Genomic DNA, 56,863 nt, shown 5'->3' with positions numbered 1-56,863 from the left:
CAGCCGGATGACCTCGGCCTGCAGTTCTTTGCGTACGATCGGGTCGACGGCGCCGAAGGGCTCATCCATGAGCAGGATGTTGGGGTCCGCGGCCAGGGCCCGGGCGACGCCCACGCGCTGCTGCTGCCCACCGGAGAGCTGGGCGGGATAGCGGTCCGCGAACGCCGAGTCGAGGCCGACGACCTCCATCAGCTCCAGCGCGCGACGCCGCGCCGCCGCTTTCGTCTGCCCCGTGAGCACGGGCACGGTCGCGATGTTGTCTGCCACCGTGTAGTGGGGGAGCAGCCCGGCGTTCTGGAGGACGTAGCCGATGCTCCGCCGCAGCTGTACGGCGTCCTTCGACCGGATGGACTCGCCGTCGATCGTGATGTCGCCCGAGGTCGGCTCGATGAGGCGGTTGATCATGCGGAGCAGCGTGGTCTTGCCGCAGCCCGATGACCCCACCAGGACCGTCGTCTTGCGCGCGGGCATCTCGAGGGTGACCTCGTCGACGGCCGCGGGGCCGTCGCCGAATCGCTTGGTGACGGATCGGAACTCGATCGCCATGGGGGGGGTCCTTTCGGCCGGTGTTTCAGCCAACCACACACGCCGGACATCCCGGCAGTCCGGGTCGACTATTGACGTCACATACGGGTTATGGCAGACGATCAGGGTCGATCCGACCTCCGACTGCTGCGTTGTCAGTAGCGTGAGGACATGAGCACACGCGAATACGACCTCATCGTCATCGGAGCGGGACCCGTCGGCGAGAATGTCGCCGACCGCGCGGTACGAGGGGGTCTGACCGCCGCGGTCGTCGAGAGCGAACTCGTAGGAGGCGAATGCTCCTACTGGGCCTGCATGCCCTCGAAGGCGCTGCTGCGCGCTCCGGCGGCGCTCCGCGCGGCCCGGGACGTCGCGGGTGCCGCGGAGGCGGTCACCGGCGGCGTCGACGTGGCCGCCGTGCTCGCGCGCCGGGACCGTATCGTCCACGACTACCAGGACACCTCGCAGGTCGAGTGGCTCCAGGGTGCAGGCATCGACCTCGTGCGCGGCCACGGACGCCTCTCCGGGGAGCGGGAGGTGACCGTCACCGCGGCCGACGGCGGGACGACGACGCTGCGGGCTCGGCACGCCGTCGCCGTCTGCACCGGCTCCGCGGCGCTGATCCCGGATATCCCCGGGTTGCACGATGCCGCACCCTGGACCAGTCGCGAGGCGACGGGGGTCCGCACGGTCCCGTCCTCGCTCATCGTCCTGGGCGGCGGCGTCGTCGGGCTCGAGATGGCGACGGCCTTCACGGCGCTCGGCTCGGACGTGACCGTCATCGCCCGCTCCACCCTTCTCGGTGGGCTCGAGGACTTCGCCGGCGAGGCCGTCGGCGCTGCGCTGTCGGCCGCAGGCGCGACCGTGCTCACAGGGCGCGGTGTGGAGAGCGTCTCGCGCTCCGCCGAGGGAGTCAGCGTCACGCTCGACGACGGCAGGGTCGTCCACGCGGCGGAGATCCTGGTGGCGACGGGACGCGTGCCCCGCACTCAGGACGTCGGCCTCGAGCACGTCGGGCTCGAGGCGGGCTCGTGGATCCGGGTCGACGACACGATGCGGGTCCCGGGCAATGACTGGCTGTACGCGGTGGGTGATGTCAACCACCGCGCCCTGCTGACCCACCAAGGCAAGTATCAGGCGCGTGTCGCCGGCGACGTCATCGCGCGGCGCGCCTCGACAAGCGATGTCGACACGTCCGCCTGGAGTCCGCTGGCCGCCACCGCTGACCACAGCGCCGTTCCTCAGGTCGTGTTCACCGAGCCCGAAGTCGCCGCAGTCGGCCATACCGAGGCATCCGCCCGTGAGGCCGGCATCGACGTCAAGGTCGTCGACTACGACCTGTCGTGGGTCGCGGGGGCGAGCACTCACTCCGATCGGTACGAGGGGAAGTCGCGGGCGATCATCGACGCGGAACGGGGCGTGCTGGTGGGCGCGACGTTCGTGGGGCCGGACGTCGCCGAGCTGCTGCACTCCGCGACGATCGCGATCGTGGGCGAGGTGCCGCTCCACCGGCTCTGGCACGCCGTCCCGGCGTACCCCACGGTCAGCGAGGTCTGGTTGCGCTGGCTCGAGACCGCGGGCCTGTGACAGCTGCCGTCACCGACGGCGGACGGACTGGATGCGGGTGGTCAGCTGGTGCGCGTGCGCGAGCAGCAGCCGACCCAGGTCGGGGAGGCGGTCCGGGCCGAACCGGAATTCGACCCCGGTGAGGCTGAGGGCCCATTCCGGCCGCCCGTCCTGGTCGAACACGGCGGCTCCCAGACCCCAGGATCCCGCCACGATGAGCCCTGGGTTGAGCGCGTACCCGCGGTCACGCGTCTCGGCGATGCGCGCTCGCAGGGGATCCGCATCGTGGACATCGCCCCACCGCGCGGCCAGTTCGGGGTGGCGGACGAGGTAGGCGTCGACCTCCGACTGCGGCAGGAACGACAGGATGGCCAACCCGGCTGAGGCCACACCCAGCGGGAAGCGGACGCCCTCGCTGAGAACGAAGGAGCGGATCGGGAACGACCCCTCCTCGCGCATGAGGCAGACCGTCTCGTCGCCGCGCCGGACCGAGAGGAACGCGCTCTCCTCGGTCTTCACGGCCAGGGAGCGGACGATGTCGCCGGCGATATGAGTGACGTCGTAGCGCGGCGCGGCTGCCGCGCCCATGAGGAACAGCTCGGGGCCCGCGAGCCACCGTGCGGTCCGCTCGTCCTGGTCCACGAGGCCCTCGGTCCGCAGGGCGGTCAGCAGACGGTGGGCCGTCGATCGCGAGAGCGACGCCTCGTGCGCGAGCTCACCCACGCCCCTGCCGTCCGCGCCCGCGGCGCTCACCAGTCGCAGCAAGCGGGCCGCACGCGCGATCGCCTGGGCGCCGGGCACGATCGGCGAGGAGTCCACGATGTGGACACTAGACGCGCTCCGTTCCACATGGCAACCGCACGCTGGGCGGTCGGGCTCTTTACGGGGATGCTGGAGGGAACGACACGAAGGAGTGCACCGTGATCGACAAGACAGTGTCCTCGGCGGCCGACGCGGTCGCCGACATCCCCGACGGCGCGAGCATCGCCGTCGGCGGCTTCGGTCTCTCGGGCAACCCGATCGCCCTCATCGAGGCGCTGCTCGCGCAGGGAACGAGCGACCTCTCGATCGTCTCGAACAACTGCGGTGTGGATGACTGGGGTCTCGGCGTGCTGCTCCGCGCGCGCCGCATCCGGAAGATGACCTCCTCGTACGTCGGCGAGAACAAGGAGTTCGAGCGTCAGTTCCTCTCCGGCGAGCTCGAGCTCGAACTGACCCCGCAGGGGACGCTGGCCGAGAAGCTGCGGGCGGGCGGGGCGGGGATCGCGGCCTTCTACACCCAGACCGGTGTGGGAACGCAGGTGGCGGAGGGCGGTCTGCCGCGCCGATACGACGGCTCGGGAGGCGTGGCCGTGGCATCCGCTCCGAAGGACGTCCGTCGGTTCGACGTCGGCGGCCAGTCCCGCGAGTTCGTCCTGGAAGAAGCGATCGTCACCGACTACGCCCTCGTCCACGCGCTGCGCGGCGACCGTCACGGGAACCTCGTCTTCAACAAGGCCGCCCGCAACTTCAATCCGCTGGCCGCGATGGCGGGACGCGTCTGCATCGCACAGGTCGAGGAGCTGGTCGAGCCCGGCGAGTTGGACGCTGACGCCGTGCACCTGCCCGGCGTCTTCGTGCACCGCGTGGTCGAGGTGGGCACGGGGATCGAGAAGCGCATCGAGCGACGCACTGTCGCGACGGAGGGGGAGTGAGATGGCACTGACCCGCACGCAGATGGCCGCCCGCGCGGCGGCGGAGCTGCCCGACGGTGCCTACGTCAACCTCGGGATCGGGCTTCCCACTCTCGTCCCCAACCACATCCCCGACGGGGTGACGGTCGTCCTCCAGTCGGAGAACGGCATCCTCGGCGTCGGGCCCTACCCGAGCGAGGACGGCGTCGATCCGGACCTCATAAACGCGGGCAAGGAGACGGTGACCACCCTCGCAGGAGCGGCGTTCTTCGACTCGGCGCTCAGTTTCGGGATGATCCGCGGTGGGAAGATCGATGCCGCGATCCTGGGTGCCATGCAGGTGTCGGCCCGCGGGGACCTCGCGAACTGGATGATCCCGGGGAAGATGGTGAAGGGCCCCGGTGGAGCGATGGATCTCGTCCACGGCGCCGCGAAGGTGATCGTCCTCATGGAGCACACCGCCCGCGACGGGTCGCCCAAGATCGTCTCCGACTGCTCCCTGCCCCTCACCGGCCGTGGCGTGGTCGACCGGATCATCACCGACCTCGCCGTCATCGACGTGACGGAGGAAGGTCTCGTGCTCGTGGAGACCGCCCCCGGGGTCAGCGTGGAGGACGTGAAGGATGCGACCGAGCCCGAGCTCGTCGTCGCACAGGATGTGAAGGTGGGAGCATGACCGACGACATCGTCATCGTGGCGGCCGCACGAACGCCGCAGGGGCGCCTGAAGGGGCAGCTGGCCTCGTTCACCGCTCCGGAGCTGGGCGCTCTCGCCATCCGCGGCGCACTGGAGCGGGGCGGCGTCGCCCCGGCATCCGTCGACGCCGTCATCATGGGGCAGGTGCTTCCGGCGGGCGCCGGGCAGAACCCCGCTCGCCAGGCGGCGGTGGGCGCGGGCCTGGGCTGGGAGGTTCCCGCGACGTCGGTGAACAAGGTCTGTCTGTCGGGGCTGACCGCGATCATCGACGCGAAGCGGATGATCGCGGTGGGCGATGCGTCGGTCGTCGTCGCCGGCGGGATGGAGTCGATGACCCGCGCACCCCATCTGCTGATGGGCTCCCGCGACGGCTGGACGTACGGGTCGGTCGAGGTGCTCGACCACATGGCCGTCGACGGACTCACCGACGCCTACGACAAGGTGTCGATGGGACTGTCCACCGAACGACGCAATCCGGAACTCGGGCTGTCGCGCGCAGACCAGGATCACGTGGCCGCTCTGTCGCACCAGCGCGCCGCGGCGGCGGCCGATGCGGGCGTCTTCGACGCGGAGATCGTCGAGATCGAGGTGCCCCAGCGCAAGGGCGAACCGATGAGGCTCACCCGGGACGAAGGGATCCGCCCCGACACGACCGTCGACATGCTCGCCCGCCTCCGCCCCGCCTTCTCGTCCGACGGCGACATCACGGCCGGCAACGCGTCACCCATCTCGGACGGTGCCGCCGCGGTCGTGGTGACCACACGCTTCCGAGCGGATGCCGAGGGCTGGGCGGTCCTCGCGGTGGTCGGTTCGGCGGGCCAAGTCGCCGGCCCCGACAATTCGCTGCACTCCCAGCCGGCGCGTGCACTGGCGCAGGCCCTGGAACGGCAGGGGATCGCGCCCTCGGACCTCGACCTCATCGAGATCAACGAAGCGTTCGGCGCGGTCGTCGCGCAGTCGCAACGGGAGCTCGGCGTCGATGAATCCGTCGTCAACATCCACGGCGGCGGCGTCGCGATCGGTCACCCCATCGGGGCCTCGGGTGCGCGCCTGGTCGTCCACGCCGTACACGAGCTGGCCAGACGCGGCGGGGGCGCAGCCGGAGTCGCGCTGTGCGGCGGCGGCGGTCAGGGGGAAGCGCTCATCCTCACGCGGTGAGCGCCGTGACGGTCAGCGCCGACGTGAGACGCGCTTCTTCAGGAGCTTCTTCTTGTCGTCGGCGCGCGGCGAATCCAGGGGGATGAGCTTCCCGCGGGATGCGCGGCGCGTGTCGACGACAGACCCGACGGCGAGGGCCATCGTGATACCCCAGCTGAGCCACGCCAGAGCGGTGCGCCAGGTGAACTTCTCCTCGCTCCGTGCAGAGCGCAGCAGGGTGACGCCTCCGGTGAGTGCCGACAGGAGCCCGGTGCCGAAGAGGTATTTGCGCATACCACCCACGCTAGTGGCGTGAGTGCGCCCCACGGCGGTTGTTAGCCTGAAGTCACCCATCGAGAGGAACTCCGTGACCGTGGCTTCTGACTTCGTCGTCGTGTCCAACCGCCTTCCGGTCGACCGGACGGATGACGAGAACGAGCCGTGGCGTCGTTCCCCGGGGGGACTGGTCACGGCGGTCGACCCTGTCATGCGTCGCAACAACGGCGCGTGGATCGGGTGGCCCGGGCAGCCGGGCGTCGAACTCGATCCCTTCGAGTTCGACGGGCTGCAGCTCGTCCCCATCGCCCTCAGCGTCGATGACGTCCAGCTGTATTACGAGGGCTTCTCGAACGACACCATCTGGCCCCTGTATCACGACGTGATCGCGGCCCCCACCTACCACCGCGCGTGGTGGGACGCGTACGTGCGGGTCAACCGGCGCTTCGCCGAGGCGGCGTCGACGCACGCCGCCGAGGGTGCGACGGTGTGGGTCCACGACTACCAGTTGCAGCTCGTGCCGAAGATGCTCCGGGACCTGCGACCCGATCTCACGATCGGATACTTCCACCACATTCCATTCCCCGCATACGGCCTGTACGCCCAGCTCCCGTGGCGGCGACAGGTGCTCGAGGGTCTTCTGGGCGCCGACGTCATCGGATTCCAGCGCGTTGCGGACGCCGGCAATTTCGCACGAGCGGTGCGGCGCCAACTCGGCTTCGACACGAAGGCGGGAGCGATTTCGGTGCCGACCGAGGACGGCGGTGTCCGCAAGGCCATCGCCCGGGCGTACCCCATCTCGATCGACGCGTCGGAGTACGAGGAGCTGGCGAACCGTCCCGACATCCGGGCTCGCGCGGCGGAGATCCGCTCGAGCCTCGGCAATCCCAAGGCGATCCTCCTCGGCGTCGACCGCCTCGATTACACGAAGGGCATACGCCACCGCCTCAAGGCCTACGGCGAGCTGCTCGCCGACGGGAGGCTGTCCGTCCACGACGTCACTCTCGTGCAGGTCGCCAGTCCCAGTCGCGAACGCGTGCAGACCTACATGGAGCTCCGCGACGAGATCGAACTCACGGTCGGCCGCATCAACGGCGATGCCGACGAGCTCGGCTACACCGCGATCCAGTACCTGCACAACTCCTATCCGCGCGAGGAGATGGTCGCCCTCTACCTCGCCGCGGACGTCATGCTGGTCACCGCGCTCCGCGACGGCATGAACCTGGTGGCGAAGGAATACGTCGCCAGTCGTGTCGACGGCGGGGGAGCCCTCGTCCTCAGCGAGTTCACCGGTGCCGCGGACGAGCTGACGCAGGCCATCAAGGTCAATCCGCACGACATCGCAGGGTTGAAGGACGCGATCATGCAGGCGATCGAGATGCCGGAGCGAGAGCGCGAGCGCCGGATGCGGGCCCTGCGTCGCCGGGTGCGCGAGAACGACGTCGCCCGGTGGTCCCAGCGCTTCCTGGCGGATCTGACCGAGTCGCGGGAGGCAGGGGCGTGACCGCCCTCGGTGAGGTCGCAGCGACCGACCGGCTCCTCGTCGCCCTCGACTTCGACGGCACGCTGTCGCCTCTCATCGACCAGCCGATGGAGGCGCGGATGACCGCGGCGGCCCGAGACGCGGTCGAAGGACTTCTGGCCGCGCCCGATACCTCCGTGGCGTTCGTCTCCGGGCGGACGCTCGCCGACCTCCGGGTCATCGCCGAGCATGACGACGACTCGCCGATCCTGCTCGCCGGCTCCCACGGTGCCGAGTACTGGATTCCGGGCGCACCCGCCACTGACATCGCCGGCGAGGCGGATCTCGCGCTGCGCGACCGGCTCCGGAGCGAGACCGAGCTCCTGGCCGAGGGGGTCCCCGGCGCCTGGGTCGAGCCCAAGACCTTCGGCTTCGGCGTCCACCTCCGTACGGTCGCCGACGAGGAGGACGCCGAGCGGCTGCGCGCCGACGTCGACCGGCTGGTGGCGGATGCCGCGCCGGGCTGGCGCCGGCGCCAGGGCCACGACATCGTCGAGTACGCCTTCACCGATGCTGGGAAGGACGCCGCCGTCGCGCACCTCCGCGAGGTCGTGCAGGCCACAGCCGTCGTGTTCGCCGGCGACGACGTCACCGACGAAGACGCCCTCCGCTCCCTCGAGCCGGACGACCTCGGGATCCGAGTCGGTGCGGGAGAGACCGCGGCCTCCGTGCGTGTGCGCGACATCGAAGAACTGGTCGGTTTGCTGTCGACTCTCGCACGCGAGCGGGTCGCCGCTCGGCAATAGACTTCGAGAATGCCTTCACCCGACGAGACGATCGACATCAAGCCCCGCAGCCGCGCGGTGACCGACGGCATCGAAGCCACCACGTCACGCGGCATGCTCCGCGCCGTGGGCATGGGCGACGAGGACTGGGACAAGCCCCAGATCGGCATCGCATCCAGCTGGAACGAGATCACGCCCTGCAACCTCAGCCTCGATCGGCTGGCGCAGGGGGCCAAGGAGGGCGTGCACGCCGGCGGCGGCTACCCGCTCCAGTTCGGCACGATCTCGGTCTCGGACGGCATCTCGATGGGCCACGAAGGGATGCACTTCTCCCTCGTGAGCCGCGAGGTCATCGCCGACTCCGTCGAGACGGTCATGATGGCCGAGCGTCTCGACGGGTCGGTCCTGCTCGCCGGCTGCGACAAGTCGATCCCCGGCATGCTCATGGCGTCCGCCCGGCTCGACCTCTCGAGCGTCTTCCTCTACGCGGGGTCGATCGCCCCCGGCTGGGTCAAGCTCAGCGACGGCACCGAGAAGGACGTCACGATCATCGACTCGTTCGAAGCGGTCGGCGCGTGCCTGGCCGGCAAGATGAGCGAGGCCGACCTCAAGCGCATCGAGTGCGCCATCGCTCCCGGCGAAGGCGCCTGCGGCGGCATGTACACCGCCAACACGATGGCTTCCGTCGCCGAGGCGCTCGGTCTGAGCCTCCCCGGTTCCGCCGCGCCGCCGTCCGCCGACCGCCGCCGGGACTACTTCGCGCACCGCTCCGGCGAGGCCGTCGTGAACCTCCTCCGCCAGGGGATCACGACGCGCGACATCCTCACGAAGGAGTCCTTCGAGAACGCGATCGCCCTCGCGATGGCGCTCGGCGGGTCGACCAACGTCGTCCTGCACCTCCTCGCGATCGCCCGCGAGGCCGACGTGGACCTCACGCTCCACGACTTCAACCGGATCGGCGACAAGGTCCCGCACGTCGCCGACATGAAGCCGTTCGGGAAGTACGTCATGAACGACGTCGACCGGCACGGCGGCATCCCGGTCATCATGAAGGCGATGCTCGACGAGGGGCTCCTGCACGGGGACGCGCTGACCGTGACCGGCAAGACGCTCGCGGAGAACCTCCGCGACCTCGACCCGGACCCGATCGACGGCACCGTCATCCACACCTTCGACGACCCGATCCACGCGACCGGCGGCATCACGATCCTGCACGGCTCGATGGCCCCCGAGGGCGCCGTCGTGAAGACGGCCGGTTTCGACGCCGCGGTCTTCGAGGGTCCTGCGCGGGTCTTCGAGCGCGAGCGTGCCGCGATGGACGCGCTCGAAGAGGGGCGCATCGCCGCCGGCGACGTCGTCGTCATCCGTTACGAGGGCCCGAAGGGCGGTCCCGGCATGCGCGAGATGCTCGCGGTGACGGCCGCCATCAAGGGCGCTGGCCTCGGAAAAGATGTACTACTCTTGACGGACGGACGATTCTCAGGCGGCACAACCGGCCTGTGCATCGGCCACATAGCACCCGAAGCGGTGGACGCAGGTCCCATCGCCTTCGTGCGCGATGGTGATCTGATACGGGTCGATATCGCGGCTCGCTCTCTCGACCTACTCGTCGATGAGGCTGAGCTGAACTCCCGCCGTGACGGCTGGGAGCCCCTTCCCCCGCGCTATACCCGTGGCGTGCTGGCCAAGTACTCGAAGCTCGTGCGCTCCGCTGCGGAGGGCGCGACGACGGGCTAGGCCCCACACACTCCGTCATCCATCACCGCAGAGGTATCACTCATGTCTTCTGACACCGTCGCCGCTGTGCCTCGGCCACCGGCCGGAGGCTCGTCCACGCCCGTGCTCACCGGAGCGCAGGCCGTCGTCCGCTCGCTCGAGCTCCTCGGGGTCACGGATGTCTTCGGCCTCCCCGGCGGGGCCATCATCGAGGTCTACGACCCGCTGATGGACTCGACCGATCTGCGCCACATCCTCGTGCGCCACGAACAGGGTGCCGGCCACGCCGCCGAAGGGTACGCCGCGGCATCCGGTCGCGTCGGCGTCGCGATCGCGACGTCCGGCCCCGGTGCCACGAACCTCGTCACGGCCATCGCGGACGCCTACATGGACTCGATGCCCATCGTCTGCATCACGGGCCAGGTGTACTCGACCCTGATGGGGACGGATGCCTTCCAGGAGGCCGACATCGTGGGCATCACGATGCCGATCACCAAGCACTCGTTCCTCGTGAAGGACCCCGCCGACATCCCGGGCGCCATCGCGGCCGCCTTCGAGATCGCGTCGACGGGACGACCGGGACCCGTCCTCGTGGACATCACGAAGGACGCCCAGCAGGCCAAGGCGCCGTTCGTCTGGCCTCCGAAGATCGAGCTGCCCGGGTACCGCCCGGTGACCAAGGCGCACGGCAAGCAGATCCAGGCCGCGGCGCAGCTCATCTCCGAAGCCAAGAAGCCCGTCCTCTACGTCGGCGGCGGCGTGGTCCGCGCGGGGGCAGCAGCCGAGCTGCGCCAGCTGGCCGAGGCGACCGGTGCGCCCGTCGTCACGACCCTCATGGCGCGCGGTGCGTTCCCCGACTCGCACCCGCAGCAGCTGGGCATGCCGGGGATGCACGGCACGGTGCCGGCGGTGCTCGCCCTGCAGGAGTCCGACCTGATCGTCGCCCTCGGTGCACGATTCGACGACCGTGTGACCGGCAAGGCGGCCCTGTTCGCGCCCCACGCGAAGGTCGTGCACGTCGACATCGACCCCGCGGAGATCTCGAAGATCCGCACGGCGGACGTCCCGATCGTGGGCGACCTGAAGGACGTGCTCGTCGACCTGGACGCCGCCTTCGCCGGCGTCGAGAAGCCCGACATCTCGGAGTGGTGGTCCTACCTCGACGGTCTCCGCACCGAGTTCCCGCTCGGCGCGGCACCCACCAGCGACGGGCTCCTCTCTCCGCAGCACGTCATCGCGCGCATCGGCGAGCTCACCGGGCCGGAGGGCGTGTTCGCCGCCGGCGTCGGTCAGCACCAGATGTGGGCCGCCCAGTACATCGGCTACGAGCGTCCCAACGCGTGGCTCAACTCCGGCGGCGCCGGCACGATGGGCTACGCGGTCCCGGCGGCGATGGGCGCGAAGGTCGCGCAGCCCGACCGCACCGTGTGGGCGATCGACGGCGACGGCTGCTTCCAGATGACCAATCAGGAGCTCGCCACCTGCGCGATCAACAACATCCCGATCAAGGTCGCGATCATCAACAACTCGTCGCTGGGCATGGTGCGCCAGTGGCAGACGCTGTTCTACGACGGCCGTCACTCGAACACGGATCTGAACACGGGTCACGACACCATCCGCATCCCCGACTTCGTCAAGCTGGCCGAGGCCTACGGGTGTCTCGCGATCCGCGTCGAGAAGGAAGAGGACGTGGATGCCGCGATCCGCACCGCGCTCGAGACGAATGACCGACCGGTCGTCATCGACTTCGTCGTGAGCGCCGACGCAATGGTCTGGCCGATGGTGCCGCAGGGCGTGAGCAACAGCTACATCCAGTACGCGCGTGAGCACGCGCCGGCTTTCGAGCAGGGGGAGTGACGATGAGCAAGCACGTTCTGAGCCTCCTCGTCGAGGACAAGCCCGGTCTCCTCACGCGCGTCGCGGGCCTGTTCGCGCGTCGCGGCTTCAACATCGACTCCCTCGCCGTGGGTGTCACCGAGGTGCCGGGACTCTCGCGCATCACGGTCGTCGTCGACGTCGAGGAGCTGCCTCTCGAGCAGGTGACCAAGCAGCTGAACAAGCTGGTCAACGTCATCAAGATCGTCGAGCTCGACTACTCGACCTCGGTCCAGCGCGAGCACATGCTCGTGAAGGTCCGCGCCGACAACCAGACGCGCTCGAACGTCATCGAGGTCGTCAACCTCTTCCGTGCGTCCGTCGTGGACTACGCCACCGATGCGCTCGTGGTCGAGGTCACCGGCGACCGTGGCAAGGTCGACGCCTTCCTCAAAGCCCTCGAACCGTTCGGCGTGAAGGAGCTCGCACAGTCCGGCATGGTCGCCATCGGCCGTGGCGGCAAGAGCATCACCGAGCGCGTCCTGCGCGGCTGAACCCGAACTTCTCTACCGACATCTACAAGGAGACACACACGAACATGGCTGAGATCCTCTACGACGCCGACGCCGACATCTCGCTCATCCAGGGCAAGAAGGTCGCCATCGTCGGGTACGGCTCGCAGGGCCACGCCCACGCCCAGAACCTCCGCGACTCCGGCGTCGAGGTCGTCATCGCCCTCAAGGAGGGCTCGAAGTCCGCGCCGAAGGCGTCGGAGGACGGCTTCGAGGTCAAGTCGGTGGCGGATGCCGCCGACTGGGCCGATCTGATCATGATCCTCGCGCCCGATCAGCACCAGCGCGGCATCTTCAACGACGAGATCAAGCCGCACCTCGCCGCCGGCAAGACCCTCGCCTTCGCCCACGGCTTCAACGTGCGCTTCGGCTACATCGAGGTCCCCGACGACGTCGACGTGATCCTCGTCGCGCCCAAGGCCCCCGGTCACACCGTCCGCCGCGAGTTCGTCGCGGGTCGCGGCATCCCCGACATCATCGCCGTCGAGAAGGACGCCTCGGGCCAGGCGTGGGACGTCGCCCTCTCGTACGCGAAGGCCATCGGCGGCACCCGCGCCGGCGTCATCAAGACCACCTTCACCGAGGAGACCGAGACCGACCTGTTCGGCGAGCAGGCCGTCCTCTGCGGTGGTGTGTCGCAGCTCGTCCAGTACGGCTTCGAGACGCTGTCCGAGGCCGGCTATCAGCCCGAGATCGCCTACTTCGAAGTGCTCCACGAGCTGAAGCTGATCGTCGACCTGATGTGGGAGGGCGGCATCGCCAAGCAGCGCTGGTCGGTCTCCGACACCGCCGAGTACGGCGACTACGTCTCCGGCCCGCGAGTCATCGACCCGCACGTCAAGGAGAACATGCAGGCCGTCCTCGCCGACATCCAGTCCGGCGCGTTCGCCAAGCGCTTCATCGACGACCAGGACAACGGCGCCGTGGAGTTCCAGGAGCTCCGCGCCAAGGCCGCGTCGCACCCGATCGAGGCCGTCGGCAAGGACCTGCGTGCGCTCTTCGCGTGGAAGCAGCAGGACGCCGACTACACAGAGGGAAGCGCAGCGCGCTGACCGACCGCGCCGACGGCGCGCAGAGTGCGGAGTGCTCCGCCGCGCGCTGACCTTCGGCATCCAGCCCTCGGCGCATCCGCCGAGACCGGCTTGTAGCGAGCCACGGAGGCCCGGCCCTTACAAGGGGTCGGGCCTTCGGCGTCGCTAGACTCGGAACGTGGCTTCCGACCCGCACGACGACGAGGATGCCTTCCGCTGGGAAGGCGACGACTCCCCGACGCGACCGCCGCGCCCCGATCGCACCGGCACCGCGCTCCCCGACGGCTGGCGCGCCGTCGGCAAGGGCAGCGAGGCCGCCCCCGCGGAACGTGACACCGCTCCGGACACCACCGCTCCGGACGCCCCGGAGTCGCGAGACGAGGACTCGACACCGGGCTCGCTCGGCAACGTCGCACTCGTGTCGCTCGGACTGCTCGGCGGCATCTACCTGCTCTACACCGTGGGATGGCTGCTCGGCAGCTCGCGACTGTCCGCGGCGACCTCGTTCTGGCTGGAACCCGCCGCGGTCGTCCCGGCACTCTGGGTCGCGGTCGCGGCCCCGGCGCTGTGGTTCGGGGGAGTGCTTCTGCTCACCCGCGCGTCCGCGGGGTGGGTGCGCTTCGCCTGGCTGGTCGTCGGCGCCTTCCTGCTCGTCCCGTGGCCCTTCGTGATCGGAGTCTGATCGTGACGACCTCGACCTCCACCTCGACGGCACGGCGAGGTCCGTCCTGGCTGCCCGCCGCCGTCGCAGGGCTGTTCGGACTCTTCTACGCGTACGCGGTGTGGACCGCGGCCGCCTTCCTCGTGGCTCAGGCGACCGGGGTGGAGGGCCTCAACGGCGCGGGATGGGCGATCCTGCTGTTCTCCGTCCTCTTCCCGATCATCGTGTTCGTGGCCGGCGTCGTCCTCGCTCGTCGCCGTCCAGTCCTGCATCTCGCGGTGATCCTGCTCGCAGGCCTCGGCCTCGTCGCAGTGTTCTGGCTGAACATCCTCACCTACGCGATCACCAACGGGAACACGCTCGTCGGAGCGTGACGGCCGTCACACGGTCGGGAGCGGCCGTCGGTCTTCGCTAGGCTGGCCCTGCCGCGTATCGTCGTCGGTCACCTCTCGGCCGGCCTCGTGGCGATCCACCCCCCGCGTACCCGAAGGTCTGCCGTGCCCAAGCCTGTCGTCCTCATCGCCGAAGAACTCTCTCCCGCCACGATCGAGGCCCTGGGCCCCGACTTCGAGGTCCGATCGGTCGACGGCGCCGACCGCGCCGCGCTGCTTCCCGCCCTCGCGGACGCGGATGCGGTCCTCATCCGATCGGCGACGAAGATGGATGCCGAGGCGATCGCCGCGGCTCCGTCGCTCAAGGTGATCGCGCGGGCCGGTGTCGGACTCGACAACGTCGACATCAAGGCGGCCACGAGTGCCGGTGTCATGGTGGTCAATGCGCCCACCTCGAACATCATCTCCGCCGCCGAACTGACGGTCGGCCACATCCTGAGCCTCGCCCGGCACATCCCCGCCGCGCACGCGTCCCTCGCCGCCGGCGCCTGGAAGCGATCGTCCTTCACGGGCACGGAACTCTACGAGAAGACCGTCGGCATCATCGGCCTCGGCCGTATCGGCGCCCTCATCGCCGCCCGCCTGCAGGCGTTCGGCGTCACCGTCGTCGCCTACGACCCGTACGTCACGCCCACCCGCGCACAGCAGCTGGGCGTTCAGCTCCTCGCCCTCGACGACCTGCTGCGCACGAGCGACTTCGTCACGATCCACATGCCGAAGACACCCGAGACGACCGGCATGATCGGTGCGGCGCAGTTCGAGATCATGAAGGACTCCGCGTACGTCGTGAACGTCGCCCGCGGCGGCCTGATCGACGAGCAGGCGCTGCACACCGCTTTGGTGACGGGGCAGATCGCCGGGGCCGGCCTCGACGTCTTCACGAGCGAGCCGCCCACGGAGGACGGCACGGCGTTCCCGCTGCTGTCCCTGCCGAACGTCGTCGTCACGCCGCACCTCGGCGCGTCGACGGAGGAGGCGCAGGAGAAGGCCGGTGTGTCGGTCGCGAAGTCCGTCAAGCTGGCGCTCGAGGGTGACCTCGTCCCGGATGCCGTGAACGTCGCCGGTGGTGTGATCGACCCGTTCGTGCGCCCCGGCATCGCCCTCGTCGAGCAGCTGGGTCAGATCTTCACAGGACTGGCACCCAGCGCTCTCACGAGTCTCGACATCGAGGTGCGCGGCGAGCTCGCCGATTACGACGTGAGCGTCTACCGCCTCGCCGCTCTGAAGGGCATCTTCACGAACATCGTCAGCGAGAACGTCTCGTACGTGAACGCGCCGCTGTTCGCGGAGCAGCGCGGCATCGAGACGCGCCTCATCGTCGAGTCCGAGAGCCCCCTCTACCGGAACATCACCATCCTGCGCGGCACGCTGTCCGACGGCACGGTCCTCACCGTCGAGGGGACGCTGGCCGGCACCCGGATGGTCCCCAAGGTCGTCGGCATCAACGGGTACGAGGTGGAGGTGCCGATCAGCCGGTACCACGTCGTCATGCGCTACGCGGACCGTCCCGGCATCGTCGCGATCTACGGCCAGAAGCTGGGCGAGGCGGGCATCAACATCGCCGGTCTCCAGGTCGCGCGGCCCGACGCGAGCGGCCGTGCGCTGTCGGTTCTGACGGTCGACTCGCCGATCCCCGAGCCGATGCTCGACGAGCTCCGCGAGGCGGTCGCCGCCGATCTGTTCCGGCAGATCGAGCTGACGGAGGTCTGACCCCGTCAGCGCGCGGCGCGCTCGACGAGCGCGATCAGCGCGTCGAGTTCGGCGCCGTGCGGGATCGGACCCGGCAGGGCACCGGTCGCGAGGGCGCTGTTGAAGTACAGGCCGTCGCTGACGAGCAGCACGAGCTGCAGGGCGGTCTCGTCGCGCGTGTGGGGCCGCAGCGCCGCCTCCCAGACGTCCCGCACCTCGCGGAGGGCTGCGGAGGCACCGGTGTGGCCGGCCTGGGCGAGTCGTGAGGCGGCGATGATCGCGCGGTCGAGCGCCGAACCGGTCTGCACCGAGGTCCGCACGAACGCGGCGACGACGCCTTCGGGGGAGCGCAGCATGTCCTCGACGTCGATGTCGACGAGGCGCCGCATGCGCTCCAGGAGGGCCGACTCGAGCGCGTCCTTCGACGCGTAGTGATACAGCAGGCCGCCTTTGGAGACACCGGCGGCTGCGGCGACGGCATCCATCGTCGCGCCGCGGGCACCGCCGTCGATGAGTGCCGCCTCGAATGCGTCGAGCACGCTCTCCTTCGCCCGTGGGGGTCTGCTCATGCCTCGATCCTCTCGCGGACGCATCGCCGATTCTGTTACTATACCGGCTGGACGGTGTACTTATGATGACTCTGACGGAAGAGATCCGCATGGCCGACGCGGCCGGCAGACGCCAGGGCTGGCGCGGATGGGCCGCGCTGGCGGTGCTGATGCTGCCGGTGCTCCTGGTGTCGGTCGACAACACGGTGCTCAGCTTCGCGCTGCCCGAGATCGCGCGCGACCTCACGCCGACGAGCGCGCAGCAGCTGTGGATCATCGACGTCTACCCGCTCGTCCTCGCGGGACTCCTCGTCACGATGGGGTCGCTGGGGGACCGGTTCGGGCGCCGTCGACTGCTGATGATCGGTGCCACCGGGTTCGCCACCGTGTCGGCGCTGGCCGCCTTCGCGCCGTCGGCGGAGCTGCTCATCGCCGCCCGCGCCACGATGGGACTGTTCGGGGCGATGCTCATGCCCTCGACGATGTCGCTGCTTCGCAGCATCTTCACCGACCGTGACCAGCGTCGGCTGGCGATCGCGGTGTGGGCGTCGATGTTCTCCGCCGGCTCTGCGCTGGGTCCGATCGTCGGTGGCGTGCTGCTCGAGCACTTCGCCTGGGGCTCGGTCTTCCTGCTCGCCGTCCCCGTGCTGGTCCCGTTGCTGATCCTGGCACCGATCCTGGTGCCCGAGAGTCGCGACCCGAAGCCGGGTCGTGTCGATCCCGTCAGCATCGTCCTCAGCATGGCGGCGATGGTGCCCGCCGTGTACGCGATCAAGGAGTTCGCGGTCCATGGGCCCGGGCTGCTTCCGCTGATCCTCGTCGTCGTCGGGGTGACGTTCGGGTGGGCGTTCGTGCGCCGCCAGCTGCGCGCCGAGAGCCCCATGCTCGACATGCGCCTCTTCCGACGCGGCGCGTTCACCGGCGCACTGCTGGTCAACCTCCTCAGCGTCGTCGCCTTGGTCGGCTTCCTCTACTTCGTGACGCAGCACCTCCAGCTGATCGTCGGGTTGAGCCCTCTGCAGGCGGGACTCGCGCTGGTCCCCGGGCTCGCGCTCATGATCGTCTCCGGTCTCGCCGTCGTGCCGATCTCTCGTCGTGTCTCGCCGCGCATCGTGGTGCCGGTCGCTCTGGCCATGTCGGTCGCCGCGTATGTCGCGATCGCCGTGTCGACGGATGCCGCGGCCCTCGGTACCCTCATCGCCGCCTTCGGGCTGCTCGGGGTCGGCATCGGCGCGGCGGAGACCGTCTCCAACGAGCTGATCCTCGCCACTGCGCCGCCCGCCAAGGCGGGCGCCGCCAGCGCGGTGTCGGAGACGGCCTACGAGCTGGGGGCCGTCCTCGGGACGGCCGTGCTCGGCGGCATCCTCACCGCCCTCTACCGTTCCGGCCTGGTCCTTCCCGACGGGCTCTCAGCCGGCGCCGCGGCCGCCGCACGCGAGACGCTCGGCGGCGCGGTGACCGTCGCGGACGGACTCCCGGGTGCGCTGGGCGACCGGGTCGTCGAGGCCGCGGCGTCCGCCTTCGACGCCGGAGTCGGTGTGACCTCGATCATCGGAGCGGTCCTCGTCGTCTGCGCCGCCGTCATCGCGGCCACTACGCTGAAGGGGACCCGCACTCCGCGCGCCGAGCACTGAGCGCGCGGGGTCCCCCCAGAACGAGGAGAGCGATGTCGCGCGTCGTGAAGCTGGCCGTCATCCCCGGAGACGGCATCGGGCCCGAGGTCGTCGCCGAGGCCGAGAAGGTCCTCGATGCCGTCACGGAGGGCGCGGGGGTGACGTTCCAGAAGACCCGGTTCTCGCTGGGAGCCGCGCGGTTCCTCGAGACAGGGGACACGCTCACCGATGCCGACCTCGCCGCGATCGCCTCTCACGACGCCATCCTCCTGGGTGCCGTCGGCGGGATGCCGGGGGACCCGCGCCTGAAGGACGCCAATATCGAGCGTGGCCTCCTGCTCACGCTGCGCTTCGCACTCGACCACTACGTCAACCTGCGCCCGTCCGTCCTCTACCCGGGTGCCTCCGGCCCGCTCGCCGCGCCGGGCGAGATCGACTTCGTCGTCGTCCGCGAGGGAACCGAGGGACCTTACGTCGGCAACGGCGGCTCCATCCGCACGGGCACGTCCCACGAGATCGCGAACGAGACCTCCGTCAACACGGCGTTCGGCGTCGAACGGGTCGTCCGCTTCGCCTTCGCGCAGGCGGAGAAGCGTCGCGGGAAGCTGACACTCGTGCACAAGACGAACGTGCTCGTCCACGCCGGCGGGATGTGGAAGCGCATCGTCGACGAGGTGGCACAGGACTTCCCCGGCGTGGCCGTAGACTATCTCCACGTCGACGCGGCGACGATCTTCCTGGTCACGAACCCGGGCCGCTTCGATGTGATCGTCACCGACAACCTCTTCGGGGACATCCTGACCGACTTGGCCGGCGCCGTCACCGGAGGCATCGGCCTCGCCGCTTCGGGGAACATCAACCCCGACGGCGCGTTCCCGTCGATGTTCGAGCCCGTGCACGGCTCCGCGCCCGACATCGCCGGACAGCAGATCGCCGATCCCACCGCTGCGATCCTCTCCGTCGCCCTGCTGCTCGAACACCTCGGGCTGAGCGACGAGGCCGAGCGCGTCACCCGCGCGGCCCGGGAGGACATCGCGACCAGGGACGGCTCCGCACGCACGACCGCGCAGGTCGGCGACGCCATCACCGCACGCCTCCGGGCGTAATCTGAGTGGATGCGCGCCGCGCAGACGCCGCGCGAGGAACAGGACTGACATGACCCTCACCGACTCGACCGCAGCCCCCCTCACCTTCTCGGTGACGAAGAACCTGGCTGCGGCATCCCCTTCCACCCGCGAGGAGATCCTCGCGAACCCCGGCTTCGGCACGAACTTCACCGACCACATGGTCGACATCTGCTGGTCGTCGAAGGGCGGCTGGCACCGGCCCCGCGTCCAGCCCTACGGGCCGATCTCGCTCTCTCCGGCGGCCGCCGTGCTGCACTACGGCCAGGAGATCTTCGAGGGCATCAAGGCGTACCGTCACGCGGACGGCTCGATCCACACGTTCCGCCCCGAGGAGAACGCACGTCGCCTGCAGCGCTCCGCCCGCCGCATGGCGCTGCCCGAGCTCCCCGCCGAATACTTCCTCCAGTCGCTGCGCGAGCTGATCGCGGTGGACGGTGACTGGGTGCCCTCCGGCGCCGACCAGAGCCTGTACCTGCGTCCGTTCATGTTCGCGAAGGAGGCGTTCCTCGGTGTCCGTCCCGCGGAGAAGGTCGCCTACTACCTGATCGCGAGCCCGGCGGGTGCCTACTTCAAGGGCGGCGTCACCCCGGTGAAGATCTGGCTGAGCGAGGACTACGCGCGCGCGGGCAAGGGCGGCACGGGAGCGGCGAAGACCGGTGGCAACTACGCCGCGAGCCTGCTGCCGCAGGCGGAGGCGTACGAGAAGGGTTGCGACCAGGTCGTCTTCCTCGACGAGGACGGCAACGTCGAGGAGCTCGGCGGCATGAACGTCGTCTTCGTCATGAAGGACGGCACCCTCGTGACGCCGGAGTCGGAGTCGATCCTCGCCGGGATCACCCGCGACTCGATCCTCCGTCTCGCCGAGGACCGGGGGCACCGGGTCGAGCGGCGCGCGGTCTCGCTCTCCGAGTGGCGCGACGGGGTCGCCTCGGGTGAGATCGTCGAGGTCTTCGCCTGCGGAACCGCCGCCGTGGTGACCCCGATCGGAGCACTGAAGGCCTCCGGTTTCGAGGACGCGCAGCCCACCGGAACGCTCGCGCTCGAACTGCGACAGCACCTCACCGACATCCAGTACGGCCGCGCCGAGGACGTCCACGGCTGGCTCACTCGGCTGGACGGCTGACCCGTGCGCATCGTCCGGTACAGCCGCAACGAGGCCATCCGCTACGGCATCATCGACGAGAAAGAGGTCGTCGAGCTCGCCGGCGACCCGATGTTCGCCGGGTTCGAGACGACGGGGGAGCGGATCCCCCTTGCGGAGATCACCCTTCTGGCGCCGTCGATCCCTCGTTCGAAGATCGTGTGCGTCGGCAAGAACTACCGCGACCACGCTGCCGAGATGGGGGGCGAGGCGCCCAGCGAGCCGCTGCTGTTCCTCAAGCCCAACACGTCCGTGATCGGACCCGACGACGCGATCGTGCGGCCGCCGCAGTCACAGCGCACCGATTACGAGGGCGAGCTCGCCGTCGTCATCGGTCGTGTCGCGAAGAACGTCTCGGCCGACAAGGCGCTCGACTACGTCTTCGGCTACACGATCGGCAACGACATCACGGCTCGCGACCTGCAGCGTTCCGACGGCCAGTGGTCCCGCGCCAAGGGCTTCGACACGTTCTGCCCGCTCGGGCCGATCATCGAGACGGAGTTCGACCTCGACGGTGGTGCGCGGATCGTCTCGCGGGTCAACGGCGAGGTCCGGCAGGACGGTCCGATCTCGGACATGGTCCACTCGGTCCCCGACATCATCGCCTACGCGTCGGCCGCCTTCACGCTCCTGCCTGGCGACGTCATCCTGACGGGCACACCGGCAGGGATCGGGGAGTTCCACGCCGGAGATGTGCTCGAGGTGGAGATCACGGGTCTCGGCATCCTGCGCAACACGGCGCGGAATGCCTGACGGAGGAGAACTCTCCGCCACGGCGTCGGACGTCGCACGCATCCAGCGACGCACCGTCACGGTCCTCGCTGCCGGTCAAGTGCTCGGCGGTGTCGCGTTCGGCGCGACCGTGTCGCTCGGCGCTCTCCTGGCGGCGGATCTGTCGGGTGAGGAGTCGCTGTCGGGGTTCGCGACGGCATCCGTCACCCTCGGTGCCGCGCTCTGCGCGATCCCGCTCGCCCGTCTGGCCTCGGCGCATGGGCGACGGCGGGCGCTGACACTGGGGAACCTTCTGGCGCTGGTCGGGATCGCCGTCGTGATCACCTCGGCCGCGCTGCGATCGTTCCCTCTCCTGCTTGCGGGCGTCATCCTCATCGGCGCCGGGAACGCGGGGAACCTGCAGTCGCGGTTCGCCGCGACCGACCTGTCGGGGCAGGGGCGCCGCGGACGCGACCTCGGCACCGTGGTCTGGGCGACGACCGTCGGCGGTGTGGTCGGCCCACTCATGCTGACACCCGGCGAGGCCGTCGGCCGGTGGCTCGGGATGCCGCCCCTCACCGGGTCGTACGCGTTCTCGATCGTCGCGCAGACGCTCGCCCTCGTGCTCTACGTGGCGGCGCTGCGCCCTGACCCGCTGAGGGTCGCGCAGCAGATCGCCCGCTCCCGAGATCCCGGAGCGCCGCGGGTCGACGAGCCCGATCGGCCGGTCGTCGCGCGGTACGCCGTGTTCGCCGTGGCCGGCTCCCACGTCACGATGGCCTCGGTGATGGCCATGACGCCGGTTCACCTGTCCCACCTCGACCCCCGGAACGTCACGACCATCGTGGGTGTCACGATCGCGCTGCACGTGTTCGGCATGTACGGCCTGTCGCCGGTGTTCGGCATCCTCGCCGACCGGTGGGGCCGGCTGCAGACGATTCTCCTGGGGCAGGGGATCCTCGCCGCGTCGCTCCTGACCGCGGCCGTCGCCCCCGACTCGCCGGCTGCAGTGCTCGTCGCCCTCCTGCTCCTGGGCCTCGGCTGGAGTGCCGCGACCGTCGGCGGTGCGGCGCTGCTGACCGAGGCCACCCCGACCGAACTGCGACCGCGGCGACAGGGGCGCAGCGACACCGCGATGACCCTGTCCGCAGCGATCGGCGCCGTCCTCGCCGGCGGCATCCTCGGTCTCATCGGCTACGGCGGGCTCGCCCTCGTCGCCCTCGCGATCGTCGTCGCGATCACGGTCTTGTCGCCCTACGCACGCCGCTGAGCGCGGGGCGGGCGCGGCGCCGGTCGTAGACTTGAGGGCGATGTCCACTGCACCGCACCCCCTCACCACGACCGCCTCCGGCTCCGACGTCCGCGTCCGGTTCTGCCCCTCGCCGACGGGGCTCCCCCACGTCGGGATGGTCCGCACCGCCCTGTTCAACTGGGCCTACGCGCGGCACACCGGCGGCAAGATGATCTTCCGCGTGGAGGACACGGATGCCGCCCGCGACAGCGAGGAGAGCTACCGCCAGCTCGTCGACGCGTTGACCTGGCTCGAGATCGACTGGGATGAGGGAGTCGAGAAGGGCGGTCCGCACGAGCCGTACCGGCAGTCGCAGCGCCACGACATCTACCGCGAGGTCCTCGACACGCTGATCGCGAGCGGCGCCGTCTACGAGTCGTACTCGACGGCCGAGGAGATCGACGCCCGCAACGAGGCGAACGGTCGCGCGAAGCAGCTCGGCTACGACAACTTCGACCGCACGCTGACGGACGAGCAGAAGGCCGCGTTCCGCGCGGAGGGGCGCGAGCCCGCGTGGCGTCTGCGCGTGCCGGACGAGGACGTGACCTACGTCGACCTCATCCGCGGCGAGGTCACCTTCCCGGCCGGCTCGTTCCCCGACTTCGTCGTCGTCCGTGCCGGCGGCATCCCGCTCTACACCTTCACGAACCCCGTCGACGACGCACTGATGGGCATCACCCACGTGCTGCGCGGCGAAGACCTCATGCCGTCGACCGCTCGTCAGCTCGCTCTCTACAGCGCGCTGATCGACGCCGGTGTGACGACCTTCGTCCCGCGGTTCGCGCACATGCCGCTCGTGCTGGGGGAGGAGGGCACGAAGAAGCTCTCCAAGCGCGACCCCAAGGCCGACCTCTTCCTGCAGCGGGAGAAGGGCTTCATTCACGAGGGCCTCCTGAACTACCTCGCCCTCCTCGGCTGGTCGATCGCGGCCGATCGCGACGTGTTCTCGCGTCAGGAGCTCATCGAGGCGTTCGACATCGTCGACGTCAACCCGAACCCGGCCCGCTTCGACCAGAAGAAGGCCGAGTCGATCAACGGCGACCACATCCGGATGCTGGAGCCCGCCGACTTCGCGTCACGCCTGGTGCCCTACCTGGTCGGCGCCGGTGTGGTCAGCACGCCGCCGACGGATGCGCAGCGGGAGATGCTCGCGAAGGCGGCGCCGCTCGTGCAGGAGCGCATGCAGATGCTCGGCGATGCGCCTGGACTGCTCGGCTTCCTGTTCCGCGACGTCGAGTCCTACGACGAGGACGCGCTGAAGGGGTTGCCGGCGAACGCCGCGGAGGTGCTCGCCGCGTCGATCGAGGCGCTTCAGGCGCTGCCGGAGGGCGACTTCGTCGCCGACTCGATCCAGTCGGCACTCGCGGCATCCCTCATCGACGGGCTGGGCCTCAAGCCGCGCGTCGCGTACGGCCCGGCGCGCGTGGCGCTGAGCGGTCGCCGCGTCTCGCCGCCGCTGTTCGAATCGATGGAGCTCCTCGGCAAGCCCGTCACCCTCGAGCGTCTCGAGCGGCTGCGGGCCGCGCGCAGCTGAGCCCGACGCGCTCGGGATGCGCGTCCGGTTTGGCCGGGGCCGTGCCGTGGGCTAAGCTTGATCCTCGGTACGACTCCGGTTGAAACCCGGTGGGGTATGGTGTAATTGGCAACACGGCTGATTCTGGTTCAGTTGTTCTTGGTTCGAGTCCAGGTACCCCAGCAAGAAGAAAACCCCCGCTCCGGCGGGGGTTTTGCTTTTGCTGGAACCGGTGCGCGGATCAGCGTAACAGGCGCACAATGGTCGCATGGGACTCTTCACGCAGCGACCCGAAGAACCGTCGGAATGGGCAGGGCTCCCCGCCGAACCGATGGAGCCGCGAAACCCCGTGGAGCGGCTGGGGGACGGGCCCGCGGTCTCGGACTGGTCTCCGGACCTGCTCTCCATGTCGCCCACCACGGCGACGTGGATCGAGATCCCGGTCGATCCCGTTCCGGCTCCGGACGGCGGGGACGGTGCCGACGGAGACTGAGGCTCAGCGCATCGCGTCGCCGATGTAGGAGTACTTGACGAAGACCTCCGACGCCCAGCCGGCCTCTTCGAGCACGCCCTGCACGGCAGTCAGCATGTACTTCGAATCCCAGCCGAGGTAGAGGTACTGACCTTCGCCCAGCTGATCCCACTGACCGTTCCACGCCATCGCCGGGTAGACGGGGCCGCCCTGGCGCGCGCTGTAGTCGATGACGCTCTGACGCGAGTCGGCCCAGAGGCGGGCGAAGACGCGGTTGAACAGGTACCGGACGTCCCGCACGTCCCAGTGCTCGCCCCGGTACTCGACGTAGTCGAACTCGCGCTGCCAGCCCCGCGGCCACCCGCGTCGCTTCTTCGCGTCGAGGATGGGTGTCAGGTTGTCATCGTCGATCGCCACGACACCGGGTCGGCGCCAGGTCGCCATGAAGCGTGCGGTCAGCTCCTCGGTCCGGGCGGTGATCTGCGCAGTCGACCATGCGTCGGCCGCCGCGATCTGACGCGTGGATCCCACGCCGCTCGAGGCGTACGCGGATCGCTTCTCGGGGAACGAGGCGTCGAACACGCGATCGGCCGCGTCCTCCTCGAGGAGCGTCAGATTGCCGAGCGTGTTCACCAGCGCGCGGTGGGCGTTCTGCTCGTCGTCGCTCAGGTCCGCCCACCGGCGCACGCCGTCTCCCGTCCAGTCGTCCGAGGGCGCGACGGGCAGGACGTGCTCGAGGACGACGTCGGCATCCGCCTCGACGCCCGCCAGACGGGCGAGGACGAAGCCTGCGTGAGGCAGATCGCCGTAGCGCAGACCGACCCGGGTGCGTTCGTCCGATGGAGTGATCCGGGCGATGGCGAGCGTGAGGGCGTCCATGCCCTCGTCGGCCGCGCGGCAGAACCTCGCGACGAGCCGATCGATGGGCAGGCCCACCACGGTCCGACGCAGCAGCAGGGACTCCACGTGGGTCAGCGCGAGTGACAGATCGGATGCCGGCAGCTCACCGTGCAGGCGGTCGCGGTACAGCCGCATCGCGAGAGGGTACATGCCGCGGCCCAGGGTGTTGATGGCCTCGAAGTGTCGGGAGGCAACGGCATCCGTCGCCTTCGCGGGCTCGAGGAGCAGCCTGTAGATCTCCGACAGCTCGCGCCATTGGTGCGCGCGTGTGCGGAGGGTGTCGCGATCGAGGCGCGGGAACTCGTGACGGAACGCGTCGTAGACGCCGCGCTCACCCTCCACGAGGACCTCCCGACCCGTCAGCATCACGAGGTAGTCGCGCCAGAACGCCCCGATCTGCTCGCCGGTGTTGCGTTCGATGGGGAGCCAGAACTCGTTCTCGATCTCGCTCTGTTCAGCGTGCGTGAGTCCCATGAGGACGTAGTTGTGGATGAGCTCGTGGTCGCGGAGCGGTTCGCCGGTGGAGTTCAGGCTCTCGAAGATCTGCTGAGCGTTCGCGCCCGCGCCGAGCGTGATGGACACGTGCTCGAGTTTGCGCAGACCGCGCCAGATGTCTGCGGCTTCGTCGGGGCGGATCTGACTCCGGAAGAACGCGTAGTTGTCGTCGAAGCGCGACGAACGCTCCTCGTCGGCGGGGGAGCGGCGGTCCAGGACGACGCTCTCGAACACGTCTGCCCACGCCGCGTGAGGACGCAGCTTGGTCCGCGTCGGATCGTCGCGGCGCACGAGGACCGACTCGAGCTCGGCCGCGAGTGACGGGTCGTCGTCCCGAAGGGTGTGGTGGAGGGCGGCGACCAGCAGCATCAACGTCGTCACGCGCTGCTGCCCGTCGATCAGGACGAGGTGGGCGTCGTCGTGCGCCGAGGTGCTCGCCGTCGAGAGGATGGAGCCGATGAAATGCGTCTGACCGTCGCCGGTGGCCGCGACGGACCGGATGTCACCGAGCAGCTGCTCGCACCCGCCGATGTCCCAGCGGTACTGCCGCTGGTAGACCGGCACGACGATCGTGGTGTCCGAGGCGGAGAGCCAATCGATCGTGTTGACGGCGGTCGCATCGACGTTCGTGGCGCTGCTCATGTTCTCCGAATCGCTCCTCGAAATTCCCGGTCGAGTCTACTGAGGCTCTCGGAGCGGCTAGGTAGGCTTGCCTAAGTCGGGCCTGTAAAAACTTCGCTCGCCCGACAGAAAGGTTGATCCGCATGGGTTACATCAAGAGTGCTCTGCTCGAGGAGACGGGCTACGCCGTCCTCGACATGTACGGCAAGGACATCGACCCGAAGGAGTGGCTCGACGTCGAGTACGTCGACTGGAAGTCCTCGGGCGACACCCGGTTCGCACCGCTGGCCTCGGCCAAGGGCGAGATCGAGTGCAACGGCTTCTGGAACCACCAGCCGCCGCGCACCGACAAGGACGGCGTCTGGATCCCGTCGCAGACGGAGAAGGCCCCCACGCTCACCGAGCGCGCCCTCGAGCCCGGCTCGAACGTCGGACGCTGCCGCATCATCGAACTGCAGCCCAACACGTACGCCGACGCCCTGTACAACCTGCACCAGGACGACAACAACCGGCTGAATCCGGACGGCACGGGCTGGGTCGTCCGCAGCTTCTTCAACCTCACCGACGACAAGGACAGCTTCTTCGTCCTGCGCGACAACCGCACCGACCCGAGTGGTGAGACCCGTATCGCTCTGCCCGCCGGCGCGCAGCTCGTCATCGACACGCAGCGCCTGTGGCACGCGGCGTACCACCCGGGTGACGCGCCCCGCTACTGCCTCATCACCTCGTGGGAGTCCGGCCCCGAGCTCGACGCTTACCTGGCGAAGTACAACGGCGTGAACAAGGTCGAGAGCGTCCCGCTCGACCAGGAGACGATCGACGCCGCCCAGGCCGAGCAGGAGCGCCGGATCGCCGCACGTGCCGCCGCGCTCGCGGCACGCGGCCAGCGCGAGGTGCTCGCGATGAGCGAGGCCTGACCTCGACGTAGTCCCACCGACGACGCCCCCGGCCGACGGTCGGGGGCGTCGTCGCATATCGCAATCTTGTTTCGTGTTGGATTCTGTTGTAGCGTGTGGACTTGTTCGAGGAGGATCACATGTACGCAACGGAGCGCCAGCAGCAGATCGAGCAGCTGATCGCCACGGATGGCCGCGTCGCCGTGCTCGACCTCGCCGACCGCTTCGGAGTGACCACCGAGACGGTCCGTCGTGATCTCGCCGCCCTTGAGCGCGTGGGGCTCGTCCGTCGGGTCCACGGTGGGGCGGTCCATCGCGCTCGCGCCAGCACGGCCGAGGTCTCGGTGGCGGAGCGATCGGGTCAGCGCAGCGGCGCCAAGCAGGTCATCGCCCGCGCCGCCGTCGAACTCCTCGGCGCTGAGCTCGACGGTGCCGTCTACCTGGACGCGGGCACGACGACGGGAGCCATCGCACAGCTGCTCGCAACGGGACCGCACCCGGCCGGCGACCTCGAGGTCGTGACGCACTCCATGTCCGTCGCGCACATCCTCGCCGGTGCACCGGCGGTCGGACTGACCGCCATCGGCGGCCGTGTGCGCGGCTTGACCGCCGCCGCGGTGGGTGCGCAGACCGTCGAGGCGATCAGTCGACTGCGCCCGGACATCGCCTTCCTGGGGACGAACGGCCTCTCGGCCGCCTTCGGCCTCAGCACGCCGGACCCCGACGAAGCCGCAGTGAAGCGTGCGATCGTCGCCTCGGCCCGCCGCATCGTGGTGGTCGCCGACGGCGACAAGTTCGACGCCGAGCTCCTCGTCTCGTTCGCATCGCTGAGCGAGGTCGACGTGCTCCTCACCGACATCGCTCCCGCGGGCACCCTCTCGGGCGCGCTGCGTGACGCCGACGTGGAGGTGCAGGTCGCATGATCGTCACCGTCACGACCAACCCGTCCCTCGACCGCGCCGTCTCGCTCGCCGCGCCCCTGCAGCACGGCGAGGTCCAGAGCGCACTCGGCGTCCGTGAGGACGCGGGCGGCAAGGGGATCAACGTCGCGCGAGTGGTCGCCGTGGCATCCCGCCCCACCCTCGCGGTCCTTCCCCTCGACACGGCCGACCCCTTCGCGACCGCGTTGAGGGCGACCGCCGTTCCGGTCCGCACCGTGCCGCACGACGGCGCCACACGCGCCAACATCACGATCGCCGACCCCGACGGAACGACGACGAAGCTCAACCTCCCCGGGGCCGAGTTCAGCGAAGCGGATGCCGCCGCCCTCACCGCGGCGGTCGTCGCCGCATCGGAGGGCGCCTCGTGGCTCGTCCTCGCCGGATCGCTCGCGCCGGGCCTTCCCGTGGACTACTACGTGACCGTCACCGAGGCCGTCCGGTCCGCGTGGGGCACCGCCGCTCCCCGCGTCGCGGTCGACACGTCCGGACCCGCACTGGCGGCCGTCGTCGCGGCGGGACGCCCCGACCTCATCAAGCCCAACGACGAAGAACTGGTGGAGCTCGCAGGTCGCGACCTCGACGCGTCGCTCGCGCTCCCCGACGCGGTCGCGGCGATCGCTGAGGAGCTCGTGCCGGCATACGTCGGCGCAGCGCTCGTGACGCTCGGCGGCGACGGGGCGGTGCTGGTCACGCCCGACGGCGCCTGGCACGGGACGCCGCCGACGACGCGCGTGCGCAGCACCGTGGGTGCCGGCGACAGCTCGCTCGCCGGGTACCTCCTCGCCGAGACCGCCGGTGCCGCACCCGAGGAGCGGTTGCGCTCCGGCATCCGCTACGGATCGGCGGCCGCATCGCTCCCCGGCACCCAACCCCCGACCCCGAACGACCTGTCGACCGGCGACGTGCCGGTGCGACGACTCTCGACGAACAACCCGACCACTGGAGGTCACCGTGACTGAGATCATCACCGCGGAACTCGTCAGTATCGACGAGCCGCTCGGCGCCGACAAGCGCGCCGTCATCGACGCGCTCGCCCAGCGCGTCGCCGCGCAGGGGAGGGCCACCGACGGTGCCCGCCTCGCGGACGACGCGTGGGCCCGTGAGGAGAAGGACGAGACCGGTCTGCCCGGCGGGATCGCCATCCCGCACGCGAAGAGCGCCGCGGTCACCCAGGCGTCGCTCGCCTTCGCGCGGCTGAACCCCGGCGTCGACTTCGGCGCGGAGGACGGCGGGGCGGACCTCGTCTTCCTCATCGCCGCCCCTGACACGGCTGCCGAGGAGCACCTCGCCGTCCTGTCCAAGCTCGCCCGCAGCCTCATGCGCGATGACTTCACCGCGGGTCTGCGCGCCGCCCGGAGCCCCGAGGAGGTCGTGGCCATCGTCCGCGAGGCCATCTCGGACGCGCCCGCGGCGCAGGCTCCTGCGTCCCGCGCCGAGGCGCGCGCCGCCGCGCCGACGCCCGCGTCCGCCGACGAAGCCCTCCTCATCGACGGTCGCCCTGCGCGCATCGTCGCGGTGACCGCCTGCGCCACCGGCATCGCCCACACCTTCATGGCCGCCGACGCCCTGACGGCGACCGGCCAGAAGGAGGGCGTCGACCTCACCGTCGAGCCCCAGGGATCGAGCGGTTACAAGGCGATCGACCAGCGCATCATCGACGAGGCCGATGCCGTCATCTTCGCCGTCGACGTCGACGTCCGCGAGCAGGCGCGGTTCGCCGGCAAGCCGGTCGTCCGCGCCGGCGTGAAGCGCGGGATCGAGCAGCCCGCGCAGATGATCCGCGAGGCCGTCGCCGCCGCGAAGAACCCGAACGCCGCGCGCGTGTCCGGTTCGGCGACGGCGAGCACGGCGTCCGCGGCCGCACCGACCTCTCTGGGCGGGGCGATCAAGCGCTCGCTCCTCACCGGTGTCAGCTACATGATCCCGTTCGTCGCCGGCGGCGGTCTGCTGATCGCGCTGGGTTTCGCGATGGCCGGCTATGAGATCGCCAACACCGCCGACGGCCAGACGGTGAACAACGCGGTGTACACGCTGCAGAACTTCACACTCGCGAATCTGCCGCCGGAGGGGCTGCTGTACTACCTGGGAGCCGTGGCGTTCCAGATCGGTGGTCTGTCCTTCGGCTTCCTCGTGCCGGCCCTCGCGGGCTACATCGCCTACGGTCTCGCCGACCGTCCGGGCATCGCGCCCGGGTTCGTCGCGGGTGCGACGGCGGTGTTCATGGGCGCCGGCTTCATCGGCGCCATCGTCGGCGGTCTGCTCGCCGGCCTCGCGGCGTGGTGGCTGAACCGCCTGGACGTACCGCGCTGGCTGCGTGGCCTCATGCCGGTCGTCATCATCCCGCTGCTCGGGTCGATCTTCGCCTCCGGGCTCCTGCTGCTCGTGTTCGGCGGACCGATCGCCGCACTCACGGTCGCGCTGAACGGCTGGCTCGCGGGGCTCACCGGGGCCGGCGTCATCCTGCTCGGCATCATCCTCGGTCTCATGATGTGCTTCGACCTCGGTGGCCCGGTCAACAAGGTCGCGTACGGTTTCGCGACGGCGAACCTCGCGGCCGGCATCGCCGGCGACGAGCGTTACCTGCAGATCATGGCCGCGGTCATGGCGGCCGGAATGGTTCCGCCCCTCGCGATGGCACTCGCGTCGACCGTCCTCGGCCGGAAGCTCTTCACGGCTCCCGAGCGCGAGAACGGCAAGGCGGCCTGGCTGCTCGGCGCGGCGTTCATCTCGGAGGGCGCGATCCCGTTCGCCGCAGCGGATGTCTTCCGCGTCATCCCGGCGATGATGCTCGGAGGCGCGGTGACCGGCGCCCTGTCGATGGCCTTCGCGGTCACCTCCCGGGCCCCCCACGGCGGCGTGTTCGTCTTCTTCGCCATCGACAGCTTCTGGCTCTGGCTGGTCGCGATCGCCGCGGGCACCGTCGTCAGCGCCGTCGCCGTCGTTCTCCTCAAGCGCTTCGTGCGCCGCCGTCCGGTCGACGCCGATGTGCCTGCCGTGGCCGTGACGGCATAGTCTCGATACACCGACTCAAGGAGGAAGATCCACCATGGCCGAACGGACCGCAACCGTCGCGAGCAGCTCCGGACTGCACGCCCGCCCCGCCAAGCTCTTCGTGCAGGCGGTCAAGGAGACGGGCGTTCCCGTCACGATCGCCGTTCCCGGTGGCCCCGACCAGAACGCCGGCAGCATCCTGACCCTGATGGGTCTGGGCGCGACGCAGGGCACGGTCGTCACGCTCAAGGCCGAGGGAGAGGGCGCCGAGGAGGCGCTCGACAAGCTCGTCGCCTTCATCGAGACGGATCACGACGCCGAGTGAGTCTCGACCCCCACGAACGACGGATGCCGCGGAGCGAAAGCCCCGCGGCATCCGTCGTTCGTGCGTGCGATGTCAGAGGTCGGTCGATTCTCCCGGATCGAGGGTGACGAACTCGCCGCCGTTCTGCTCCGTCGCCCACTTCAGCCGGTCACGGTGCATCGCGAGACCCGCGCGGGAAAGCGTCATGTCGTGCGTGCCGAAGGCGCGGCGCGGCTTCACGGCGAGCACGTAGTCCATCGCCTCGCCGATCTTCAGCCACGGTGCGCCGATGGGCGCCGCGAGCAGACCGACCTCGATGCCCTCGGGGACGGCGTAGGAGTCGCCCGGGTAGTAGAAGTCGTCGTTCACGAGGACGCCGAGGTTGTCGATGACGGGGATCGACTCGTGGATCACGCTGTGGGTGCCGCCGAAGAAGCGGAGTCGGAAGGGACCCAGCTCCAGTTCGTCGCCGACTTCCACCGCGGTGACGTCGTAATCGGATGCCGCGGCCACGACACCCGCAGGCCCGAAGATCGGCACACCCGGCGCCTGGGAGAGGACGGCGTCGAGCTGGGCGGGGGTCCAGTGGTCCGGGTGCTCGTGCGTGAGGATCACGCCGACCAGATCGTTCAGACCGTCGAGGGGCAGGGTGAAGGAACCGGGGTCGATGAGGAGGCTCTTACCTTCGCTGTCGAGGCGGAGGCAGGCATGTTCGTGCTTCGTGACGCGCATCGTCCCAGTCAACTCACGAAGGGGCGCGTGAGGCAAGGGGGCGCCGATTTTGCACGGCTGTGAACGTCATGCATAATTGAACGGTTGCCTCCGCAGGGAGGGAACGAAAAAGTACGGCCCCATCGTATAGCGGCCTAGTACGCCGCCCTCTCACGGCGGTAACGCGGGTTCGAATCCCGCTGGGGTCACCACGGTGACGACACCCCCGACCGATACGGTCGGGGGTGTCGTCGTTTCAGCGTGCCGCGGGCTGTCCGTCCTCCAGCGGTTCTGCGCGCCGTCGTGCGCGGCGACGAGCACGACGCACGAGCTGGACGACGGCGACGACGATGCCGGCGACTGCCAGCCACGGGAGCAGGAATCCCAGGCCGACGACGATCCCGTTGAGGGTCGCGACGAGCGCACTCCATCCCGTCGAGAACCCGTCCCCGAACCCCTGCGGGTCGGCGGCGACGACCTCGCCCGGCTCGACGACCGTGACGGTCGCACTCGACAGGGCGACCTCGTCCGCGAGCGCCTCGGACTGCGCCAGGAGAGAATCGAGTTCCGCCTGACGCTGCGACAGCGCCTCCTCGGCGGTCAGCAGGTCGGCCGTGGTCGCGGCATCCGAGATGAGCCCCTCCAGCCGGTCGACCGAGGTCTGCAGCGCCGAGATGCGGGCCCGCAGATCGGTCGACTGCGCGGTGACGTCCTCGCGGGTGATCTCGGACGACGTGACCTCGCCGAGGTCGTCGAGGCCGGTGAGGAACGTGGTGAGCCCGTCGGCCGGGACACGCACGGTGACCCAGGTGCCGCCGGTGGACGACACGGCATCGGCTCCCGTCGTCTCGGCAGGCGCGGCGGCCGACACGTTCATCGACTCGACGTAGCCGCCGGATGCCTCGGCCCGGTCTCCGATCTCGGCGACGGCGGCAGCGGGATCCGTCGCCTCGAGGACCGTCGAGGCGGTGGCGACCACCTCACGACCCGCTGTGGATGCCGTGCCGCTCCCTTCCTGGTCGCCGCCGGAATCCCCGCCGAGATCGCCGCCCGATTCGGGCGCGACGGCGCCGCCGGCGCTCTGGTCGTACACGCTGACGGATTCGCCCGCTGTCGGGCCGCCGAGGGCGGGCCCGACGAAGCCTGCGACGACGATGACGGCGGCCGCCGCGCCGGTGTAGGCCCACCCGCGGCGCCGTCGCCGTTGCGAGGAAGCAGGGGATCGCGAGACCTCTTCGCGGATCTCGGCGAAGAGTGCGGCCTCGATGTCGTCCTGTCTCTCCTGCGTGAGGTCGGGGAGCTCGATCTCGTGCCGGGTCATGATCCCTCCGATCCCACGACGGTGCGCAGCCGTGTCCGCACCCGTGAGAGGCGGTTGCGGACGACCGCGTGCGAGATGCCGAGCTCCGCCGCCGCGGCCGCGTAGGCGTATCCCTCCGTGGCACAGAGACGGAAGATCTGCTGGTCTAGGGGCGAGAGGGTCCCGAGCTCCGCCAGGACGCGTTCCGCGAGATCCGTGCCGATCACCTGGTCCTCGACGTCGACGGCGGCGGGGATCGTCTCCTCGACGGCCCCGGCGGTGTGGAGCCGATCGCGGCGCTGGCGCCGCATCCGGTTCGCGCTCTGGAAGCGGCAGATGGTCACGAGCCACGGCAGCAGCGACTCGCTCACCAGCTCCAGGGCCGGCAGTCGCCGCCACGCGACCAGGAAGGTCTCCTGCATGACGTCCTCCGCATCGGCTGTGTTCCCGAGGAGGCCGTGAGCCAGCCAGTACACCGGCTTCGCGTAGGCGCGGTAGAGCTCGCGGAAGGCCTGCTGATCGCCACGCGCGGCGGCGGCCACCAGGTCCGCGTCACGCCTCGCGAGCGGGTCGGCCATGGCATCCTCGTTCGTTCTGTCGATGGGGGAGTGTCGCGTCACGGAGCATCGTCTCAGGCACCTCGAAAGGTACTCTGGGGGTCGCCCCCCGCATGAAAGGCCCTCATGGAGCTTCCCCTCTGGTTCGAGGTCGGCTCGCTGGTCGTCCTGACGCTCATCCTCGTCGCCGACCTGCTGCTGATCATCAAGCGGCCTCACGTGCCGTCGACGAAGGAATCGACGCTCTGGGTCGTCTTCTACGTCGCTCTCGCGCTCGTGTTCGCGCTCATCATGCTCGGGGTCACGAACGGCGAGTACGCGGGCCAGTTCGTCGCGGGGTGGCTCACGGAGTACAGCCTATCGATCGACAACCTGTTCGTCTTCGTCCTCATCATGAGTCAGTTCTCGGTGCCCCGAGCGGCGCAGCAGAAGGTGCTGATGGTGGGCATCATCATCGCGTTGATCCTGCGCGGCATCTTCATCCTGCTGGGCGCGGCGATCATCGAGCAGTTCAGCTGGGTCTTCTACCTCTTCGGGCTCTTCTTGATCTACACGGCCTGGAAGCAGGCCTTCTCGAGCGAGGACGACGACGAGGAGGAGAAGAAGGAGAGCTTCATCGTCCGGGCGCTGCGTCGACGCATGTCGATCAGCGAGGAGTACGACGGCGCGAAGGTGCGCACCGTCATCGACGGCAAGAAGGTCTTCACCCCCATGGTGATCGTCTTCGCCGCGCTGGGCATGACCGACCTGCTCTTCGCGATCGACTCCATCCCGGCCATCTTCGGCATCACCCAGAGCGCGTTCATCGTCTTCACGGCGAACATCTTCGCCCTCATGGGCCTGCGTCAGCTCTACTTCCTCCTGGGTGGTCTGCTCGACCGCCTCAAGTACCTGCACTTCGGCATCGCCTTCATCCTCGCCTTCATCGGCGTGAAGCTCGTCCTGCACGCGATGCACGAGAACGAGCTGCCCTTCATCAACGGCGGCGAGCACATCGAGTGGGCGCCGGAGATCTCCACCTGGGTCTCGCTCGGGGTGATCGTCGCCTCGATGGTCGTCGCGACCGTCGCGAGCCTCATCGCCGCGCGCCGCGAAGGGTTGCGGGAGCCGATTCCGGCGACGGGGCCCACCCCGGTCCACCATGCGGAGGATGTCGCCGACGAGCAGGGCACGCCCTCGACGGTCGACCCCCGCCCGTCCGAGAAGGACTGACGCGCCGCCTCAGAACGGGCGGAGATTCGCCCGGAGGGTGGGTTCATACTCCCGTCGCAGGATGCCCCGACGACGCAGGATCGGGACGAGCTCGTCGAGCGTGCGGTGCACCGTGACGGGATGGAGGTCGCCCCACAGAAGCACGCCGTCGTTGCCCCAGGAGCCGTACTCGTCGATGCGGTCGGCGAGTTCCTCGGCGGTCCCGACCCAGCCGGAGCCGTCGTGCAGACGACCCTTCCTCGCGTGCGCGGAGAGGATCCGCCGCAGCGGCGCATCCTCCTCGTGATCGCCGACGAGGCGGCGGATGCTGCCGTGCGAGACGTGCTCGCCGAGGATCCCCCGATCCAGCGGTCGGTCGAGATCGAGGCCCGTGAGGTCCGTCTCGAGGTCGCTGGACTGGCGCTCGGCGATCCAGCGGAGGGTCGCCTCGTCGGGGTCGAGCGACGCCGCCACGATCCGGTCCGCTTCCTCCGCGGAGGACACGACGACGGGTTGGATCGCGAAGAGGATCGTGATGTCCTCGGGCCGACGGCCCGCCGCGGTCGCGGCCTCGTGGATGCGGCGCCGGTAGCCGCGGACGGACTCCTCCGTCATCGGGGCGAGTGCGAGCTGCACGTCCGAGTTGGCGCCCGCGAAGCCGAGGCCGCGGGGCGAACCGCCGGGCGAGACGATGACGGGTTCGCCGTCCGTGAACGGGATCGCATTGAGCGGACCATCGAAGGCGAAGTAGTCGCCGCGGTGGACCGTCGGGCGGAGCTTCGTCCCGTCGGCATAGCGACCCGCCGCGGCATCGGCGATGAGCGCGCCCTCGGGCCAGCTGCGCCAGAGATCGCGCACCGCGGTCATCCATTCCTCCGCGCGGTCGTACGCCGCGTCGTGCCCGAGCTGGGCCGCGGTGGAGAAGTGACGTGCGCTGCCGGTGTCGGTGACGACGTTCAGCCCGAGCCGATGGCCGCTGAGATGCTGCAGCGTCGCGAACTGCCGGGCGGCGGTGTAGGGCAGGGTCGCGGCGGGGTTCACCGTCGGGACGATGCCGATGCGCTCGGTGGCGGCGAAGAGGTACGGCGCCAGCAGGAGGGGATCGAGCTTCGGGCCGCCGAACGCCTGCCGCACGCGCAGATCGATGGTCTCGGCGGATCCGAGCGAAGGGGCGTCCTCGATGATGAGCAGATCGAATCCGGCCTGCTCGAGCGTGCGGACGGCGTCCTGGTACAGCGCCGGCGATGTCCAGTCGTAGTCCCAATCGAGGTACGGGTGGCCCCACCCGTGCGGCCCGAAACCGCGCGCGAGGAACCATCCGAAGTGCTGCGGTCGGCTCATGCGACCACCGCCACGTCCGCGGTCAGAGCGGATGCCGCGGCCGTGAGCCCGCGCGCGAGATCCGCGAGCAGGTCGTCGACGTCCTCGATGCCGATCGACAACCGGAGGGTGCCGGGGTGGACGCCCAGGGTCGCACGCTCGGCGGGGGAGCGCCGGGCATGGCTGGTCGTACCCGGGTGCAGGACCAAGGACCGTACGTCGCCGAGGTGGGTCATGTGGGTGATGACCGACACCTCCTCGACGAAGGAGCGGGCAGCGGGGAGTCCGCCCCGCAGCGTCACGGTGAAGACCGAGCCGTACCCGCCGCGGAGGTAGGACCGGGCGAGGTCGTGGGTGGGGTGCGACGCCAGACCGACGTAGTCGACCGACTCCACCTCGGGGTGTTCTGCGAGCCACCGGGCGACGGCGAGCGCGTTCTCGGACTGCCGTTGCACACGCAGGCTGAGCGTCTCGACGCCCTGGCCGATGAGGAACGCGGTGAGCGGCGACGGCGTGGGACCGAAGCGGGGTGCGACGCTCTCTCGCAGGTGCGCGATGCGGGCGCGTCCGCCATGGCGATCCCAGGCGCTCGGCGTGACCGCGGAGCCCTCGACGAGGTGCGGGAAGAGGTGGCCGGAGCGGGACGCGTCGAATCGCCCGTCGTCGATGATGACACCGCCGAGGACGGCGCCCTGCCCGGCGAGGAACTTGCTCGCGGAGTGGACGACGATCGCGGCGCCGTGCTCGAGAGGACGGAGCAGGTAGGGCGTCGCGAACGTGTTGTCGACGATGAGGGGGATCCCGACCTCCTCGCCGACCGCGGCGACGGAGGCGACGTCCAGCACGTCGTTGCGGGCGTTCGCGATCGATTCGCCGAGCAGCACACGGGTCTCGGGCCTGATCGCGCGACGCCAGGCATCCGGGTCGCGGATGTCGTCGACGAAGGTCGTCTCGACACCGAGCCGGGCGAGGTTGTCGACGAGGAGCCCCCGCGTCCCCTCGTAGATGTGCGTGGAACTGACGATGTGCGAACCGGCGGTGACGAGTCCGAGCAGCGCCACCGCGAGCGCCGCCTGTCCGGACGCGAGCAGAACGGCCTCTGCGCCGCCCTCCAGCGACGCGAGCTTGCGTTCGACGGCGTCGACCGTCGGGTTGCCCGTACGGGTGTAGCCGAAGCCGTCGCCCGCCCCGAAGTGAGCGGCGGCCTCGTCGAACGAGTCGAAGGTGAACCCCGCCGTGAGATGGATCGGCACGGCGCGCGGGGTGGCCGCCGCGGCATCCGTCCCCACGTGGACCTGTCGCGTCGTGAACCCCTCGGCGGTTCGCTCCGTCATCGTCGTCTCCTGTCCCTCAGGCCACACAGCGTGCCACGTCGCGGGCGGCGGGCGGAGTCCGTGAGACGTGGTGTTACGCGCCGGGCGCGCCTCGCCCCGGCGGACCCGGTGGTAGTCTGACGCGGTGCGGACCGCTCGACTCCTTATCGGCCGCGACGAGACCTCGCTCTGAGCCCTCTCTCGTCGCGGAGGCTGTCGCGGGCGCCATCCGACATCAGGAGACACCATGAGCACGATTCCCGACCGTCCCCGGACCCTCGCCGAGAAGGTGTGGGACGACCACCTCGTCGTGAAGGGTGAGGACGGCAGCCCCGACCTCATCTACATCGACCTCCACCTGGTCCATGAGGTGACGAGTCCGCAGGCGTTCGACGGCCTCCGCGCCGAGGGCCGCCCCGTGCGCCGCCTCGACCTCACGATCGCGACGGAGGACCACAACACCCCGACGCTCGAGATCGACAAGCCGATCGCCGACCTGACGAGCCGTACGCAGATCGAGACTCTGCGACGCAACGCCGCGGAGTTCGGTGTGCGGCTGCACTCGCTGGGGGACAAGGAGCAGGGCATCGTCCACGTCGTCGGCCCGCAGCTCGGTCTGACCATGCCCGGCATCACGGTCGTCTGCGGCGACTCGCACACCTCGACGCACGGTGCGTTCGGCGCCATGGCGTTCGGCATCGGGACGAGCGAGGTCGAGCACGTCCTGGCCACCCAGACCCTGCCGCTGAAGCCGTTCAAGACGATGGCCATCACCGTCGAGGGGACGCTCAAGCCCGGCGTGAGCGCGAAGGACATCATCCTCGCGATCATCGCGAAGATCGGCGCGAACGGCGGGCAGGGCTACGTGCTCGAGTTCCGCGGCTCCGCCATCCGTTCCCTCTCGATGGAGGGCCGGATGACGATGTGCAACATGTCCATCGAGGCGGGCGCCCGGGCGGGCATGATCGCCCCGGACGAGACCACTTTCGCCTACGTCAAGGACAAGCCGCACGCTCCCCGGGGCGCGGACTGGGACGAGGCGGTCGCCTACTGGCGCACGCTCCCCTCCGACGAGGGTGCCGTGTACGACGCCGAGGTCTTCCTCGACGCCGACGAACTCGAGCCCTTCGTGACCTGGGGCACCAACCCCGGTCAGGGGGTCAACCTGAACGGCGTCGTCCCCGACCCCGCCGAGATGAGCGACCCGAACGAGCGCGCCGCGGCCGAGCGGGCACTCGAGTACATGGACCTGGCTCCTGGCACCGCCCTGAAGGACGTGGCGGTGGATGCCGTCTTCATGGGCTCCTGCACGAACAGCCGCATCGAGGATCTGCGGCAGTTCGCCTCAATCGTGCGCGGACGCACCAAAGCGGAGGGGGTGCGCGTCATGGTGGTCCCCGGATCGGCACGCGTCCGCCTGGAAGCCGAGGCGGAGGGGCTCGACAAGGTGTTCACCGACTTCGGGGCGGAATGGCGCTTCGCCGGCTGCTCGATGTGTCTCGGGATGAATCCCGATCAGCTCGCTCCCGGTGAGCGGTGCGCCTCGACCAGCAACCGCAACTTCGAGGGTCGCCAGGGCAAGGGCGGTCGCACGCACCTCGTCTCGCCTCAGGTCGCCGCCGCGACCGCCGTGCTCGGCCGGCTCGCCAGCCCGAGCGATCTCGACGCACTGGCTCTGACGGAGGTCTGACATGGAGAAGTTCACCCGCCACACCGGCGTCGGCGTGCCGCTGAAGCGTTCCGCCGTCGACACCGACCAGATCATTCCGGCCGTCTACCTCAAGCGCGTCACGAAGACGGGCTTCGACGACGCCCTGTTCGCCAACTGGCGGCAGGACCCCTCCTTCATCCTCAACCAGGACGCCTACCGCGAGGGTTCCGTTCTCGTCGCGGGTCCCGACTTCGGCACCGGGTCGAGTCGTGAGCACGCCGTGTGGGCGCTGCGCGACTACGGCTTCCGCGTCGTCCTCAGCACGAAGTTCGCCGACATCTTCCGCGGAAACGCCGGCAAGCAGGGACTGGTCACGGGAGTGGTGACGGAGGAGGTCCTCGAGGCGATCTGGGCGGCACTGGAGGCCGAGCCCGGGCGCGAGGTGACCGTCGACCTCGAGACACGCTCGGTGCAGGTCGGCGACGTCCAGGCCCCCTTCGACATCGACGATTACACTAGGTGGCGGCTTCTCGAGGGGCTCGACGACATCGGGCTCACCCTGCGCAACGAAGACAAGATCGCGCAGTTCGAGGCGCGCCGCGAGGCGTGGCGGCCGCGGACGATCCCCGTCCGCTGATCGGCCTGCGCCCCGCACAACGGGGCCGCTCACGCTTCCTCCCCACCACAGACGAGGTCCCACCCATGAAGACACTTCTCAGCGACTCCGCGTCCTTCCCGGTCGGCGGCAGCGCCGGTCAGACGCTCCGGATCCGCGGCGGTCGTCCGCTGCGCGGTCGGGTCGAGGTGAAGGGGGCGAAGAACCTCGCCACGAAGGCGATGGTGGCCGCTCTCCTGGGTGAGACCGCGAGCATCCTGCGGGACGTGCCCGACATCAGCGACGTCCACGTGGTCCGCTCGCTCCTCGAGGTCCACGGCGTCCGCGTCGAGGACCTCGAGGACGGCGTCCTCCGCCTCGACCCGAGCGGCGCCGTCTCGGCCCACATGGAGGAGATCGACGCGCACGCGGGGGCCTCCCGCATCCCGATCCTCTTCTGCGGTCCGCTCCTGCACCTGCTCGGTCAGGCGTTCATCCCGGACCTGGGCGGATGCCGCATCGGCGACCGCCCGATCGACTTCCACCTCGACGCCCTGCGCTCGTTCGGAGCCATCGTCGACAAGCTGCCCAGCGGCATCCGCCTCTCCGCTCCCGGAGGCCTGCACGGCGCCAACATCGAGCTGCCCTACCCGAGCGTCGGTGCGACGGAGCAGGTGCTCCTGACCGCAGTCCGCGCCAAGGGCACCACCGAGCTGCGCAACGCGGCCATCGAGCCCGAGATCATGGACCTGATCGCGGTGCTGCAGAAGATGGGCGCGATCATCTCCTACGAGCCCAACCGGGTGATCTTCATCGAGGGTGTCGAGTCGCTCCGGGGCTACGACCACCGCGCGATCTTCGACCGTAACGAGGCCGCATCCTGGGCCGCGGCAGCCCTCGCCACCGACGGCGACATCTTCGTCGGCGGCGCCAAGCAGCAGGAGATGCTCACCTTCCTCAACGTCTTCCGCAAGGTCGGCGGCGACTTCGACATCGCCGAGGACGGCATCCGCTTCCGTCGCGGCGGCCCGCTGAAGCCCGTCATGGTCGAGACCGACGTCCACCCCGGCTTCATGACCGACTGGCAGCAGCCCCTCATCGTCGCGCTGACGCAGGCCGAAGGCGAGTCCGTCGTCCACGAGACGGTGTACGAGAACCGTCTCGGCTTCACCCGCGCGCTCGTCCAGATGGGCGCGGACATCGTCGTGCACCCCGACGGCATCGCGAGCTCGGATCGCCGCGTGCCGCGGCGTGCCCTCGAGCAGGCGGCCGTCATCAACGGGCCGACGCCGCTCCACGGAGCCGACGTCGTCGTCCCGGACCTCCGGGGCGGCTACTCCTACGTGATCGCCGCCCTCGCCGCCGAGGGCGAGTCGACGGTGCGCAACATCGGGATCATCCGGCGCGGCTACGAGAAGTTCCTCGAGAAGCTGACCGATCTCGGCGCCGACTTCGACGTCACGGAGTGACGGCGGTGGCTCCCCGTCGCCGCGCGTCCCCGGAGAAGACCCGACCGAGTGTCTTCTGGCCGGCGGCGATGGTCGTCGTGCCGGCGACCGGCTGGTTCGCGAAGATCGAGATCGAGGGCGGCGAGCACCTTCCCCGGGAGGGCTCGTACGTTCTCGCCCCGAACCACTACAGCGAATTCGACCCCGTGATCATCGCCGTCGCGACATGGCGGCTGGGACGCGCGCCGCGCTTCATGGCCAAGGAGAGCCTGTTCCGGGTGCCCGTCCTCGGCTGGCTGCTGCGGGCGACCGGCATGGTCCCCGTCGCGCGGGCATCCACGTCCGCCGCGGCGAAGCAGACCCTCGCGCAGTCGAACGCGCTCGTTGCGGCGCAGCGCGGTGTCATCGTGTACCCGGAGGGATCGCTCACCCGCGACCCGGACATGTGGCCGATGCGCGGCAAGACGGGCGCCGTCCGCCTCGCCCTGGCCGCCCCCGAGCCGCTCCCGGTGATCCCCGTGGCGACGTGGGGCGTGCAGGAGATCCTGCCGCGATACGGGCGACTGCGCCTGTGGCCCCCGCGCCGCCGTGTGCGGGTGCTCCTGGGCCCTCCCGTCGACCTGTCCGCCTACACCGACACGACGCCCGCGACCCTGACGGCGGCGACGGATGCCGTCATGCGCGACATCTCGATCCTGCTGGGACGGCTGCGCGGCGTCGAGCCTCCGGCGCAGCGGTGGAATCCGGCTCAGCACGGGCAGAGGGAGACGGGTCGCCTTGACTCCTAGGGAAGCGTCGCGTCGCGAGTCCCCGGCTCCCCGTGTCGCAGTCCTCGGCTCCGGCAGTTGGGGGACGACCTTCGGCAAGGTGCTCGCGGACGGCGGCGCCGACGTCGTCATGTGGGCGCGCCGAGCGGAGCTCGCGCACGAGATCCGCGAAGGCAAGCGCAACTCGCAGTACCTGCCGGGGATCAACCTCCCGCGCGGGCTGTCCGCGACGCACCACCTGGCGGAGGCCCTCGACGGAGCCACACAGGTCTACATCGCCATCTCCAGCCAGGCGCTGCGCCAGAATCTGAAGGCCGTCCGGCCCCTCGTGGACGGGAGCGACGTCCCGATCGTCTCGCTGATGAAGGGCGTCGAGAAGAAGTCCGGGCTCCGTATGAGCCAGGTCCTCGAGCAGGAGCTGGGCTGCGAACCCGCGCGTATCGCCGTGGCATCCGGCCCCAACCTCGCGCTCGAGATCGCGCGCGAGCAGCCGACAGCGGCGGTCATCTCGTCGTCGAGCCAGGAGACGGCCGAGGCCGTCGCCCGCATCTCGCGCAACCGGTATTTCCGGACCTTCGTCAACACCGACGTGATCGGCACGGAGTTCGGGGGTGTGCTGAAGAACCTCATCGCGGTGGCCATCGGCATCGTCGACGGCGTCGGCTACGGCGAGAACACGAAGGCGTCGATCATCACGCGAGGGCTCGTCGAGATGACGGACTTCGCCGTCGCGCAGGGCGCCCAGCCCGAGACCCTGCAGGGTCTGGCGGGGCTCGGCGACCTGATCGCGACGTGCCAATCCCCGCTGAGCCGCAACAACACAGCAGGACGGCTCCTGGGTCAGGGCTACAGCTTCACCGAAGTCGTGAAGCAGATGGACCAGACCGCGGAGGGACTGGCCTCGGTCGCGCCCGTCCTTCAGCTGGCCCGCGAGGCCGGCGTGCACATGCCCATCGTCGAGCAGGTCAAGATGGTCCTCGACGGCGCGATGAATCCGCGCGACATCGCACCGCATCTCACGACGGATGACGATGAGCCCACCGAGGAGAGGACTCAGAATGGTTCAGGCGGCAGTGGTTCTGCTCTTCGGCGGGCGTTCCAGCGAACACTCGATCAGTTCCGCCACAGCGGGCGGCGTCCTTCGCGCGATTGACCGCGACCGCTACCGGGTCATCCCGGTCGGCATCACCCGCGAGGGCGCGTACGTGCTCGAGGACGACGATCCCGACAAGTTCGCACTGAACGCCGACCGCCTCCCCGAGGTCGTCGACAACGGCACCCGGGTCATCTGGCCGGAGTCCACCGTGGAGCGGGGACTGTCCGTGCGCCACCCCGACGGCACGGTGGAGTCGCTGGGCGACATCGATGTGGTCTTCCCGATCCTCCACGGTCGGTTCGGCGAGGACGGCACGGTGCAGGGCTTCCTCGAGCTCCTCGACCTCCCGTACGTCGGCGCGGGGCTTCTCATGTCCGCGATCGGGATGGACAAGCACACCACCAAGAGCATCCTGCAGGCCGCCGGTGTCCCCGTCGTGCCGTGGGTCACGGTGACGCGCGCGGGACTCGATCGCGACGGAGACCTGTGGCGGCGCCGCATCCGCGGTCTCGGCCTGCCCGTCTTCGTGAAGCCGGCGCGGGCGGGCTCGAGTGTCGGGGTGTCGAAGGTGTCGGAGTGGGACGAGCTGGACGCCGCCCTCGACACCGCCTTCGCCGAGGACTCGAGCGTGCTCGTGGAGCAGGCGGTCGTCGGCCGCGAGGTCGAGTGCGGCGTGCTGCAGGGGCGCGACGGAGCGGACCCGCGGGTGAGCGTGGCGGGGGAGATCGTCGTCAGCGGGCGCGACTTCTACGATTTCGAGGCGAAGTACCTGGGCGCGCCGGGCATCGACCTCGTCTGCCCGGCGGAGCTGCACGACGGCGAGCTGCGGGAGATGCAGCGGATCGCGGCCCGCGCGTTCGAGGCCGTGGGCGGTCAGGGGCTGTCCCGGGTCGACTTCTTCTACACGGGGACCGAGTTCTTCGTGAACGAGGTCAACACGATGCCCGGATTCACGCCGATCTCGATGTTCCCCACTTGCTGGATCCAGAGCGGTCTCAGCTACCCGGAGCTCATCACCGAGCTCATCGAACTGGCGCGCTGACGCCGATCACGGGACGACGTCGGATGCCGCGACGCACTGCCCGGTGACGTCGAAACGCTGGGTGATGAGGCGGCTGACCGCGCTCACCGGACCGCTCGAGCTCACCTCGTCGTAATCGACGATCAACTGGACGACCGGCTCCCGTCCGTAGGTCGTGATCCGGTACAGCGGCGCGCGGGAGTCGTCGACCACCCAGTCCACACCGTCCACGGTGACGCAGGGGAGCTCGGAGGGGCCGAGCGGTGGCACACCGCACGCGAACTGCACCGTCGTCGGGTCCCCCCATGCGGCCGTCGACTGCGCGTCCGTCCAGCGCCGGTGCCGATCGCCGAGATCGTCGGGCAGCCGCACCATGACCTCCGCGCAGCGCGGATCGTCGGCGTTCGGGGCAGCGTCGACGGCGACCGTCGACGAGCATCCCGCCAGCGCTGCGACACCGGCGATCAGCAGGGTGAGCGCGACGATCGATCGGGTCCGAGCCATCCCTCCAGGCTACCGTGGAGCCATGGGTGAGCTCCGTGTGCGCGACGTCTCCGAGGGCGAGCTGCTGAGCCGCATCCTGGGCATCCTGCGTCCCCTCTCTCGGGCCGAGGTCGGACCCGGTGACGATGCGGCGGTGCTCGCGGCCCCGGGCGGTCGCATCGTCGCCACGACGGACACCCTCGTCCACGGCCCGGATTTCCGCCTCGCCTGGACCTCCCCGCACGACCTCGGCTTCAAAGCCGCCGCGGTCAACCTCGCGGACGTCGCGGCGATGGGCGCCCGTCCCACGGCGCTGCTTGTCGCGCTCGCCCTGCCGGACGCGCTCCCGGCATCCTTCGTCGACGAGCTGGCCGCCGGATTCCGCGACGCGCTGGAGCAGTTGGCGCCCGGGTGCGCGGTCGAGGGCGGCGACCTCACCGTCTCCGACACCCTCACGGTCGCCGTCACCGCCATCGGGGTGCTGGACGGTGTCGCGCCCGTCCTGCGATCGGGGGCGCGCCCGGGTGATGCGGTCGCGGTCGCGGGAGAGCTCGGCGCGGCCTCCCGAGGGCTGCGGCTGCTCTTCACGCGATTCCGTGGCCCTGACGGGACGCCGGCGCCCGTCGATGCGGACGGGCTGACCGATGCCGAGCGACGGGACCTCGCCGCTCAGTTGCGTCCACGGCCTCCCGTCGCCCTGGGTGCCGTCGCCGCGCGGGCAGGGGCGACGGCGATGATGGACGTCTCGGACGGGCTGCTCCTGGACGCGACGCGTCTCGCGGACGCGTCCCGGGTGACTCTGGCGCTCGACGCGGCCCTCGACGACGACGCGCTCTCGGGCGGCGAGGACCACGCCCTGCTGGCCTGCTTCCCGGCGGGTCGCGTGCCCGAGGGGTTCGCAGTGATCGGTCGCGTCCTCCAGCGTCAGGACGCTCCCGTCCTCGTCCGGGGCGCCCCGCCGGCGGGCCGCGGCGGCTGGGACCCCTACGCGGACTGGGATTCCGCCAAAGGCTGATCCGGTGCGGAGGGCGCGAGCCACCAGAGGGTGGTGTCCCCGTACTTCTTCGAGCGGTCGAGGACGAGGTGCTCCGGGAGGAGGGGCGCGCCGGAGCGTGTCGCGCGCTCGACGATCACCGTCGCGGTGGCGGCCAGCCGCGGGACGAGCAGCCCGAGGGTCGTCGACAGCTCGGCATCCGTCATGTCGTACGGCGGATCGACGAAGACGAGGTCGAATCCCTGTCCGCCGCTGCGCAGGAAGGCGTCCGCGGCGGCGCGGTGGACGGTGACCCTGCGCCCGGGAAGGCTGCGCGCGACGGCTCGCACGTTGCGGTCGATGACGGATGCCGCGCGCGGCGCCCGCTCGACGAGGTCGGCCGAGGCCGCCCCGCGGCTGACCGCCTCGAGCCCGAGCGCGCCGGATCCCGCGTACAGGTCGAGGACCGCCGCACCCGTGAGGATCCCCGCGGCCTCGAGCGCGCCGAACAGCGATTCGCGGACCCGCTCGCTCGTCGGCCGGGTGCCGGCGCTCGGCACCGCCAGCGGCAGCGAGCCGGCGTCTCCCGCGATGATCCTCGTCACCCCGCCACGATAGCGGCGTCCGCGACCGCTCCTAGACTCGAGGCATGCCGTCGTACACCCTCGCCACACCTCTTCCCGAGGCGGTCGGCGACGCTCTGGCGAAGGGGCTGCGGCGGGCCTTCCAGATGACGACGGTCGGCGACCTGCTCGGTCACTACCCGCGCCGCTACGCGAGCCGTGGTCAGCTGACACCCATCGCCGAGCTCCCGGTGGGGGAACTGGTGACGATCGTCGCCGAAGTGCTGTCCGCGACGACCCGCCCGATGCGCGGCCGCCGCGGCGAGCTCGTCGAAGTGCTCATCGGCGACGGCAACGGCACCATGTCCCTCACGTTCTTCGGTCAGGCGTGGCGTGTGAAGGATCTGCGAACGGGTCGGCAGGGCATCTTCTCCGGCAAGGTGGGGGAGTACCGCGGCCAGAAGCAGCTGACCCATCCGGACTACGAGCTTTTCGACGATGAGGGGACCGCGCGCTTGAGCGCGGAGGCGTGGCACAACGTCCCCATCCCGATCTACCCCGCGACGAGCACGTTCTCGAGCTGGCAGGTCAAGCGCTGTGTCGACCAGGTGCTGACCGGTCTCGGCGAGGTGCCCGAACCTCTCCCCGACGGATTCCGCACCGCGCAGGGGCTCCTCGATGCGCGGACGGCTCTCGTCCGCATGCACGCACCCGAGACCTTCGACCAGGTGGGGCCTGCGCGCGAGACGCTGCGCATGCACGAGGCGTTCGTGCTGCAAGCAGCCCTCCTCCAACAGCGGCAGTTCGTGCGGATGATGTCGGCCACCGCACGCCCCGCGGGCGAGCTCCTCACGCGCTTCGACGCCGCGCTGCCGTTCGAGCGCACCCCCGATCAGCTGACGGTGGGCGAGCGCATCGCCGCAGACCTCGTCGGTCCGTGGCCGATGAACCGGCTCGTCCAGGGCGAAGTCGGCTCCGGCAAGACGCTCGTGGCGCTCCGCGCCATGCTGCAGGTGGCGCAGTCCGGTGGGCAGTCGGCGCTCATCGCTCCCACCGAGGTGCTGGCCGGTCAGCATGTCCGCTCCATCGCTCGCATGCTCGGACGGGACCTCGCGCCGGAGCTGATGCCGACCCTCCTCACCGGGCAGCAGCCGGCCGCAGAACGTCGGCGGGCGGCGCTGCGCGTCGCGTCGGGGCAGGCGCGCATCGTCGTCGGAACGCATGCCCTGCTCAGCGAGTCGACGACGTTCGCAGACCTGGGTCTCGTCGTCGTGGACGAGCAGCACCGTTTCGGTGTCGATCAGCGCGAGACGCTGCGCGCGAAGGGAAGTTCGCCGCACGTCCTCGTGCTCACGGCTACCCCCATCCCGCGCACGGTCGCGATGACCGTCTTCGGCGATCTCGACGTCTCGACCATCCGGACGATGCCCGGAGGGCGAGCGGGGATCTCCACCTATGTCGCCCCGGTGGGGGAGAAGCCGGCGTGGTTCGCGCGGGTCTGGGAACGGGTCGCCGAAGAGGTGCGGCTCGGCAGGCAGGCCTTCGTCGTGTGTCCCGCGATCGACGCCGCGACCGACACCGACGAGGACGACGCTGCGGAGGATGCCGAACCCGGCCGGACGCGCTGGGGCGTCGTGCAGGCAGCGGCGCTGCTCGAGGGACACCCCGACTACCGCGACATCCGCGTCGAGATCCTCCACGGCAAGATGCCGGGGGAGGAGAAGGACGCCGTCATGCAGGCCTTCGCCCGCGGGGACATCGACGTCCTCGTGGCGACCACGGTGGTGGAGGTGGGCGTCGACGTGCCGAACGCGTCGACCATGGTCATCCTCGAGGCGGACCGCTTCGGGGTGTCGCAGCTGCACCAGCTGCGCGGGCGTGTCGGGCGCGGATCGGTCCCGGGGCTGTGCCTGCTCGTCACCGAAGCCGACCCGTACACGCCGGCGCGGGCACGGGTCGAGGCGGTCGCCACCACCACCGACGGATTCGAGCTCGCCGAGGTCGATCTCGACCTCCGCGGTGAGGGCGACGTCCTGGGCGACGCGCAGTCCGGTGTCCGATCGTCGTTGCGTCTGCTGCGGGTGGTGGCCGACGCGGACCTGATCGCCACGGCGCGCGCCGAGGCGGAGCGCCTCCTCGCCGAGGATCCGAGCCTCGACCGGCATCCGGGCCTCGCTGCAGCCATCTCCGGTCGCGTCAGCCAACGGGAGCGCGCCGCCCTCGCGAAGAACTGACGCCGTGCGGGCCTGAAGCATCGTTAGGCTCGGGTGCTATGAACAACCGGATCGCGGTCGTGCCCGGCTCCTTTGACCCCCCGACGCTCGGTCATCTCGACGTGATCCGGCGCGCAGCATCCCTCTACGACCAGTTGCACGTCCTCGTCGTCCACAATCCGGGCAAGGAGGCGATGCTGCCGATCGCGCAGCGGCTGAGCCTGCTCGAGCAGTCCATCGCCGAGAGCGGCATCGAGGGCGACGTGGTCGTCGCGGCGTGGAGCGTGGGGCTGTTGGTGGATTACGCGACCGACGTGGGTGCGGGCGTCCTCGTCAAGGGGATCCGCTCGCAGGTGGACGTCGCCTACGAGACGCCCATGGCGATCGTGAACCGCCACCTCGCTCATGTGGAGACGGTGTTCCTGCTCCCCGATCCCGCGCACGCGCTGGTGTCGAGCTCACTCGTGCGCCAGGTGGCATCGCTGGGCGGAGACGTGTCGCCGTTCGTCCCCGGTCCGGTCGCGCGGTTCCTCGACACGGGAGCACAGCGGGGCTGACGCGGCCCGAAGGAGTCCACGCACGCGTACGATGGACGACCGTGGTCAGAAAGCGTGTGAGCGGTCCGTTCGTCCTTCCCGTGCGTGACATCGTCCGTGCGCCGGGCGAGATGCGTGAGTTCGAGATCCGCGTCCCTGCACCGGAGAAGTGGGGCGAGGGGTTGGCCTGGGTCGACGCCGGCGAAGACGTCGATGTCGACGTGCGTCTGGAATCGGTGCACGAGGGCATCCTGGTCACCGCCGAGATCTCCACCACCTACGACGGCCAGTGCAGCCGGTGCCTCGTCGACCTGACACACCCCCTCCAAGTCGAGTTTCAGGAGCTCTTCGGGTACTCTGGGGACGAAGCGACTGACTTCGAGGTTCAAGACGACCACGTGGATCTTGAAACTCCTGTCAGGGATGCGATCGTCCTGTCGCTTCCGTTCCAGCCGGTGTGTCAGCCGGATTGCCCCGGACTCGATCCGTCCACGGGCGAGAGGCTGACCGGAACACCGGTCCCGGAGACCCAGATCGACCCGCGCTGGAATGCGCTGGCCGCCTTGTCGGCCCGAACCCCAGACCACGACGACGAGGCGCCGCGCCCCGCCGCCGACGACACAGAGAAGAGCTGACCATGGCAGGTAACCCCCCGAAGCGGAAGGTCTCCCGCTCCAACACCCGTTCGCGCCGCGCGCAGTGGAAGGCCGAGGCCCCCACGCTCGTCAAGACCATCGAGAACGGCAAGGTCGTCTACAGCCGTCCCCACCAGGCGAAGGTCGTCACCGACTCGCAGGGCACGGAGCTGTTCCTCGAGTACAAGGGCCGCAAGGTCGCCGACATCTGATCGTCGCGTCGTGACAGACGCAGCAACCGATCACTCGGTGCTCACACACAAGCTCGGGGTCGACATCGACCCCGAGCTTGTGTCGCTTGCGCTGACCCATCGTTCGTACGCCTATGAGCACGGGGGTATCGCGCACAACGAGCGGCTCGAGTTCCTGGGGGATTCGATCCTCGGGATGGCGGTCACGGTGCACCTGTACCGGACGCACCCCGAGCTCGACGAAGGTTCCCTCGCCAAGCGCCGCGCGAGTGTCGTCTCCACCGTCGCCCTCGCCGAAGTCGCCCGCGGCATGGGCTTGGGCGCCCATCTGCGACTGGGGCGCGGCGAGGACCAGACCGGTGGGCGCGACAAGGACTCGATCCTGGCCGACACCACTGAGGCGTTGATCGGCGCCGCCTACCTGTCAGCCGGTATCGAGGAGGCGACCGCACTCGTCCTGCGGCTCGTGTCCCCGCTGATGGACGACCCCGAGCGCTACGGCGCGGCGATGGACCCGAAAACGAGCCTCCAGGAGCTGGCCGCGCGCCTGGGTCACGCGGCGCCGACGTACAGCGTGGAAGCGGCGGGTCCCGATCACCACCGCGTCTTCACCGCCACGGTCACCGTCGGCGACGTCGCCCGGATGGGCAGTGGGTCGAGCAAGAAGCAGGCCGAGATGGCTGCCGCACTGTCGGTCTGGCGCGAACTGTCCGCGCGGGTATAGACCTCCGTGCCCGAACTCCCCGAAGTCGAGGTCGTCCGCGCCGGCCTCGTCCCCGCTCTCGCCGGCGCTCGGCTGGATGCGGTGACCGTGCTCGACGCGCGGTCCCTCACTCGTCACGTCGGGGATTCCCGCGACTTCGAGACGCGCCTCGCCGGACGACGAGTCGACGCCGTCGTGCGTCGCGGCAAGTTCCTCTGGATGCCCCTCGCCGAGGCGGATGCCGCTCCGCCGGAGGCGATCGTCGGTCACCTCGGTATGAGCGGACAGATGCTGCTGCGCGAGCCGGGGACTCCGACGTTGCGTCACGAGCGCATCCGCTTCGAGGTGCGGCATCCGATCCACGGCGAGATCCTGATGGTCTTCGTGGATCAGCGAACCTTCGGCTCTCTCGCTATCGACCGGCTGCTACCGACCGGCGACGGCGCCGCCGCGGGCCGCGGAAGTGACGCCGCTCTCGTCCCGAGTCAGGTGGCGCACATCGCGAGGGATCCCCTCGATCCCGCCTTCGACGACCGTGCGTTCCGGGCAGCGCTCGGCCGCACCCGTTCCGCGATCAAGCGCGCACTCCTCGATCAGACGGTCGTGAGCGGTATCGGCAACATCTACGCCGACGAGGCGCTGTGGGCGGCGCGCCTGCACCCGGACCGACCGGCGAACGAGCTGTCGACGCGCGCCGTCGGCCGCCTGCTCGGCGAGGTCCGGGCCGTGCTGGACCGGGCCCTCGCCGAGGGCGGTACGAGTTTCGATGCGCAGTACGTCAACGTCAACGGACAGGCGGGCTACTTCTCCCATTCCTTGAACGCGTACGGTCGGACGGGACAGCCCTGCCCGCGATGCGGCACCCCGATCGTGCGGGTCAGCTTCACGAACCGGTCCAGCCACTACTGCCCTCGGTGCCAACGGCGCGCTTAGTCCACGACCTTCTTCCACGCACCGATGTAGGCCGCCGGTACGAAGCCGATCGTCTCGTTGATGCTCAGCATCGGACGGTTCTCCTCCGCGTTCCAGGTGACGATGCGGGAGGACTGCGGCATGAGCTCACGCCACCGCAGGATTCCGGCGCACTTCACCAACTGCCCGAGGCGATGGCCTCGGTGCTCGCGGAGGACCAGCGTGTCCATCTGCTGGGTCGCCGCCGCCGGATCCACACCGGAGCACAGCTCGTTGAAGGCGACGACCGTGCCGGTCGCCTCGTGGACGGCGACCGTGACCAGCACGGTCTGTCCGCCCGCCACGAAGCGGGCGTCGTGGCGGGCGAGTCGCTCGACATCCCACGTCTCCTCGTCGATCTCGAGCCCGGCTGCCGGTGCATCCGTCGACATACGCGACTTGGCCCACGCGAAGCTCTCGCGATACGCCTCGGGGGTGGGCAGCATCCATTGCTCCACGCGATACCCGTCGGCGTGGGACTCGGCGTCGGCAAGGAGGGCTCGCACGGTCGCGAGCGCCGGTTCGATCTCGAGCACGCTCTTGCGGTCGACCTGCTCGAGGGTGTGACCGTGGCGCCGGAAGTAGCGCGCCGGACGGTCGAGCGGGATCTCGCCGAACCCGGTCGGCGCGGCGAGCCGCTCCGACGGCGACCCGGGAACCGGCTCGGGATGCTCGGCCCACGCCTGCAGGATCGAGCGCCCCGCGTCGCGGGCGGTCTCCTCGACGACGGCGTGGAGAGCGCTGCCGATGCCCCTGCCCTGCACCCGCTCGAGGAGTTCGACGGTCCAGTAGGCGACCTGCGACCCCTCCTCGGCGGGGAGGTCGACGATCACCCGTCCGACGACCTCGTCTGCGACGAGCACGATCCAACTGCGCTTGTCGTTGTCGGGGTCCGGCTGGAAGTGGGGGAGGAGCTGAGCAGGAGTGACTGCTTCGTCGTCGTTCGCGCTGATCTCACGGTAGATCTCGTTGCGCACCTCGACCATGGCGATGAAGTCGGCGGCCTCGGGCGCGTCGACGGAGGTCGGAACGGTGAGCGGCCGGAGATCGAAGGGGGCTGCGGTGGTCATGATGGTCTCTTTCAGGCTGGGGCCGGGGGCCGCGAGCGGGTCGCGGCCCCCGGATATGTCATCGGCGCGGAGCGAGGAGCGCGCGGCGGCGTTCCCACTCCGCCTCGCGCGCCTCGCGTGCGAGACGCTGAGCGCGACGGGCGTGGATGGCTTCGCGGTCCGGACCGGGACGCGTACTCCAGATGAGGAGAGCCACGGCCAGTCGGAGCGCGATCCGGTCGATGATCGTCTGACGGACGGGCAGGTCCGTCGAGGTGGGATGCTGCAGCGCGGCGAGGACCGCCGAGGTGCGCTGCGGCGCGGTGGATGTGGACATGAGATATCTCATTTCGATGGGAGGGATGGGTGCCGCAGGGCGCGGCGGAGGATCGTGCCGCAGCACGAGGAGACGCAGAGAAGGACGGGGCAGCGAGGCCCGGCATCCGAAGGGGACGGACGGAGTCCGCCCTCAGGGCGTGGAGGCGTTCACCGTCCGGGGACGGGATGTTCGGCGGCTGTCAGTGGCCGGAACGGATGCGGTCTGCCGCCGCGGCGCCGAAGGAGACGGTCCCCAGCGCGCACGGGAACGCGGTGAACGCGACTCCGGTGGGTGTCATTTCGATGATCATGTCAGGGGACCTCCTTTCTCAGACTTCTGACGCGAGCACTGACACTAGACCCGCCCTGGGCGCGGCGTCAAGTGGAGAATGCGGATCGTCCGCTAGCGTGGACGGGACGTCGACCCCGGAGGCCCCCATGCACCTGAAGAGCGTGACGCTCAAGGGGTTCAAGTCCTTCGCGCAACCGACGACCTTCGCGCTCGAGCCCGGCGTGACGTGCATCGTCGGCCCCAACGGATCGGGTAAGTCCAACGTCGTCGACGCGCTGGCCTGGGTCATGGGGGAGCAGGGCGCGAAGACGCTGCGCGGCGGGAAGATGGAGGACGTCATCTTCGCCGGCACGGCCACGCGCGGCCCGCTCGGTCGCGCCGAGGTGCAGCTCACGATCGACAACTCCGACGGAGCGCTGCCGATCGAGTACAGCGAGGTGACGATCAGCCGGACCCTGTTCCGCAACGGATCGAGCGAGTACGCGATCAACGGTGAGACCTGCCGGCTCCTCGACGTGCAGGAGCTGCTGAGCGATTCCGGCCTGGGCCGCGAGATGCACGTCATCGTCGGCCAGGGTCGCCTCGACACCGTGCTGCAGGCGAGCCCGGAGGACCGCCGCGGATTCATCGAGGAGGCCGCGGGCATCCTGAAGCACCGTCGCCGCAAGGAGAAGACGCTCCGCAAACTCGAGGCGATGGAGGCCAATCTCACTCGGTTGAGCGACCTCGCCGGCGAGCTGCGCCGACAGCTGAAGCCGCTCGGCAAGCAGGCGGAGATCGCCCGCGAGGCGGCGACGATCGCCGCCGTCGTCCGGGATGCCAAGGCCCGTCTGCACGCCGACGAACTGGCTCGGCTTCGCGGGGAGCTCGCCGACCACGCACGGGCCGAGCACGAACGGCACGCCGAACGGCTCGTGCTTCAAGATCGCGCCGACGGGCTCCGCCGACGCATCGAGGAACTCGAGAACGATCAGCGCGCGGAGGCCGTCGATCGAGCGCGCGCGGTGACCTTCGAGCTCGGCCGGGTGCAGGAGAGGCTGCGCGGGCTGTATTCGCTCGCCGGTCAGCGCCTGGCTCTGCTCGACGACGACAGCGATCAGCCCGACGTCGGAACCACGGTCACCCAGGGGGCCATCGACGAGGCCCGTGCGGATGTCGATCAGATCGCATCGGGGCTCGGCGACGCTAAAGATGCCGCTGCCGCCGCAGCCCGCGACGTCATCCGCGCACGCGCCGAGCTCGACGCGCTGGACACCGACATCGCCGCGCAGAGCGCGCTGGTCTCCGAACACGACATGCGTCTCGCCTCGCTTCGGGGCCGCGCCGAGGCGGCTGCGTCCAAGGCGGAGGCGCTCCGGACAGCGCTCGAGCGCCAGCAACGCGCACTCGACGCGGCCGAGCAGCGTCGAACCGAGGCCGAAGACGCACTGGCATCGATCGCGCCGGCGTCCGAGGACCCGGCTGACACGTCGACCGTGTTCTCGGCGGCGTACGAGCGCGCACAGCGCGAGGCGTCGGATTCGGAGACAGAGGTCGGATCCATCCGCGATCGTCTCCATGCCGCGGAGCGCGAGCGGGAGTCGCTTCTCGCGGAGACCGCGGCCCTCGGGCGCGCCCTCGACATCCGCAACGCAGCAGCGGCGATCGTCGATCGCGGCGGGGACGGGGTCCGCGGCATCGTGAGTGACGCCATCCGCGTCTCGTCCGGGTTCGAGGCCGCCGTCGCGGCCGCGCTCGGTGCACTCGCCGAGGGCGTCCTCGTGGACGACATCGCCACGGCGCGAGAGGTGATCGCGACGGCTCGCGAGCACGAACTCGGCGTCGTCGACATCGCGGTGAGTCGGGGGCCGGCTGTGTCGAAGCCCGCGCTCGAGGGGGAGTGGACCTGGGCTGCGGACGTCGTCGACGCGCCGGAGGGTCTGCGGGCCGTGCTGGCCGGCGTCGCCATCGCCGCCGATCTCGACGCGGCTCACGCGGCGGCGGTCGCCGCAGCCGATGCGGGAGAGCGGATCGTGGTCGTGACCCGCGCGGGAGAGACGGTCACCGCCAGCACGCTGAGCGCCGGCTCGGGTCAATCGCGGTCTCGACTCGAGCTCGCCGCCGAGCGCGACGCTGCTCGCCTGCGGCTCGACGAGGTCTCAGTGATCGCGGATTCCCTGCGCGAGGCGCTCGCCGATGCGCAGGCGGGATGGGATGCCGCCCGTCAGCGAACGCGCGATGCATTGGCTGCGCTCCGAGAGCACGACTCCGCCCTCGCCGCTCACGCGGAGCAGCTCAACCGTGCGACGGTTCGCCTCGAATCCGCCGGTGCCGAATGCGACCGGCTCCGCGCCGGCCTCGGGCAGGCCGAGGCCGCGGCTCGAGACGCCGAGAACGCCGCACGCGCGGCGGCGGACGCGTTCAGTGTCGCCGAGGAAGCGCCCCGTCCGATCCTCGATGCGTCAGCCCGCGACGGGCTCCTCGACGCTCTGGAGTCGGCTCGCGCGCGGGAGATGGACACCCGGCTCGATGTGGAGACGCTGCGCGAGCGCGTCCGCGCGGCCGAGGCCCGCGTCGGACAGCTCGAGCGGCAGCGGGAGAAGGAACGCGCGGCGGCGGAGGCCGCGGCGCGTCGTGCGGTCATCCGCCGTGCCCAACGTGCCGTCGCAGCGGACGTCGTGGCGGCGCTGCCGCCTGTCCTGGACTCCATCGACCGTTCGACGGTGCAAGCCCGCGTCGAGCTGGAGCATGCGGAGCAGACCCGCACCGCGCTGACTGCGGAGCTCGCGGAGCTGCGCCGCGACGACGCGACCACCCGGGAACGATTGAACCGGCTCACTGAATCGGTCCATGGCCTCGAACTCCAGATGCACGAGAAGCGTCTGCACGTGCAGAGCCTGCTTGACCGGGTGCAGTCGGAACTCGGCCTCGGCGAAGATATTCTCCTGGCGGAATACGGCCCGGACGTCCCCATTCCGGTCGACGACGACGAGGACGTTCCGTTCGATCGCACCGCGCAGATGCGCCGACTGCAGGAGGCCGAACGCAAGCTCGCCCAGCTCGGACGGGTGAACCCGCTCGCCCTCGAGGAGTTCGCCGCTCTGGAACAGAGGCACGCATTCCTCACGGAGCAGCTCGACGACCTCGTCCGTACACGAGCCGACCTGCGGACGATCATCGAGGAGCTCGACGAGCGGATGCAGACCATCTTCCTCGCCGCGTTCGAGGACACGAGGGTGGCCTTCGGGGAGGTGTTCCCGATCCTCTTCCCCGGCGGGACCGGGTCGATCTCGCTCACCGATCCCGACAACCCGCTGACGACGGGGATCGAGGTCGCCGTGCGGCCGGTGGGCAAGAAGATCGAACGCCTCTCGCTGCTCTCGGGCGGTGAGCGGTCGCTCGCCGCGGTGGCGCTCCTCACCGCGATCTTCAAGGCCCGCCCGAGCC

54 protein-coding genes and 2 tRNA genes (2 of these 56 running past the window's edge) are annotated in these 56,863 nt (G+C 70.0%); 42 read left to right on the top strand and 14 right to left on the bottom strand.

Annotation, left to right across the window (positions count from 1 at the left end; translation table 11 throughout):
- Positions 1 to 546 carry the 5' portion of an ABC transporter ATP-binding protein gene (locus M3190_RS10735; RefSeq protein ID WP_251581200.1) on the bottom strand. It extends 291 nt beyond the left edge of the window, so 546 of the gene's 837 nt are visible here — the first part of the coding sequence; the start codon lies at positions 544 to 546; the stop codon falls past the left edge of the window.
- 150 nt (positions 547 to 696) lie between these two features.
- Between M3190_RS10735 and M3190_RS10730 the strand changes: the two genes are divergently transcribed.
- Positions 697 to 2,112 (top strand): dihydrolipoyl dehydrogenase family protein, encoded by a 1,416-nt coding sequence (locus tag M3190_RS10730; RefSeq protein WP_251581198.1) that lies wholly within the window; start codon positions 697 to 699, stop codon positions 2,110 to 2,112.
- A 9-nt stretch (positions 2,113 to 2,121) separates the two neighbouring features.
- Here the strand turns inward: M3190_RS10730 and M3190_RS10725 are convergent, their stop codons facing one another.
- Positions 2,122 to 2,910: an IclR family transcriptional regulator gene (locus M3190_RS10725; RefSeq protein WP_251581197.1), complete on the bottom strand. Its 789-nt coding sequence runs from the start codon at positions 2,908 to 2,910 to the stop codon at positions 2,122 to 2,124.
- Between the two features lie 101 nt (positions 2,911 to 3,011).
- Here M3190_RS10725 and M3190_RS10720 point away from each other — a divergent pair, with 101 nt between their 5' ends.
- Genes M3190_RS10720 through M3190_RS10710 form a run of 3 tightly spaced genes read left to right on the top strand, consistent with a single transcriptional unit; the run spans position 3,012 to position 5,618 of the window.
- Entirely contained in the window at positions 3,012 to 3,785 is a 774-nt protein-coding gene (locus M3190_RS10720; RefSeq protein WP_251581195.1) for a CoA transferase subunit A, read from the top strand.
- Between the two features lies 1 nt (position 3,786).
- Entirely contained in the window at positions 3,787 to 4,440 is a 654-nt protein-coding gene (locus M3190_RS10715; protein WP_251581193.1) for a CoA transferase subunit B, read from the top strand.
- A complete protein-coding gene (locus M3190_RS10710; RefSeq protein ID WP_251581191.1) occupies positions 4,437 to 5,618 on the top strand; it encodes an acetyl-CoA C-acetyltransferase in 1,182 nt (393 codons plus the stop codon). The genes M3190_RS10715 and M3190_RS10710 overlap by 4 nt, the downstream gene beginning before the upstream one ends.
- 12 nt (positions 5,619 to 5,630) lie before the next feature.
- On the opposite strand, the gene M3190_RS10705 is transcribed toward M3190_RS10710, so the two are convergent.
- Positions 5,631 to 5,891: a hypothetical protein gene (locus M3190_RS10705; protein WP_064001906.1), complete on the bottom strand. Its 261-nt coding sequence runs from the start codon at positions 5,889 to 5,891 to the stop codon at positions 5,631 to 5,633.
- A 73-nt stretch (positions 5,892 to 5,964) separates the two neighbouring features.
- On the opposite strand from M3190_RS10705, the gene M3190_RS10700 reads away from it, so the two are divergent.
- The 9 genes from M3190_RS10700 (at position 5,965) to serA (ending at position 16,017) form a co-directional block, all read left to right on the top strand.
- Positions 5,965 to 7,377: an alpha,alpha-trehalose-phosphate synthase (UDP-forming) gene (locus tag M3190_RS10700; RefSeq protein WP_251581189.1), complete on the top strand. Its 1,413-nt coding sequence runs from the start codon at positions 5,965 to 5,967 to the stop codon at positions 7,375 to 7,377.
- Complete coding sequence (gene otsB, locus M3190_RS10695) at positions 7,374 to 8,141, top strand: trehalose-phosphatase (protein ID WP_251581186.1); 768 nt, start codon at positions 7,374 to 7,376, stop codon at positions 8,139 to 8,141. Before M3190_RS10700 ends, otsB begins: the two co-directional genes overlap by 4 nt.
- Positions 8,142 to 8,150: 9 nt before the next feature.
- Positions 8,151 to 9,857, top strand: coding sequence for a dihydroxy-acid dehydratase (gene ilvD, locus M3190_RS10690; protein ID WP_064001909.1), 1,707 nt, complete (start codon positions 8,151 to 8,153; stop codon positions 9,855 to 9,857).
- A 42-nt stretch (positions 9,858 to 9,899) separates the two neighbouring features.
- Positions 9,900 to 11,693: an acetolactate synthase large subunit gene (locus M3190_RS10685; RefSeq protein WP_251581178.1), complete on the top strand. Its 1,794-nt coding sequence runs from the start codon at positions 9,900 to 9,902 to the stop codon at positions 11,691 to 11,693.
- A 2-nt stretch (positions 11,694 to 11,695) separates the two neighbouring features.
- Entirely contained in the window at positions 11,696 to 12,205 is a 510-nt protein-coding gene (ilvN, locus tag M3190_RS10680; RefSeq protein ID WP_065570402.1) for an acetolactate synthase small subunit, read from the top strand.
- Positions 12,206 to 12,249: 44 nt separating this feature from the next.
- Positions 12,250 to 13,275, top strand: coding sequence for a ketol-acid reductoisomerase (ilvC, locus tag M3190_RS10675; protein ID WP_251581170.1), 1,026 nt, complete (start codon positions 12,250 to 12,252; stop codon positions 13,273 to 13,275).
- Positions 13,276 to 13,432: 157 nt separating this feature from the next.
- Positions 13,433 to 13,936 (top strand): DNA polymerase III subunit gamma/tau, encoded by a 504-nt coding sequence (locus M3190_RS10670; RefSeq protein WP_251581169.1) that lies wholly within the window; start codon positions 13,433 to 13,435, stop codon positions 13,934 to 13,936.
- 2 nt (positions 13,937 to 13,938) lie between these two features.
- A complete protein-coding gene (locus M3190_RS10665) occupies positions 13,939 to 14,289 on the top strand; it encodes a hypothetical protein (protein WP_251581167.1) in 351 nt (116 codons plus the stop codon).
- A 123-nt stretch (positions 14,290 to 14,412) separates the two neighbouring features.
- Positions 14,413 to 16,017: a phosphoglycerate dehydrogenase gene (gene serA / locus M3190_RS10660; protein WP_251581165.1), complete on the top strand. Its 1,605-nt coding sequence runs from the start codon at positions 14,413 to 14,415 to the stop codon at positions 16,015 to 16,017.
- 5 nt (positions 16,018 to 16,022) lie between these two features.
- Here the strand turns inward: serA and M3190_RS10655 are convergent, their stop codons facing one another.
- Positions 16,023 to 16,565, bottom strand: coding sequence for a TetR/AcrR family transcriptional regulator (locus tag M3190_RS10655; protein ID WP_251581163.1), 543 nt, complete (start codon positions 16,563 to 16,565; stop codon positions 16,023 to 16,025).
- Positions 16,566 to 16,630: 65 nt separating this feature from the next.
- Between M3190_RS10655 and M3190_RS10650 the strand changes: the two genes are divergently transcribed.
- From M3190_RS10650 to M3190_RS10615, 8 genes are all read left to right on the top strand, one after another.
- Positions 16,631 to 18,178, top strand: a complete 1,548-nt coding sequence (locus M3190_RS10650) for an MFS transporter (RefSeq protein WP_251581274.1) — start codon at positions 16,631 to 16,633, stop codon at positions 18,176 to 18,178.
- Between the two features lie 32 nt (positions 18,179 to 18,210).
- Complete coding sequence (locus M3190_RS10645; RefSeq protein ID WP_251581161.1) at positions 18,211 to 19,263, top strand: 3-isopropylmalate dehydrogenase; 1,053 nt, start codon at positions 18,211 to 18,213, stop codon at positions 19,261 to 19,263.
- 49 nt (positions 19,264 to 19,312) lie between these two features.
- Positions 19,313 to 20,407: a branched-chain amino acid aminotransferase gene (locus M3190_RS10640; protein WP_251581152.1), complete on the top strand. Its 1,095-nt coding sequence runs from the start codon at positions 19,313 to 19,315 to the stop codon at positions 20,405 to 20,407.
- 3 nt (positions 20,408 to 20,410) lie between these two features.
- Positions 20,411 to 21,178, top strand: coding sequence for a fumarylacetoacetate hydrolase family protein (locus tag M3190_RS10635; RefSeq protein WP_251581150.1), 768 nt, complete (start codon positions 20,411 to 20,413; stop codon positions 21,176 to 21,178).
- The gene (locus M3190_RS10630) at positions 21,171 to 22,406 is read left to right on the top strand and encodes an MFS transporter (protein WP_251581148.1); all 1,236 of its coding nucleotides are present in this window, start codon (positions 21,171 to 21,173) and stop codon (positions 22,404 to 22,406) included. The genes M3190_RS10635 and M3190_RS10630 overlap by 8 nt, the downstream gene beginning before the upstream one ends.
- A 40-nt stretch (positions 22,407 to 22,446) precedes the next feature.
- Complete coding sequence (gltX, locus tag M3190_RS10625) at positions 22,447 to 23,961, top strand: glutamate--tRNA ligase (RefSeq protein ID WP_251581146.1); 1,515 nt, start codon at positions 22,447 to 22,449, stop codon at positions 23,959 to 23,961.
- Between the two features lie 90 nt (positions 23,962 to 24,051).
- Positions 24,052 to 24,123: transfer RNA gene (locus tag M3190_RS10620), tRNA-Gln, on the top strand.
- Positions 24,124 to 24,208: 85 nt separating this feature from the next.
- Positions 24,209 to 24,433, top strand: coding sequence for a hypothetical protein (locus tag M3190_RS10615; RefSeq protein WP_251581144.1), 225 nt, complete (start codon positions 24,209 to 24,211; stop codon positions 24,431 to 24,433).
- A gap of 3 nt (positions 24,434 to 24,436) precedes the next feature.
- Here M3190_RS10615 and M3190_RS10610 read toward each other — a convergent pair whose 3' ends face one another.
- A complete protein-coding gene (locus M3190_RS10610; RefSeq protein ID WP_251581142.1) occupies positions 24,437 to 26,449 on the bottom strand; it encodes a DUF262 domain-containing protein in 2,013 nt (670 codons plus the stop codon).
- 122 nt (positions 26,450 to 26,571) lie between these two features.
- Here M3190_RS10610 and M3190_RS10605 point away from each other — a divergent pair, with 122 nt between their 5' ends.
- The 5 genes from M3190_RS10605 to M3190_RS10585 all read left to right on the top strand — a co-directional run bounded on the left by M3190_RS10605 (position 26,572) and on the right by M3190_RS10585 (position 31,581).
- Positions 26,572 to 27,345 (top strand): hypothetical protein, encoded by a 774-nt coding sequence (locus tag M3190_RS10605; RefSeq protein ID WP_251581140.1) that lies wholly within the window; start codon positions 26,572 to 26,574, stop codon positions 27,343 to 27,345.
- 119 nt (positions 27,346 to 27,464) lie between these two features.
- Positions 27,465 to 28,247 (top strand): DeoR/GlpR family DNA-binding transcription regulator, encoded by a 783-nt coding sequence (locus M3190_RS10600; protein WP_251581138.1) that lies wholly within the window; start codon positions 27,465 to 27,467, stop codon positions 28,245 to 28,247.
- Entirely contained in the window at positions 28,244 to 29,224 is a 981-nt protein-coding gene (locus M3190_RS10595; RefSeq protein ID WP_251581136.1) for a 1-phosphofructokinase family hexose kinase, read from the top strand. Before M3190_RS10600 ends, M3190_RS10595 begins: the two co-directional genes overlap by 4 nt.
- Positions 29,217 to 31,277 carry a PTS fructose transporter subunit IIABC gene (locus M3190_RS10590; protein WP_251581133.1) on the top strand — a complete coding sequence of 687 codons (2,061 nt, stop codon included), beginning with the start codon at positions 29,217 to 29,219 and terminating at the stop codon, positions 31,275 to 31,277. The genes M3190_RS10595 and M3190_RS10590 overlap by 8 nt, the downstream gene beginning before the upstream one ends.
- 34 nt (positions 31,278 to 31,311) lie before the next feature.
- The gene (locus M3190_RS10585; protein ID WP_064001929.1) at positions 31,312 to 31,581 is read left to right on the top strand and encodes an HPr family phosphocarrier protein; all 270 of its coding nucleotides are present in this window, start codon (positions 31,312 to 31,314) and stop codon (positions 31,579 to 31,581) included.
- 72 nt (positions 31,582 to 31,653) lie between these two features.
- Here the strand turns inward: M3190_RS10585 and M3190_RS10580 are convergent, their stop codons facing one another.
- Positions 31,654 to 32,292, bottom strand: coding sequence for an MBL fold metallo-hydrolase (locus M3190_RS10580; protein WP_251581131.1), 639 nt, complete (start codon positions 32,290 to 32,292; stop codon positions 31,654 to 31,656).
- A gap of 115 nt (positions 32,293 to 32,407) precedes the next feature.
- On the opposite strand from M3190_RS10580, the gene M3190_RS10575 reads away from it, so the two are divergent.
- Positions 32,408 to 32,483: transfer RNA gene (locus M3190_RS10575), tRNA-Glu, on the top strand.
- Positions 32,484 to 32,527: 44 nt separating this feature from the next.
- On the opposite strand, the gene M3190_RS10570 is transcribed toward M3190_RS10575, so the two are convergent.
- On the bottom strand, positions 32,528 to 33,592 hold the full coding sequence (locus M3190_RS10570) for a DUF4349 domain-containing protein (RefSeq protein WP_251581129.1): 1,065 nt from the start codon (positions 33,590 to 33,592) through the stop codon (positions 32,528 to 32,530).
- Positions 33,589 to 34,149 carry an RNA polymerase sigma factor gene (locus M3190_RS10565; RefSeq protein ID WP_251581266.1) on the bottom strand — a complete coding sequence of 187 codons (561 nt, stop codon included), beginning with the start codon at positions 34,147 to 34,149 and terminating at the stop codon, positions 33,589 to 33,591. Before M3190_RS10565 ends, M3190_RS10570 begins: the two co-directional genes overlap by 4 nt.
- A 105-nt stretch (positions 34,150 to 34,254) precedes the next feature.
- Here M3190_RS10565 and M3190_RS10560 point away from each other — a divergent pair, with 105 nt between their 5' ends.
- A complete protein-coding gene (locus M3190_RS10560) occupies positions 34,255 to 35,340 on the top strand; it encodes a TerC family protein (RefSeq protein ID WP_251581127.1) in 1,086 nt (361 codons plus the stop codon).
- A gap of 9 nt (positions 35,341 to 35,349) precedes the next feature.
- Here the strand turns inward: M3190_RS10560 and M3190_RS10555 are convergent, their stop codons facing one another.
- Together M3190_RS10555 and M3190_RS10550 are read right to left on the bottom strand one after the other, a co-directional pair.
- A complete protein-coding gene (locus tag M3190_RS10555) occupies positions 35,350 to 36,660 on the bottom strand; it encodes an LLM class flavin-dependent oxidoreductase (protein ID WP_251581125.1) in 1,311 nt (436 codons plus the stop codon).
- Positions 36,657 to 37,973, bottom strand: a complete 1,317-nt coding sequence (locus M3190_RS10550; protein ID WP_251581123.1) for an O-acetylhomoserine aminocarboxypropyltransferase/cysteine synthase family protein — start codon at positions 37,971 to 37,973, stop codon at positions 36,657 to 36,659. The genes M3190_RS10555 and M3190_RS10550 overlap by 4 nt, the downstream gene beginning before the upstream one ends.
- A gap of 226 nt (positions 37,974 to 38,199) precedes the next feature.
- On the opposite strand from M3190_RS10550, the gene leuC reads away from it, so the two are divergent.
- From leuC to M3190_RS10520, 6 genes are all read left to right on the top strand, one after another.
- A complete protein-coding gene (leuC, locus tag M3190_RS10545) occupies positions 38,200 to 39,642 on the top strand; it encodes a 3-isopropylmalate dehydratase large subunit (RefSeq protein ID WP_251581121.1) in 1,443 nt (480 codons plus the stop codon).
- Position 39,643: 1 nt separating this feature from the next.
- Positions 39,644 to 40,240: a 3-isopropylmalate dehydratase small subunit gene (leuD, locus tag M3190_RS10540; RefSeq protein ID WP_251581119.1), complete on the top strand. Its 597-nt coding sequence runs from the start codon at positions 39,644 to 39,646 to the stop codon at positions 40,238 to 40,240.
- A gap of 65 nt (positions 40,241 to 40,305) precedes the next feature.
- A complete protein-coding gene (gene murA / locus M3190_RS10535) occupies positions 40,306 to 41,667 on the top strand; it encodes a UDP-N-acetylglucosamine 1-carboxyvinyltransferase (protein ID WP_251581117.1) in 1,362 nt (453 codons plus the stop codon).
- Complete coding sequence (locus M3190_RS10530) at positions 41,664 to 42,434, top strand: lysophospholipid acyltransferase family protein (protein WP_251581115.1); 771 nt, start codon at positions 41,664 to 41,666, stop codon at positions 42,432 to 42,434. Before murA ends, M3190_RS10530 begins: the two co-directional genes overlap by 4 nt.
- A complete protein-coding gene (locus tag M3190_RS10525) occupies positions 42,424 to 43,566 on the top strand; it encodes an NAD(P)H-dependent glycerol-3-phosphate dehydrogenase (protein WP_251581113.1) in 1,143 nt (380 codons plus the stop codon). The genes M3190_RS10530 and M3190_RS10525 overlap by 11 nt, the downstream gene beginning before the upstream one ends.
- Positions 43,472 to 44,551 (top strand): D-alanine--D-alanine ligase family protein, encoded by a 1,080-nt coding sequence (locus M3190_RS10520; protein ID WP_251581111.1) that lies wholly within the window; start codon positions 43,472 to 43,474, stop codon positions 44,549 to 44,551. The genes M3190_RS10525 and M3190_RS10520 overlap by 95 nt, the downstream gene beginning before the upstream one ends.
- Before the next feature lie 6 nt (positions 44,552 to 44,557).
- Here the strand turns inward: M3190_RS10520 and M3190_RS10515 are convergent, their stop codons facing one another.
- Entirely contained in the window at positions 44,558 to 45,034 is a 477-nt protein-coding gene (locus M3190_RS10515; protein ID WP_251581109.1) for a DUF3515 family protein, read from the bottom strand.
- Between the two features lie 22 nt (positions 45,035 to 45,056).
- On the opposite strand from M3190_RS10515, the gene thiL reads away from it, so the two are divergent.
- Positions 45,057 to 46,028, top strand: coding sequence for a thiamine-phosphate kinase (gene thiL / locus M3190_RS10510; RefSeq protein WP_251581107.1), 972 nt, complete (start codon positions 45,057 to 45,059; stop codon positions 46,026 to 46,028).
- On the opposite strand, the gene rsmD is transcribed toward thiL, so the two are convergent.
- Entirely contained in the window at positions 45,998 to 46,591 is a 594-nt protein-coding gene (gene rsmD / locus M3190_RS10505) for a 16S rRNA (guanine(966)-N(2))-methyltransferase RsmD (protein WP_251581105.1), read from the bottom strand. The two genes, thiL and rsmD, sit on opposite strands and share 31 nt — an antisense overlap.
- 44 nt (positions 46,592 to 46,635) lie before the next feature.
- Between rsmD and M3190_RS10500 the strand changes: the two genes are divergently transcribed.
- The 6 genes from M3190_RS10500 to mutM are packed head-to-tail and all read left to right on the top strand — an operon-like array spanning position 46,636 to position 51,760.
- On the top strand, positions 46,636 to 48,783 hold the full coding sequence (locus M3190_RS10500) for an ATP-dependent DNA helicase RecG (protein WP_251581103.1): 2,148 nt from the start codon (positions 46,636 to 46,638) through the stop codon (positions 48,781 to 48,783).
- A 38-nt stretch (positions 48,784 to 48,821) separates the two neighbouring features.
- Positions 48,822 to 49,319: a pantetheine-phosphate adenylyltransferase gene (gene coaD, locus M3190_RS10495; protein WP_251581101.1), complete on the top strand. Its 498-nt coding sequence runs from the start codon at positions 48,822 to 48,824 to the stop codon at positions 49,317 to 49,319.
- A 56-nt stretch (positions 49,320 to 49,375) separates the two neighbouring features.
- A complete protein-coding gene (locus M3190_RS10490) occupies positions 49,376 to 49,933 on the top strand; it encodes a YceD family protein (RefSeq protein ID WP_251581264.1) in 558 nt (185 codons plus the stop codon).
- A 2-nt stretch (positions 49,934 to 49,935) separates the two neighbouring features.
- On the top strand, positions 49,936 to 50,145 hold the full coding sequence (gene rpmF, locus M3190_RS10485) for a 50S ribosomal protein L32 (protein ID WP_018188062.1): 210 nt from the start codon (positions 49,936 to 49,938) through the stop codon (positions 50,143 to 50,145).
- Positions 50,146 to 50,155: 10 nt separating this feature from the next.
- The gene (rnc, locus tag M3190_RS10480; RefSeq protein ID WP_251581099.1) at positions 50,156 to 50,848 is read left to right on the top strand and encodes a ribonuclease III; all 693 of its coding nucleotides are present in this window, start codon (positions 50,156 to 50,158) and stop codon (positions 50,846 to 50,848) included.
- 6 nt (positions 50,849 to 50,854) lie between these two features.
- Positions 50,855 to 51,760: a bifunctional DNA-formamidopyrimidine glycosylase/DNA-(apurinic or apyrimidinic site) lyase gene (gene mutM, locus M3190_RS10475; protein WP_251581097.1), complete on the top strand. Its 906-nt coding sequence runs from the start codon at positions 50,855 to 50,857 to the stop codon at positions 51,758 to 51,760.
- Here the strand turns inward: mutM and M3190_RS10470 are convergent.
- Positions 51,757 to 52,848, bottom strand: coding sequence for a GNAT family N-acetyltransferase (locus tag M3190_RS10470; RefSeq protein ID WP_251581095.1), 1,092 nt, complete (start codon positions 52,846 to 52,848; stop codon positions 51,757 to 51,759). The genes mutM and M3190_RS10470 overlap by 4 nt on opposite strands.
- Before the next feature lie 58 nt (positions 52,849 to 52,906).
- A complete protein-coding gene (locus tag M3190_RS10465; RefSeq protein WP_251581093.1) occupies positions 52,907 to 53,164 on the bottom strand; it encodes a hypothetical protein in 258 nt (85 codons plus the stop codon).
- Positions 53,165 to 53,583: 419 nt separating this feature from the next.
- Here M3190_RS10465 and smc point away from each other — a divergent pair, with 419 nt between their 5' ends.
- Positions 53,584 to 56,863, top strand: partial view of a chromosome segregation protein SMC gene (smc, locus tag M3190_RS10460; protein ID WP_251581091.1) — the 5' portion only. The gene runs 221 nt beyond the window's last position; only the first 3,280 of its 3,501 coding nucleotides appear in the window; it begins with the start codon at positions 53,584 to 53,586; its stop codon lies off the right edge, out of view.

Source organism: Microbacterium oleivorans (assembly GCF_023715745.1).
GTDB lineage: Bacteria > Actinomycetota > Actinomycetes > Actinomycetales > Microbacteriaceae > Microbacterium > Microbacterium oleivorans_D.
Note: the sequence above shows the minus strand (reverse complement) of the source record. Positions and strands in the feature narration are given on the sequence as shown.

Coding starts and splice junctions, on each gene's coding strand:
- M3190_RS10655 (WP_251581163.1), bottom strand. CDS start 16,565: ATGAGCAGACCCCCACGGGCGAAGGAGAGCGTGCTCGACGCATTCGAG.
- M3190_RS10615 (WP_251581144.1), top strand. CDS start 24,209: ATGGGACTCTTCACGCAGCGACCCGAAGAACCGTCGGAATGGGCAGGG.
- M3190_RS10640 (WP_251581152.1), top strand. CDS start 19,313: ATGACCCTCACCGACTCGACCGCAGCCCCCCTCACCTTCTCGGTGACG.
- coaD (WP_251581101.1), top strand. CDS start 48,822: ATGAACAACCGGATCGCGGTCGTGCCCGGCTCCTTTGACCCCCCGACG.
- ilvN (WP_065570402.1), top strand. CDS start 11,696: ATGAGCAAGCACGTTCTGAGCCTCCTCGTCGAGGACAAGCCCGGTCTC.
- M3190_RS10555 (WP_251581125.1), bottom strand. CDS start 36,660: ATGAGCCGACCGCAGCACTTCGGATGGTTCCTCGCGCGCGGTTTCGGG.
- M3190_RS10520 (WP_251581111.1), top strand. CDS start 43,472: ATGGTTCAGGCGGCAGTGGTTCTGCTCTTCGGCGGGCGTTCCAGCGAA.
- M3190_RS10565 (WP_251581266.1), bottom strand. CDS start 34,149: ATGGCCGACCCGCTCGCGAGGCGTGACGCGGACCTGGTGGCCGCCGCC.
- M3190_RS10580 (WP_251581131.1), bottom strand. CDS start 32,292: ATGCGCGTCACGAAGCACGAACATGCCTGCCTCCGCCTCGACAGCGAA.
- gltX (WP_251581146.1), top strand. CDS start 22,447: ATGTCCACTGCACCGCACCCCCTCACCACGACCGCCTCCGGCTCCGAC.
- M3190_RS10585 (WP_064001929.1), top strand. CDS start 31,312: ATGGCCGAACGGACCGCAACCGTCGCGAGCAGCTCCGGACTGCACGCC.
- ilvD (WP_064001909.1), top strand. CDS start 8,151: ATGCCTTCACCCGACGAGACGATCGACATCAAGCCCCGCAGCCGCGCG.
- M3190_RS10595 (WP_251581136.1), top strand. CDS start 28,244: ATGATCGTCACCGTCACGACCAACCCGTCCCTCGACCGCGCCGTCTCG.
- M3190_RS10550 (WP_251581123.1), bottom strand. CDS start 37,973: ATGACGGAGCGAACCGCCGAGGGGTTCACGACGCGACAGGTCCACGTG.
- M3190_RS10500 (WP_251581103.1), top strand. CDS start 46,636: ATGCCGTCGTACACCCTCGCCACACCTCTTCCCGAGGCGGTCGGCGAC.
- M3190_RS10605 (WP_251581140.1), top strand. CDS start 26,572: ATGGGTTACATCAAGAGTGCTCTGCTCGAGGAGACGGGCTACGCCGTC.
- leuC (WP_251581121.1), top strand. CDS start 38,200: ATGAGCACGATTCCCGACCGTCCCCGGACCCTCGCCGAGAAGGTGTGG.
- M3190_RS10730 (WP_251581198.1), top strand. CDS start 697: ATGAGCACACGCGAATACGACCTCATCGTCATCGGAGCGGGACCCGTC.
- M3190_RS10645 (WP_251581161.1), top strand. CDS start 18,211: ATGTCGCGCGTCGTGAAGCTGGCCGTCATCCCCGGAGACGGCATCGGG.
- M3190_RS10560 (WP_251581127.1), top strand. CDS start 34,255: ATGGAGCTTCCCCTCTGGTTCGAGGTCGGCTCGCTGGTCGTCCTGACG.
- murA (WP_251581117.1), top strand. CDS start 40,306: ATGAAGACACTTCTCAGCGACTCCGCGTCCTTCCCGGTCGGCGGCAGC.
- M3190_RS10515 (WP_251581109.1), bottom strand. CDS start 45,034: ATGGCTCGGACCCGATCGATCGTCGCGCTCACCCTGCTGATCGCCGGT.
- M3190_RS10650 (WP_251581274.1), top strand. CDS start 16,631: ATGACTCTGACGGAAGAGATCCGCATGGCCGACGCGGCCGGCAGACGC.
- M3190_RS10610 (WP_251581142.1), bottom strand. CDS start 26,449: ATGAGCAGCGCCACGAACGTCGATGCGACCGCCGTCAACACGATCGAT.
- M3190_RS10470 (WP_251581095.1), bottom strand. CDS start 52,848: ATGACCACCGCAGCCCCCTTCGATCTCCGGCCGCTCACCGTTCCGACC.
- M3190_RS10600 (WP_251581138.1), top strand. CDS start 27,465: ATGTACGCAACGGAGCGCCAGCAGCAGATCGAGCAGCTGATCGCCACG.
- thiL (WP_251581107.1), top strand. CDS start 45,057: ATGGGTGAGCTCCGTGTGCGCGACGTCTCCGAGGGCGAGCTGCTGAGC.
- leuD (WP_251581119.1), top strand. CDS start 39,644: ATGGAGAAGTTCACCCGCCACACCGGCGTCGGCGTGCCGCTGAAGCGT.
- M3190_RS10715 (WP_251581193.1), top strand. CDS start 3,787: ATGGCACTGACCCGCACGCAGATGGCCGCCCGCGCGGCGGCGGAGCTG.
- rpmF (WP_018188062.1), top strand. CDS start 49,936: ATGGCAGGTAACCCCCCGAAGCGGAAGGTCTCCCGCTCCAACACCCGT.
- M3190_RS10710 (WP_251581191.1), top strand. CDS start 4,437: ATGACCGACGACATCGTCATCGTGGCGGCCGCACGAACGCCGCAGGGG.
- M3190_RS10630 (WP_251581148.1), top strand. CDS start 21,171: ATGCCTGACGGAGGAGAACTCTCCGCCACGGCGTCGGACGTCGCACGC.
- M3190_RS10685 (WP_251581178.1), top strand. CDS start 9,900: ATGTCTTCTGACACCGTCGCCGCTGTGCCTCGGCCACCGGCCGGAGGC.
- M3190_RS10465 (WP_251581093.1), bottom strand. CDS start 53,164: ATGTCCACATCCACCGCGCCGCAGCGCACCTCGGCGGTCCTCGCCGCG.
- M3190_RS10570 (WP_251581129.1), bottom strand. CDS start 33,592: ATGACCCGGCACGAGATCGAGCTCCCCGACCTCACGCAGGAGAGACAG.
- ilvC (WP_251581170.1), top strand. CDS start 12,250: ATGGCTGAGATCCTCTACGACGCCGACGCCGACATCTCGCTCATCCAG.
- M3190_RS10705 (WP_064001906.1), bottom strand. CDS start 5,891: ATGCGCAAATACCTCTTCGGCACCGGGCTCCTGTCGGCACTCACCGGA.